Raw genomic sequence first — 55,417 nt, forward strand, 5'->3', positions numbered from 1 at the left:
CAGCGATTGATCTGCGCGACCCCAAAACTGTCAACTATGTCCCCGAACAGGTGTAAGCTATGTCTCCGGGCTGAACAGCAGCGAAGCAATCCAGGGCCGGGTTGGGACTCTGGATTGCTTCGTCGCTTCGCTCCTCGCAATGACGCGCGGAAAGATCGGGTATCTTACGACACGACCTCGGCGGTGACGCGGCCGACGCCGGCGCGGGTCAGGCCGATGGCGCGGGCTGCGCCGGTCGACAGGTCGAGCACCCGGCCGCGGATGAACGGGCCGCGGTCGTTGACGGTGACGATGACGCTGTTGCCGCCATGGGTCACGCGCAGCTTGGTGCCGAACGGCAGCGAGCGGTGAGCGCAGGTCATCGCGTTGGCGTTCATGCGCTGGCCGGAGGCGGTGCGGCTGCCGGACTCGTTGCCGTAGTACGACGCCATGCCGGAGAAAGTGCGGCCGGTGCCGGACGACGGCGTGACCGCTGCGTTGGAGTTCATCCACGAGGAGCCGTTGGACGACCATCCGTTCGAAAACGAGTCGGGCGCGGGCTGAGCAGCATGACGCGCCATGTGATGATGGTGGTGGCGAGCGTGGTGATGGTGGTGCCTGGACCGGGCCGAGGCTTCGGTGGCGCTGCCGCCGACGATCAGCGTCACGGCAACAGCGAGCGCGGTGCGCGAGCCGGCGATCTTGCCAGCCGAGAGGTTCTTCAGTTTCAGCATCTATGTCCCTCGAACAGTATTGCCGCGTTCTGCGGCCAGTGGACCCCCGTCAGGTGTTGAGGCGCGCGCCGTTTGGTGGGGCAATGAGGCGTGAGTGGGGCAGTAGAAATTGTTCCGCTCTGATCGAAACATCTTGCGTCGCGGTCTACTCATCACGGAAAATTCCGTAATCCACTGCGTTAACGCTTGATTAACGATCAAATACTTCGAAATACTGTTGAGTTAAGTTCTCACTTAGGATGCCAAGATGTCAGCAAGTAATGTCGGTGCGGGCTGGTCGGCGGCCGCCGGGCACCGCCGACGGGAGTCAAGGCCAAACCAGCATGGCGGCCATGCAGCAACAGCTGGAACCTTGCGCTGAGTGACTGGTATCGGGGGCGGGGCGCGCGCGGGCGGCCATCAGCGAGTCCGTTGGACCGCGTGTAGGCTCCGACCGCGGCGCGGCAACAAGGTGCCGAATAGCGGGCCGCCGCTTGTTGCGGCTGCGCGTACGCTATGTTAGCAAAGCGCCGCTTTTCGTGATCAAGCTGCTCTCGCGGCGATCGAAAATCAAAGTCCTGCTTGAATTCCAAGGGCTTAGCTGGTTTGCGCCGCAGCGGCGCGCCGGTGTCCCTCTTGTGGGTTGGGCGCATATAAAAAGAGCACGTCTGTGGCTGCTGAAGATCCCTCCGTATCCGGTGTGTCCGGTCGTTACGCGACGGCCCTGTTTGAACTGGCCCGTGACGAAAAGTCCGTCGATGCGGTCAAGGCCGATCTCGACAGGTTCAATGCCCTCCTCGATGAGAGCGCCGATCTCAAGCGCCTCGTCCGCAGTCCGGTGTTCGGTGCGGACGTGCAGCTCAAGGCGCTGAATGCCGTGCTCGACAAGGCCGGCATCGCCGGTGTCGCCGCCAACGTGCTGCGCGTGCTGACCGCCAACCGCCGCCTGTTCGCGGTGACCGACGTGATCCGCGCCTTCAACGCGCTGGTCGCCAAATACAAGGGAGAGGCCACGGCCGACGTCGTCGTCGCCGAGCCGCTCTCCGACAAGAATCTCGACGCCTTGAAGGCCTCACTGAAGACGGTGACCGGCAAGGACGTCGCGCTCAACGTGAAAGTCGATCCAGCGATTATCGGCGGGCTCGTCGTCAAGCTCGGCAGCCGCATGATCGATAGTTCGCTTCGCACCAAACTCAACTCGATCAAGCACGCGATGAAAGAGGCAGGCTGATGGACATCCGCGCCGCGGAAATTTCCGCGATCCTCAAGGACCAGATCAAGAATTTCGGGCAGGAAGCCGAAGTCACCGAAGTCGGACAGGTGCTGTCCGTCGGTGACGGTATCGCCCGCGTCTACGGTCTCGACAACGTCCAGGCCGGCGAGATGGTCGAGTTCGAGAACGGCACCCGCGGCATGGCGCTGAACCTCGAGACCGACAATGTCGGCGTCGTCATCTTCGGCGCCGACCGCGAGATCAAGGAAGGCCAGACCGTCAAGCGCACCCGCGCCATCGTCGACGCTCCGGTCGGCAAGGGTCTGCTCGGCCGCGTCGTTGACGCGCTCGGCAATCCGATCGACGGCAAGGGCCCGATCCAGGCCACCGAGCGCAAGCGCGTCGACGTCAAGGCCCCCGGCATCATTCCGCGCAAGTCGGTGAACGAGCCGATGTCGACCGGCCTCAAGGCGATCGACGCCCTGATCCCGGTCGGCCGTGGTCAGCGCGAGCTGATCATCGGTGACCGTCAGACCGGCAAGACCGCGATCGCGCTCGACACCATCTTGAACCAGAAGCCGCTGAACGTCGCTGGCGCTCCCGAGAGCCAGAAGCTGTACTGCGTCTATGTCGCGATCGGCCAGAAGCGCTCCACCGTCGCTCAGTTCGTGAAGGTGCTCGAAGAGCAGGGCGCGCTGGAGTATTCGATCGTCATCGCCGCCACCGCGTCCGATCCGGCCCCCATGCAATATCTGGCCCCGTTCACCGGCTGCACCATGGGCGAGTACTTCCGCGACAACGGCATGCACGCCGTCATCATCTATGACGATCTGTCGAAGCAGGCCGTCGCCTATCGCCAGATGTCGCTGCTGCTGCGCCGTCCGCCGGGCCGCGAGGCCTATCCGGGCGACGTGTTCTATCTGCACTCCCGCCTGCTCGAGCGCGCCGCCAAGCTCAGCAAGGACCATGGTCTGGGGTCGCTGACCGCGTTGCCCGTCATCGAGACCCAGGCCAACGACGTGTCGGCCTACATTCCGACCAACGTCATTTCGATCACCGACGGCCAGATCTTCCTGGAGACCGATCTGTTCTTCCAGGGCATCCGTCCCGCCGTGAACGTCGGTCTGTCGGTGTCGCGCGTCGGCTCCTCGGCCCAGACCAAGGCGATGAAGAAGGTCGCCGGCAAGATCAAGGGCGAGCTGGCGCAGTACCGCGAGATGGCGGCCTTCGCGCAGTTCGGCTCCGACTTGGACGCCTCGACCCAGCGCCTGCTCAACCGCGGCGCACGCCTGACCGAGCTCCTGAAGCAGCCGCAGTTCTCGCCGCTGAAGATGGAAGAGCAGGTCTGCGTGATCTGGGCCGGCACCAACGGCTATCTCGATCCGCTGCCGCTCAACAAGGTGCGCGCCTTCGAGGACGGCCTGCTGTCGCTGCTGCGCGGCAAGAATGCCGACCTGCTCAACGCGATCCGCGACAGCAAGGATCTGTCCGACGACAGCGCCGCCAAGCTGAAGGCGGTCGTCGAGGGCTTCGCCAAGACCTTCGCCTGATCGCGAGGTCGTGGCCGGCTCCGGCCGGCGATCCACGCCCTTCGGGGTGGGACAACGTGACATCTCATGCCCGGCGCCAGGCCGGGCATGACCAATCTCAGGGTTGAGCGGTCGGGTCTTCAACGGATCGGCCGCCGGGGTGAGCTAGACGAACAATGGCGTCACTGAAAGACATGCGGGTCCGCATCGCCTCGACCAAGGCGACGCAGAAGATCACCAAGGCCATGCAGATGGTCGCCGCCTCCAAGCTGCGCCGCGCGCAGCAGGCGGCCGAAGCGGCGCGTCCCTATGCCGAGAAGATGGACGCCGTGATCTCCAACATCGCGAGCGCCACCATCGCCTCCGCCGGCGGCCCGAAGCTGTTGGCGGGCACCGGTCGCGATCAGGTGCACCTGCTGCTGGTCTGCACCGGCGAGCGCGGCCTGTCTGGCGCGTTCAACTCCTCGATCGTCCGCCTGGCGCGCGAGCGTGCGCTCGCCCTGATGAACCAGGGCAAGGAGGTGAAGTTCTTCTGCGTTGGCCGCAAGGGTTATGAGCAGCTTCGCCGCCAGTTCGACAAGCAGATCGTCGAGCACATGGACCTGCGCTCCGTACGCCAGATCGGCTTCGCCAATGCCGACGAGATCGCCAAGAAGGTGATTGCCCGCTTCGAGGCCGGCGAATTCGACGTCTGCACCCTGTTCTACTCGCGCTTCCGCTCGGTAATCGCGCAGATCCCGACCGCTCAGCAGATCATTCCGCTGGTGGTCGAAGCGCGCCCGGCCAATGCGGCGCCGCTGGCGCCTTACGAATACGAGCCGGAAGAGGACGAGATCCTGGCTGGACTGCTGCCGCGCAATCTCGCGGTGCAGATCTTCCGCGCACTGCTCGAAAACAACGCCTCGTTCTACGGTGCGCAGATGTCGGCCATGGACAACGCCACGCGCAACGCCGGCGAGATGATCCGCAAGCAGACGCTGATCTACAACCGCACGCGTCAGGCGATGATCACCAAGGAACTGATCGAAATCATTTCGGGCGCCGAGGCGGTCTAGCCGGATCGCGCAGCGCCCGTTGAAGCGCAACCCAGGAACATATCCCGGTCGAGCCGACCGTGGTTTCGTATACGGATCGTAAGGAGAGACACTCAATGGCTACCGCAGCCAACCAGATCGGTCGCATCACCCAGGTCATCGGCGCCGTCGTCGACGTGCAGTTCGAAGGTCACCTGCCGGCCATTCTCAATTCGCTCGAAACCAAGAACGCCGGCAACCGCCTGGTGCTCGAAGTGGCCCAGCATCTCGGCGAATCCACCGTGCGCACCATCGCGATGGACACCACCGAAGGTCTGGTCCGCGGCCAGGAGGTGACCGACACCGGTTCGCCGATCCAGGTGCCGGTGGGCGTCGGCACGCTCGGCCGCATCATGAACGTGATCGGCGAGCCGATCGACGAGGCCGGTCCGGTCGAGGCCGAGGGCCTGCGTCCGATCCACGCGGACGCGCCGAGCTACACCGACCAGTCGACCGAAGCCGAGATTCTCGTCACCGGCATCAAGGTCGTCGACCTCTTGGCTCCCTACGCCAAGGGCGGCAAGATCGGTCTGTTCGGCGGCGCCGGCGTCGGCAAGACCGTGCTGATCCAGGAGCTCATCAACAACGTCGCCAAGGCGCACGGTGGTTATTCGGTGTTCGCCGGCGTCGGCGAGCGTACCCGTGAAGGCAACGACCTCTATCACGAGTTCATCGAATCCAAGGTCAACGCCGATCCGCACAATCCCGATCCGAGCGTCAAGTCGAAGTGCGCGCTGGTGTTCGGCCAGATGAACGAGCCGCCCGGCGCCCGCGCCCGCGTCGGCCTGACCGGCCTCACCGTCGCCGAGCACTTCCGCGACCAGGGCCAGGACGTGCTGTTCTTCGTCGACAACATCTTCCGGTTCACCCAGGCCGGCTCGGAAGTGTCGGCGCTGCTCGGCCGCATCCCCTCGGCGGTGGGTTATCAGCCGACGCTCGCCACCGACATGGGCGCGCTGCAGGAGCGCATCACCACCACCAACAAGGGCTCGATCACCTCGGTGCAGGCCATCTACGTGCCGGCCGACGACTTGACCGACCCGGCGCCGGCGACCTCGTTCGCGCATTTGGACGCCACCACCGTGCTCAACCGCGCGATCTCGGAAAAGGGCATCTACCCGGCGGTGGACCCGCTCGACTCGACCTCGCGCATGCTCTCCCCGCTGGTCGTCGGCGAGGAGCACTATCAGACCGCGCGTCAGGTCCAGCAGATTCTGCAGCGCTACAAGTCGCTGCAGGATATCATCGCCATCCTGGGCATGGACGAGCTGTCGGAAGAGGACAAGCTGACCGTGGCCCGCGCCCGCAAGATCGAGCGCTTCCTGTCGCAGCCGTTCCACGTCGCCGAAATCTTCACGGGATCGCCGGGCAAGTTCGTCGACCTCGCCGACACCATCAAGGGCTTCAAGGGCCTGTGTGAAGGCAAGTACGACCACCTGCCGGAGGCCGCCTTCTACATGGTCGGCAACATCGACGAGGCGGTCGAGAAGGGCAAGAAGCTGGCCGCTGAGGCAGCCTAAGGGCGAATAGGGAGCAGCGAATAGACGAGCTGTTCGCTGCTTCCTCCTTCACTACTCGCCATTCGCTATTCGCTATTCGCAGGTTTCCCAATGGCTACTTTCCATTTCGATCTCGTCTCGCCGGAAAAGATCGCCTTCTCGGGCGAGGTCGACCAGGTCGACGTTCCCGGCCAGGAGGGTGATTTCGGCGTGCTCGCCGGGCATGCGCCGTTCGTGGCGACGCTGCGGCCGGGTATCCTGACGGTGACATCAGGCGGATCGCAGCAGAAGATCATCGTGCTCGGCGGCCTTGCCGAGATCTCGGACAAGGGTCTGACGGTTCTCGCCGACGTCGCCACGTCGCTGAAGGAGCTCGACCAGACCGCTTTCGCGGCCGAGATCGCCGGCATGGAATCCAAGCTGAACGAGAAGCAGGGCAACGAGCTCGATCGCGCGATCGAGCGGCTCGATCACTTCAAGACGATCCAGCAGCAGCTCAATACGACTGCGCTGCATTGATCCCACCGCACGACGTATGAATGAACGTTCATGGCCGGGCTCTGCCCGGCCATTTTCGTTTGGGGCTCGAACGTCGTGCGCCGGTCGATGACTACTTCAAGGGAGGCCGGTTGCATGCTCACCGATCTGACGGCATGCTCCCGGCCAATCCAGCGGGCGCGGTGACATGGCAGGACAGATCGTCTTGAAACGCAAGATCGCGGCGATTTTCGCCGCCGATATCGCCGGCTATTCGCGCCTCGTCGCGGAGGATGAAGAAGAGACGCTACGGCGACTGGCGGCCTATCGCGAGGTCGTTGACGACTTCATCGCGCGAGCCGGCGGCCGCATCTTCAACACCGCTGGCGATGCGGTGCTCGCGGAATTTCCCAGCGCGGTCGAAGCGGTGCGTTGCGCGATCGACATCCAGGAGAGCCTGCGCACGCGCAACATGGCCTATCCGCCGAGCCGGCAGATGAGCTACCGCATCGGCATCACCATCGGCGACGTCGTCGAGCGCGACGGCGATCTGCTCGGCGACGGCGTCAACATCGCAGCACGCCTCGAGGGCCTCGCCGACGTCGGCGGCATCTGCATCTCGCGCGCCGTCCATGAGCAGGTCGCCAACAAGCTGTCGGTGCAGTTCGCCGACATGGGCGCGCGGGAGGTCAAGAACATCCCGACCCCGGTGCACGCCTATCGCGTGGCGATGCGCCGCGAGGACGGCACCTACGCGCCGCCGGAAGAAAAGAAGGTCGCCCGCGGCGGCGGGCTCCGCCTGATCTGGCGAATTGCGGCCGCCGTGGTTGCGCTCGGAGCCGTCGGGATCGGGACCGAACTCTATCTGGATTATCGCGATCCGCACCCCGCGCAGCGCGATGCCGCCAAGGCGGCGGCGGAAGCGCTGGCCCGGCTGTCGGCCACGCCGGCTTCGCCGTCCTCGGTCCCGTCTTCATCTCCATCCCCCGCGCCGACGCAGTCATCCGTCGCCAGGCAGACGGCCGACTCGCCGCAGCCGCAACAGTCGCCCTCGCCTTCATCCTCCGTCGCCGCCGAGAAGTTTGCACCTGAAGCCGTGCCGTTCGTGAGCGAGCGGACCCGCATTGCGCTGGCGCGCGACTACGTGCCGGCACCGGATCACAAGGCGTTCGCGACCACGATCAACGGCGTCAGCGCCTATGTCACCGGACAGGCGAGCGACGACGCGGCGAAATCGGCTGCGCTGGAGCAGTGCCAGAAGCGCGCTGAAAATGCGAACGGACCGCGCCAATGCGAGCTCTATGCCGTCGGCGACAATGTCGTCTACGTGCACAGCAAGCCGCCGTTGCCGCCGCAGCCCTGGGTGCGCCACGACCCGATGACCGAGCGCGCCTTCAGCGCGGCAGAGATGCCGCTGGTGCGCGATACAGGCCGGGCCCGGCTCGAAGCGAACTACGGCACGGCGCGTCGGACCAAGGCCATCGCGCTCGGGCCCGGCGGGCAGTTCTTCTACAGCGTCGGCGGCGACCTCGTCGACGATGTGGTTCGCCGCAATCTGGAAGCCTGCGGTGCCCAGGCGGGCACCGCCTGCATCATCGTTGCGCTCGACGATGCCTTCGTGGTGCCGATACCGACGGTGATGAAAGCCACCGGCTTCTTCCGCGCGGCCATCCATCAGGCGATCGCCCCGGAGGCGCGCGAGGAGGTGGCGCGACGTCTCGAGGCCGCGACGTCGGGCTGGAATGCAGTCGCGGTCGGAACGGCCGGCCACCCCGGCTTCGGCCTCAATGGCGACCGTGAGGAGACGGCGATCGGCGGCGCGCTGGCCGACTGCGCCACGCGCGACAACGACTGCCGGGTGATTGCGATCGGGCCGTTCACGGTCGAGGACAATTAGGCCGGCGAACTCTCGCGACATCGCCTTTCCGAGGCGCGCGGAGCGTCGGCCCTTGAATGACGAAGAGCCCCGCGCTTCGACGTAGATCAGTCGCCAACGTTGGCGAGATGCGCAAAAGCCTGCGCCACCGCGCGATAGACCTCGCGGCGAAACGGCACCACCAGCTCCGGGACGCGCGCCAGGCGGTCCCAGCGCCAGGCGTCGAACTCGGCCGGCTGGCCGTTGCGCGGCGTCACCGGATCGATGTCGGCGTCGCGCCCGGTGAAGCGCATCGCGAACCATTTCTGGCGCTGGCCGCGAAAGCGCGCGAGCCGGTGGTTCGGATCCTCGAATGGCGGAAATTCGTAAGTCAGCCAGTCGGTCTCGCCGAGGATGTCGGCGTCGCGAATGCCGGTCTCCTCCCACAGCTCCCGCCGCGCTGCCGCCTGAAGATCCTCGCCGGGGTCGACGCCGCCCTGCGGCATCTGCCATTCGAGCCCGGGCAGCACGATCTCCGGCCCGTCGTCGCGAAAGCGGCGTCCAAGGAAGACGAGCCCTTCGGCGTTGAGCAGCGCGATACCGACATTCGGACGATAGGGTCTGGTCTCGGTCATCCTCGAATCCATGAGCTGTCGTTCGCATGGCAGTGCATCATGACGGCATCGTCGCGACGCATCTGCAGAGATTCCCTGCAGCTCCTGCGCAGAAGCGGACTAGCGGATGTCGGGTACCGCGTCGAGGGCGGGGATCGCGATTCAATCGCCTGCGAGCGGAGCGAATTCCTTGACCACGCGCTCATAGACCGGCCGCTTGAACGGCACGATCAGCCCCGGCAGGTTCTTCATCGGCTCCCAGCGCCAGCTGACGAATTCCGCCTTGTGGTGGCCGCCGCCGGGGCGCTCGACATCGATCTCGGCATCGGCCCCGGTGAAGCGCAGCGCGAACCATTTCTGGCGCTGGCCGCGATAGCGCCCCTTCCAGGCACGGCCTGCGACCGTGCGCGGAATATCGTAGGTCAGCCAGTCGCCGACCTCGGCCAGCTTCTCGACGGAGCGCACGCTGGTCTCTTCATACAGCTCGCGCTTGGCCGCCTCCCAGGCATCCTCGCCGGGATCGACGCCGCCCTGCGGCATCTGCCAGACATGGGTGTCGTCGACATGCTCGATTCCGCCGGCGCGGCGACCGATGAAAACCAGCCCCTCCGAATTGATCAGCATGATGCCGACGCAGGTGCGGTAAGGCAGGTCCTCGTAGCGCGTCATTCCGGTCTCGGCCTTCCTGCGGGGACCCCTGCGCCTCGCTGCGCAGGCCTCCCGCTGTCTCGTCGCCAGTCGGGCCGGCGCACGTTCGTTCAGTTCGATTTTGATTTCAGCATCGCGGTTGTCAATGGCACCAGCAGAATGCCCTTGCGGTCGAGCCCCTTGATCCAGGTGCCGATGCGGTCGATCGAGGCCGGCAGCGCCGAGGCGGTCCCGACGGCGACGCCACGTTCCTTGGCCAGGCTTTCGAGCTTGGTGAGCGCATTGTCGATCTCGACCGGGGTCGGCACCGCGTCGATGGCGACGTCGCCCTTCGCGAACGGCATCGCGAGCCCCGTGGCCAGCGAGGCCGCCACGCTGCGCGGGGCTGCGCCATCGTCGAACAGGGCCAGACCGCGCTTGGCGGCCTCGTTCACGATCGGCTGCATCGCCGCTTCCGTTGCGACGAAGCGCGCACCCATGAAGTTGCCGATGCCGACGTAACCCTGCAGCCGGCTCATGTGCCAGAACAGCCGGTCGATGTTCTGGTCCGGTCCGAGTGTTGCGAGCAGCGTCTGCGGACCCGGATCGTTGTCGGGATAGTCGTAGGGCTCCATCGGGACCTGCAGCAGGATCTCGTGGCGCTGCGCCCGGGCGCGCTCGGCGAGCTTGGTCGGATCGGAGCCATAGGGCGTGAAGGCCAGGGTGACCGCCGGCGGCAGCTTCATGATCGCGTCCGCTGTCTTGGCGGCGCCGACGCCGAGACCGCCGATCACGATCGCGACGGCCGGCATGCGCGCCGCCTTGGCGCGGTCGGCCTCGGCCGCATAGGCAGTGAATGGCTTCAGCCCGTCGGCCATCACCGGGATCATGCCGTAGCGCGACTTCTCCAGCAGCCGCGGGTCCACGCCGGGCATCTGGCTCGCGGGCGGGGCCGATCCAGGCTCTGCCGTCTCGCCACCGGCACCGATCGCGACCTCCTGGCGGGCGCCACTGGAGCCGTCGATGATGGTGACCGTCTTGCGCTCGCCGGCCTCCTGCTTGGCCGCGGGGGCCGCGCCGTGGTCGGCCTTTGCGTCTGGCTTGCCATCCGGCTTGGCGGCGGCCTTGTCGTCGGTGGGCTTTGCGCCCTCGTTGATCGCGACGCGGGCGACCGGCTCGCCACCGAGCGGATTGTCGTTGAACATCGCAAAGCCGGCAAACACGACCAGGAACAGCCCCAGCAGCATCGCGAGGGCCTGCAGGGCCGTGAAGGGAAGCCGAATGCGGCGCCTGCGACGCTTTTCCGTCTGCCCGAGCGGGGCGCTCAGCTCGTCGGCCGTCTCTGTCATCGAAATTCCCGAATCAATCGGGTCGACGATACCACGGCGGGGATTCGGACGCAGGGCCGGTGTCCGCAAGCCCGTAGATCGGCGGAGCGGCAAACCAAGAAGCCGTCCAAAAAGGAAGGGCGGCCCGGAGGCCGCCCTTCAAACCTGATTCGCGTCGGTCGGCTGCCGCTCAGTTGGCGACCTCAGTTTGCCGCCTTGGCCGGCTTGTCGGCCGCGGCCTTCTCGGTCGGCGCCGGGGTGTTGGCGCTGTTCTTGATGCCGTGGAGCAGGTCGGCGGCCATTTTGAGCGCCTTGTCGTCCTTGGTGTCCGGCGGCACGTAAGACTGCGAGCCGGTCTTCTCGTCGCCGTCGTTCTTCAGATGGCCGCGCAGCGACGCCTCGCCCTTGGTGTCGGTGCGCGACTTCAGCTCATCCGGCACGTCCTGCAGCACCTCGATGTCGGGCACGATGCCCTTGGCCTGGATCGACTTGCCCGACGGCGTGTAGTAGCGCGCGGTGGTCAGCCGCAGCGCGCCGTTGCCGGCGCCGAGCGGGATGATGGTCTGCACCGAGCCCTTGCCGAACGAGCGGGTGCCGACCAGCGTCGCGCGCTTGTGATCCTGCAGCGCGCCGGCCACGATCTCCGACGCCGACGCCGAGCCGCCATTGATCAGCACGATGACCGGCTTGCCCTTGGTCAGGTCGCCCGCATGTGCCGCGCGGCGCTGCGTCTCCTCGGCATTGCGGCCGCGGGTCGAGACGATCTCGCCGCGCTCCAGGAACGCGTCGGAGACGGTGACCGCCTCCTCGAGCAGGCCGCCCGGGTTGTTGCGCAGGTCGATGATGTAGCCCTTCAGCTTGTCACCGATCTGGTTCTGCAGGTCGGCGATGCTCTTCTTCAGGCCCTCGGTGGTCTGCTCGTTGAAGGTGGTGATGCGGATATAGGCGATGTCGTCGCTCTCGGTGCGCGAGCGCACCGAGCGGACGCGGATGTTGTCGCGGGTCAGCGTCACGTCGAGCGGATTGTCGGCGCCCTTGCGCACGACCTTCAGCTTGATCTTGGTGCCGACCGGACCGCGCATCTTCTCGACCGCCTGGTTGAGGGTCAGGCCCTGCACGGCTTCGTCGTCGAGATTGGTGATGATGTCGTTGGCCTGGATGCCCGCCTTCGAGGCCGGCGTATCGTCGATCGGCGACACCACCTTGATCAGGCCGTCTTCCATCGTCACCTCGATGCCGAGGCCGCCGAACTCGCCGCGGGTCTGCACCTGCATGTCGCGGAAGCTCTTCGCATCCATGTAGCTCGAATGCGGATCGAGCCCCGAGAGCATGCCGCTGATCGCGGACTCGACCAGCTTCGAATCGTCGGGCTTCTCGACATAATCGCTGCGCACCCGCTCGAACACGTCGCCGAACAGGTTGAGCTGGCGATAGGTATCGGCGGTCGCGGCGCGCGCCGTCGATCCCATCAACACCGCGCGCGGTTGCGAGACGAACAGGGTCAATGCCGCACCGGTGGCCGCGCTCAGGAGAATTACCGAAGTCTTACGCATCATCCGCGTACCTTTTCGCCTTCATTTGCGGCCCACCATGGGCCTGGATCGATTGGAGTGCCGTCCTTACGGAACTCGACATAGAGCACTGGTTGACTCGCGTTGGTAGCGAGAATGGAGGCAACCTGGGAGCTGTTACCCATGATCGCGACCGGCTCTCCCGTCTGAACAAACTGCCCGATGTTGACGGAAATGCGCTCCATCCCGGCGATCAGGACATGATACCCGCCACCGGCGTTGAGGATCAAGAGTTGTCCGTAGCTACGGAAGGGACCCGCATACACAACCCAGCCATCACACGGGGTTGTGACCTGAGCCCCTGGCCGGGTTGCCAAAGAAATGCCTTTATCCGAGCCGCCCGCACCGTCCGATGCGCCAAATTCGCGGATCTTGGTGCCGTTGACAGGAAACGTCAGCATGCCCTTGGTCGAGGCGAACGCGATCGCGGGCGCCTTGCGGCCCGGGTTGCGCAGCGCATTCGCGTCCGGCTTGCTGTTGACCGGCACCCCCTGCAGGCTCGCCGTCGAGGCAGCCTTGGCCGCGCTCTTGAGGTCCAGCTCCATCGTCGTGATCAGTCCCTGCAGCGAGTCGATCTGCTGCGCCAGCACGGCGGCGCGCGCGCTTTCGGCTTCCATGTCCTTCTCGGCCGAGCTCTGCTTGCGCTGGCGTTCCTCCACCAAGGCGGCGAGACGGGTCTGATCGGTGCGCAGCCTGTCGCGGTCGCCGGCGAGCTTGTCGCGTTCGCTGGCGATCGTCTTGCGGATGGCGACGAGCTCGCCGAGATCGGTCGAGAGCTTCTCCGCTCGGCTGCGCATCTCGGGGATCACCGAACCCAGCAGCATCGCCGTGCGCAGGGATTGCAGCGCGTCCTCGGGACGGACCAGCAGGGCCGGCGGGGTGCGGCGGCCGGCGCGCTGCAGTGCGGCCAGAACCTCGATGATCTCCGAGCGCCGCGCTTCCAGCGACGTCCGCAGATCCTGCTCGCGGCCGTCGAGCCCGCGCAGCCGCGTTTCGGCCTCGCCAACCCGCACTTCGACGCTACGCACCTGCGCCGCGACGTCGATCAGCTGCTGATTGAGCTTGCCGCGATCCTCGCCGAGCGCGGCGATGTCGGCCTTCAACCGCTCCTGGGCCTCGGCGGCGGCCTTCTGGGCGGCGCGGGCGGCCTCGAGCTCCTGTTCGCGCTGCTTCAACTGCTCCGGGGTGGCCGGCGTCGGTGACGCGGTGCCGGGGATGGATGGCCGGAGTCCGCTCTGCGCCAGCGCCGGACATCCGGAAAAGACCACCACGAGCGCGACGAGCGACGCGCGGCAGGACCGGCCGCTGCGGACAGGTCTTGGGAAGCAGGAGAGGGGCCGCGCAGCGAACATCGAGGTCCTTATTGTGCTCCCATCGTCCCTTGTTCAAGCGCGGTGATAGGGGTGACCGGCAAGGATCGTAGCAGTACGGTAAATCTGCTCGAGCAGCAGGACGCGGACGATCTGGTGCGGCCAGGTGGCGGCGCCAAACGCAACCCCAAGCTTGGCTCTGCGCCGCAAATCGGGCGAAAGTCCGTCGGCGCCGCCGATTGCGAAGACGGCAGCCGGAATGCCTTCGTCCCGCCAGCGCCCAAGATAACCCGCAAAAGTTGTACTGTCGACGTTCCGGCCACGCTCGTCGAGACAGACGAGCACGGACTTGTCGGGGATCGCCGCCGATATCGCGGAGGCCTCCTCGGTCATGCGCGTCGCCGCATCGCGCGCGCGGCTTTCCGGGATTTCATGGATGTCGAGGCCGCGAAAGCCGAGCTTGCGGCCGATGTCGTCGAAACGCTCGCGGTAGCGCTCCGCGAGCTCCCGCTCGGGACCCTGCTTCAACCGGCCGATGGCGACCACGATCAGGCGCATGCGCACCCGACTAGCACGTGCGCCGTACGATTCGCACCCGCCGCGGCGTGGGACCGCCTAGACCGCCTTGGCCGGGTTCGGCCCTTGGGTCCACAATCGCTCGAGATTGTAGAACTCGCGAACCTCGGGTCGAAACACGTGCACGATCACGTCGCCGGAATCGATCAGCACCCAATCGCAATTGGGCAGGCCCTCGATGTGGAGTTTCTTGGTGCCGGCTTCCTTCAGGCCCTTGGCGACGTTTTCCGCGATCGATCCGACGTGCCGGTTCGAGCGGCCCGTAGTAATGACCATGTAGTCGGAATACGCCGATTTGCCGTGAAGATCGATCGTGACCGTCTCCTCCGCCTTCATGTCTTCGAGGCGGGAGAGGATCGTGCGCAGGGTCTTGTCGGCGTCGGGTTGCGCCTGCAAGGCCGCATCTTGGGTCGACGTCTTACGCGCTGACTTGGCCGTCGCCGACTTGGTAGTCGTTGCCTTCGTCTTCGGTAAGGCCGACTGGGACAATACAGATGTGGTCAGGGACCATTCCTTTCACTGTATCGCAGGCCGAATCCAACCCGGCCTGCTGACCATATTAGGCATGTGGGGTTAAGGGTTTCAACAATCCAGTACCCCGGTCGTCCGGCCCGACACCGTCCAGGCCGTCCCCGCTTCGGACCGTAGCGGAGACGGCAAGTTCCATGCATATCCGATGCCGCGCGCGATGGCGAACGCGCGGCCTTTCAGAACGACTTCCAACTGCCGTCCGGGTTCCTCAGGCCCGTCGAGGACAGGCTGAGCTTGAGGCCGGTGAGGTAGACCCAGGCTGGAGCGGCGCGGTCGGCCAGACGGCTGGCTTGCGCTTCGGGAATGCGATACCGCGCCAGGGCGCGTGCGGCGGGCGCGTTCAGGGCGCGGAAGCTGCGGGGCGGACGATCGACCACGGCCATCGGAACCTGGGCCGCGATGTGCCGCCACTTCTGCCAGCGATGGAACTGCGCGAGATTGTCAGCGCCCATGATCCACACGAAGCGCAAGCGCGATGCACGCCGGCGCAGATAATCGATCGTGTCGGCAGTGTAGCGGGTGCCGATGACGGATTCGAGACAGCTGATCTCGATGCGCGGATCGGCGGCCACCTTGCGCGCCGCCTCGGCGCGTTCGGCCAGCGCATGCAGCCCGCCATTGTTCTTGAGCGGATTGCCCGGTGTCACCAGCCACCAGACACGGTCCAGCTGCAGCCGCTTCAGCGCGAACAGGCTGATCGCGCGGTGCGCCTGGTGCGGCGGATTGAACGAGCCGCCGAGCAGGCCGATGCGCATGCCATCACTGTGGGGCGGCAGCGCCTGGCGGATCGCAAGGCGCATGGCTGTGGCGTCGGTCACGGCTGCCCCCGCCTGCTGCTCGTGCAACTCAACCACAGGATGCGGCCGTCATGGCCGCGTCTGCCCGGTGCCGTGGATGCGATATTTGAAGCTGGTGAGCTGCTCGACGCCGACGGGGCCGCGCGCATGGAACTTGCCCGTGGCGATGCCGATCTCGGCGCCGAAACCGAACTCGCCGCCGTCGGCGAACTGGGTCGAGGCGTTGTGCAGCACGATCGCAGAGTCGACCTCGTTGAGGAACTTGTCGGCGGCCGCATTGTCATCGGTGACGATCGCGTCGGTGTGGTGTGAGCCGTGCGCGTGGATGTGGGCGATCGCGCCCTCCACGCCGTCGACGACCTTCGCGGCGATGATCGCGTCGAGATATTCGGTGTCCCAGTCCTCGTTGCTGGCCGGCTTCACCCGCGCATCGGCCGCGCACACGACCTCATCGCCCCGCACCTCGCAGCCGGCGCCAATTAGCATGTCGACCAGCGGCTCGATCTTGTCGGCGGCCGCGCGATCGACCAGCAGCGTCTCTGCCGCGCCGCAGACGCCGGTGCGGCGCATCTTGGCGTTCAGCACGATCGACTTGGCCATCTCCAGGTCGGCGGCGCCGTCGACATAGACGTGGTTGACGCCTTCGAGATGCGCGAACACCGGCACACGTGCCTCGGCCTCGACGCGGGCGACGAGGCTCTTGCCGCCGCGCGGCACGATGACGTCGACGCCGCCGTTCAGGCCGGACAGCAGCAGGCCCACGGCGGCACGATCGCGCGTCGGCACCAGCGTGATCGCCGCGTCTGGCAGGCCCGCCTCGCGCAGGCCTTCGACCAGGCATTCGTGAATGGCGCGGCAGGAGCGGAACGAGTCCGAGCCGCCGCGCAGGATCACCGCATTGCCGGACTTCAGGCACAGCACGCCGGCATCGGCCGCCACGTTGGGGCGGCTCTCGAAGATCACGCCGATCACGCCGAGCGGCACCCGCACGCGCTCGATGGTCATGCCGTTCGGCCGCTGCCAGCTCTCGGTGACGATGCCGATGGGATCGGCGACCTCGCGCACAGCGGCGATGCCGTCGGCCATCGCGGCGACGCGGGCCGGGGTCAAGGTCAGGCGATCGAGGAAGGAGGAAGTGATGCCGGCGGCCTTGGCCTCGACCACGTCCTCGGCATTGGCGGCGATGATCGTGTCCGCGCGGGCCCGGATCAGCCGCTCCATCGCCTCCAGCGCCCGGTTCTTCTGCGCGGCCGGTGCCAGCGACAGCACGCGCGCGGCGGCGCGCGCCTGCTTGGCGAGGTCGTTCATCAGCGCAGGCAGATCGGCGCTGCCGTCGATGGCTTTCAAAGGCGCGGTCATGGGCGTTTCAACCTTGAATTAAGGCTCTCCAGTAGCACGGAATTCGGCCGTTTGCGAACGCTGGTGCCGCGGTCTCAGACCTGACCGGCACCTGCCGGGCCGATCACCAGATCGTCGCGATGGATCATCTCGGCGCGGCCGGAGATGCCGAGGATGACGGCCACGTCCGGCGACGAACGGCCCTTGATCCGCTCGGCATCGTCGGCGTCATAGGCAACGAGGCCGCGGCCGATCTCATGGGTGTCGGGGCCGCGCACCACCACGGCATCGCCGCGGGCGAACTGGCCATCGACACGGATGACGCCGGCCGGCAAGAGGCTTTTGCCCGCCCGCAGCGCGGTCACGGCGCCGGCGTCGATCGTCAGCGTGCCCTTCGGCTCCAGCGAACCCGCGATCCAGCGTTTGCGCGCGGTGACGGGGTTTGCCGGCGTCAGGAACCAGGTGGAACGGCCGCCATTGGCGATCGCGGCCAGCGGGTGCTCGATCTTGCCGGAGGCGATCAGCATGTGGGTGCCGCCAGTGGTGGCGATCTTGGCGGCTTCGATCTTCGTGCGCATGCCGCCGCGCGAAAACTCGGAAGCCGCGCTGCCGGCCATGGCCTCGATGTCGGCGGTGACGCTCTCGACCACGGGGATCAGCCGCGCATTCGGATCCTGCGCGGGCGGCGCGGTGTAGAGGCCGTCGATATCGGACAGCAGCACCAGCAGATCGGCGCTCGCCATGGTCGCGACACGGGCGGCGAGGCGATCATTGTCGCCATAGCGGATCTCGGCGGTCGCGACCGTGTCGTTCTCATTGATGACCGGCACCGCGCGCCATTCCAGGAGCTTGGCGATGGTCGAACGGGCGTTGAGATAACGCCGGCGCTCCTCGGTGTCCTGCAGCGTCACCAGGATCTGGCCGGCACTGACGCCATGAGCGCCGAGCACCTCCGACCAGGTCCGCGCCAGCGCGATCTGGCCGACCGCGGCGGCCGCCTGGCTCTCCTCCAGCTTCAGCGGTCCGCGCGGCAGCTTCAATCGGCTCCGGCCGAGCGCGATCGAGCCCGAGGATACGACCAGCAGCTCGCAGCCGCGGCTGTGGAGCCGGGCGATGTCGGCCGCCAGCGCGGCGAGCCAGGAGGCGCGGACCTCGCCGGCCTCGGAATCGACCAGCAGCGACGAGCCGACCTTGACGACGATGCGGCGAAAATTTTCGAGACGGGGTACCATGGCGTGAACGGGGTCGGTTCGAGCCCTCGCATCGTGATGAGAGGTGCGTGGCTGACACGCGGTCCGCACGGGACGGGGCTCAAGTGTTGATGGATGGCGGCGAGTGTCGCAAGCGAGGGCCTGCGAGGCAAGGTTGGCTTCAGTTCAGCCCTGCGGTGACGTTGGGGCCGCCCACGGCTCCTCGGTCGCGGCGCTCTCGGTCGTGCTCTTGGCCTTGAGGGACACAGGCTGTTCGCCGACCACGTCGGCGAGCTTGCGCAAAGCTTCCTTGACGCCTTCGCCCGTGGCGCCGGAAATCAGCAGCGGCGTCTTCTTGGCGGCGCGCTTCAGCCGGTCCCTCTGCTTCTTCAGCTCGTCCGGATCGACCGCGTCGATCTTGTTCAGCGCGACGATCTCGACCTTGTCGGTCAGCTCGCCGCCATAGGCTTCGAGCTCGTGCCGCACCGTCTTGTAGGCCTTGCCGGCGTGCTCGCAGGTGGCATCGACCAGGTGCAGCAGCACACGGCAGCGCTCGACATGGCCGAGGAAACGGTCGCCGAGGCCGGCGCCCTCATGCGCGCCCTCGATCAGGCCGGGAATGTCCGCCAGCACGAACTCGCGGCCGTCGGCGTTCACGACGCCGAGCTGCGGATGCAGCGTGGTGAACGGATAGTCGGCGATCTTCGGCTTGGCGGCGGAGACCTTGGACAGGAAGGTCGACTTGCCGGCATTGGGCAGGCCGACCAGGCCGGCATCGGCGATCAGCTTCATGCGCAGCCAGATCCAGCGCTCCTCGCCGGGCTGGCCGGGATTGGCGTTGCGCGGCGCCCGGTTGGTCGGCGACTTGAAATGGGCGTTGCCGAAGCCGCCATTGCCGCCCTCGGCCAGCACGAAGCGCTCGCCCACCGCGGTAAAGTCGTGGATCAGCGTCTCGCGATCCTCGTCGAAGATCTGGGTGCCGACGGGAACCTTCAGCACCACGGACTTGCCGCCGGCGCCATGGCGGTCCTTGCCCATGCCGTTCTCGCCCTTCTGGGCCTTGAAATGCTGCTGGTAGCGGTAGTCGATCAGGGTGTTGAGGCCGTCGACGGCCTCGATGATGACGTCGCCGCCGCGGCCGCCATTGCCGCCGTTCGGCCCGCCGAACTCGATGAACTTCTCGCGCCGGAACGCAACGCAACCGTTGCCGCCGTCGCCGGAGCGCACATAGACCTTGGCTTCATCGAGGAATTTCATGATGCGTCCTACGTAGGCGAGGCGGGTCCCCACGGCAACCGCGGAATGGGTTTAATTCGACCCGAAGCCTTAATTTCGAGCGGTAAAGCCGCGCTGCGCAGCGCGTGGACAAGGCGTGCGCAGGGGTTGCAGCAGGGCTGCATGACGCGCCATGCGGAAGGGCTGGAGCCGCGGCGGCGTGCCTGATAAGGCAGCCCCATCATGAGCGTGCTGTCCCGAATCTCCACCGCCAACGACGAGCGCTCGGCGCGGCTGGCCGGCATCGGCCTGATGCTGCTGTCGATTGCGATGTTCTCGTTCGGCGACGCCCTCGGCAAGTTCCTGGTGTCGACCTATGCCGTCGGCCAACTCCTGTGGCTGCGCGCCTGTGCGGCGCTGCTCTTGCTCGCACCGTTCATCTGGCGCAACCGCGCCGCGTTCCTGCAGCTCGAGCGCCCCTGGCTGCAGCTCGTGCGCGTGATCCTGTCGACGCTCGAGGTCGCGGCGTTCTTCCTCGCCACCGTCTATCTGCCGCTCGCCGACGTCATCACCTACTATCTCGCCGGGCCCATCTTCGTCACCGCGCTGTCGGCGCTGGTGCTGCGCGAGCATGTCGGCTGGCGGCGCTGGACCGCGATCCTGATCGGCTTCTGCGGCGTGCTGATCGCGCTGCGGCCCTCGGCGCAGACCTTCAGCCTGCCGGCCTTGATCGCACTCGGCGGCAGTCTGTCGTTCGCGGTGCTGATGCTGATCACGCGCAGCCTGCGCGCGACGCCCGACATCGTGATGGCGTCGTCGCAGTTCGTCGGGACCTTCCTGCTCGGCGCCGCGATGTCCTCGTTCGGCTGGGTGACGCCGACGCCCGGCAGCCTGGTGCTGTTCGCCGCCGCCGGCCTCATCTCGGTGACCGCGTTGTTCTGCGTCAACCGCTCGCTCAAGCTGGCGCCGGCCTCGGTGGTCGTGCCCTATCAGTACACGATGATCGTCTGGGCCGTGCTGTTCGGCTTCGTCGTGTTCGGCGACGTGCCGCATCCCGCCACCATCATCGGCGCCACCATCATCATCGGCGCTGGGCTGTACATCTATCTGCGCGAGCGCAGCCTGGGGCAGGGCCAGGGTGCGGTGAATCCGCCGGCCTGAGATGCGACCCTCCCCTGGAGGGGGAGGGTCGCCTCACGCGGAGCGAAGCGACACGTGAGGCGGGGTGGGGTGATCTCTCCTCTGGCACCAGCGTGCGTGGAGAGATCACCCCACCCCGCTCGCCCGCTTCGCGTGCGATCGACCCTCCCCCTCCAGGGAGGGTGTTCCCGCCTCCTACCGCCGCCCCGCATTGGCCCAGGCCTTCAGCGAGGACCAGACGCCGCGGGTCAGGCGGAAGGCGTCGACCGGGGCGGACGAGCCGATCACCTCGAAGCGGTGCAGCTCGACGCCGGTCCATTGGAAGCCGCACTTTTCCAGGATGTTGCGCGAGGCTGGGTTGCTGACGCGGGCGTGCCCGATCAGCAAATTGTCCTCGCTCGTCTCGAAGAAATGGTCGATCGCGGCGCGCGCGGCTTCGGTGCCGAAGCCGCGGCCCCAATGCGCAACGCCCAGCCAGTAGCCGAGCTCGGCACGGCCCGTTGCTGCTCGATTGATCCCGACCATGCCGATCGGCGTGTCCAGATGCTCGATCAGGAAGGCGGTCTCACCCGTCTGTTCCAGCGCGCGAACGAAGCGAGCGGCATCGACCTCCGAATAGGGATGCGGCAGGCGGCGGGTATTCTCGGCGATAACACGGTCGTCGGCGAGCCGGGCGATGGCTGTCACGTCCGCGAGCACCGGCGCACGCAGCGTCAGCCGGGAGGTTTCGAGGACGCAAGGTCTCGCCTCGCGCAAGGTGGGAGTGGTGATGTCCTGCAGCATGTCGGGCTCCATCGACGCTTCGGGATCAACTGATCAGCGAAAATGAAAAGGGGAGGCCGGTTGTCCCGCCTCCCCTGGAGCCATCTGGCGCTCCGCCGGTTTGTCAGGACCCGGCGGACGCGAATTGTTCCACCGTATTCTACTCAGCAGCCTCGGCGAGTACCGGACGTACCGAGATGAACGTGCGGTTGGCACGGTCATGGAACTCGACGACGCCCTCGATTTTCGCGAAGATCGTGTGGTCCGTGCCCATGCCGACGTTGAGGCCGGGATGCCAGGTGGTGCCGCGCTGACGCGCAATGATGTTGCCGGGAATCACGCGCTCGCCGCCGAACGCCTTGATGCCGAGGCGCTTGCCCTTGGAGTCGCGTCCGTTGCGGGATGAACCGCCTGCCTTTTTATGAGCCATCGCTCGTCTCCGATCTCTTGCGATCACCTTTAGCGCGATTCCGCTAAGGGATCATTCACATTTGCAACCTGCGCGGACGAAAAATCCACGCGCGATGAGGTCAAGCCGGTGCGGCGCGCGAGACGCGCGCCGGCACGCTTACTCGGCGGCGTCGGCCGCCGGGGCTTCCGCCTTGACCTTCTTCGGGCGCGGGCCCTTGGTCGGCTTGGCGTTGTCGGTCAGGATCTCCGAGACGCGGATCAAGGTCAGCTCGTCCCGGTAGCCGCGCTTGCGGCGCGAATTCTTGCGGCGGCGCTTCTTGAACGCGATCACCTTGGGGCCGCGCTTGTGGTCCAGCACCTCGACGGCCACGGACGCGCCGGCCACCGCGGGGATGCCCAGCACCGGCGTATCACCGCCGACCACCAGCACCTCGTTCAGCTGCACGATCGTTCCGGGCTCACCGTCGATCTTGCCAATCTCGAGCACATCATCCGGGGCGACGCGGTATTGCTTGCCGCCGGTCTTGATGACTGCGAACATCGTTCTCATCCTTCGTGTTCGATCCCGGCCTCAGAGCGCGATGGCCCCGGGTCGGCTTCTTGTTCAGTCGTTATGGTTCATGTGGTCCGGCCCGATTGGAGCCGGAAGTCGCGCCCGAGGCTTTGAGGCCTCGAGAAAGGGCGCAACGACAAACGGCGCAGGAACGCCCGCGCCGGTCGATCGGGCGCTTATAGCGGGGTGAGCCGGCGAGTCAAGGTGAATGGCCGGTTGCCGGTCGGACGGGATGCCCGGATCCCGCCGATCCCTGCCGCCATTCGCTCGACCCGGCGCACCGGACCCGCAACCAACTGTTCCCTCCGCCGTTGTCCGAGCCCAACGCACAACAGGGCAGGATCGCATGGCCGACGACGTCATGACCACCACGGGCATCGCCCGCCACGGCGCCGCGCGGCTGCCGACGGTCGAGATCGACAGCTTCAACATCGAGCTCAAGGACGAGGACGGCTTCCTCGGCGACCGCGCCTCCAAGGGCGCCTTTCGCAAGATCCTGGAGCGCTGGCGCAAGCCGTTGCGCAAATCCGGCAAGGATCCGTTCGGCGACGAGGACAGCGAGACCATCAGCAAGAAGGCGCTGGATGAGATCCTGGTCGGCGACGACACCGAGGCCTCGGCCGTGGTGCACTCCGCGATCGAGGAATTCGCCCAGGAGCTCGCCCATGTCACCCGGCGCTTCCTGCGCACCAAGGCCTGGGCCAAGACCGAATGCATCGTGGTCGGCGGCGGTCTTCGTGACTCTCGCCTCGGCGAGCTCGCGATCGCGCGCACCGAGATCATCCTCAAGGACGAGGGTTTTGGCGTCGAGCTGGAGCCGATCCGCTATCATCCCGACGATGCCGGCCTGATCGGCGCGCTGCATCTGGCGCCGTCCTGGATCTTCGAGGCCCATGACAGCATCCTGGCGGTCGATATCGGCGGCACCAACATCCGCTGCGGCGTGGTCGAGACCGCGCGCAAGAAGGCCCCGGACCTGTCGAAAGCGTCGGTGTGGAAGTCCGATCTCTGGCGTCATGCCGATGACGAACCCACGCGGGAAGGTGCGGTCAAGCGGCTCGCCAAGATGCTGAAGGAGCTGATCGAGGAGGCGAACGCCGAGGACCTGCGGCTGGCGCCCTTCATCGGCATCGCCTGTCCCGGCGTCATCAACGAGGACGGCTCGATCGAGAAGGGCGCGCAGAACCTGCCGGGCAATTGGGAGAGCAGCAAGTTCAACCTGCCGGCCAGCCTGGTCGAGGCGATCCCGATGATCGGCGATCACGACACCGCGGTGCTGATGCACAATGACGGCGTCGTGCAAGGCCTCTCCGAGGTGCCGTTCATGCAGGAGTTCGAGCGCTGGGGCGTGCTGACCATCGGCACCGGCCTGGGCAATGCCCGCTTTACCAACCGCCGCAAGGAGAACGGCCGCAGGGACAAGGACGACAAGGCCAAGGAGGACAAGGCCGACGACAAGAAGGCGGCCAAGAAGAAGAAGGATTGAGCATTGGCGCGGCCGCGCCATGTCTCTCGGTGGTCCGGAGGGGAGGACATGCCGCACTGCAACAGGACGCCTCCGCGCTCCCAGACGTGCGGAAAACCGCCGTACAACCAGTCGGATGGCCTGGAACCCGGTAACCTTGACTGGTTAGGTTAAGGAACGGTTCGCATTGCGATGCACGCGCAGATGGCTCAGGGTCGCCGGCGTCGCTCAGGCCGGCCGGATTGACCCCCGTCTCTTCCGTCGGTTTCCCCAAGATGTAGCGACACGGGACCGCCGGTATGTGTCAGCGTACGGCGGTCCCACCTTTGTCTCCTGGCCTCCGTCGCCAGCCGCCGCGTCCGCAACGGCAGGAGAAATCGTCGTCGGTATAAATCAAGTCCATTTACAAACCGTCTAGTCGGTTTATAAATGGACATCCCAAATGGGGTGGGATTTGACGGCGCAATCTCGCGCCGGGTGGAGTGTGAGGACATGATGATCAGACGGGCGAGAGGCTGGATGGCTGCGGTGGCGGCGGCGACGCTGGGCCTCGGCGGGGCAGAGGCAGCCGACCTGGCGGCGACCACCTACAAGGCGCCGGCCTATGCCGCCGCACCGGCACCGTTTTCCTGGACCGGCTTCTATGCCGGCGCCAATGTCGGCGGCGCCTTCACCGGAAACGACTCCTTCACGAACGCCGCCGGCGCCAATGGCGGTGAGCTGTCCGGCGTGATCGGCGGCCTGCAGGCCGGCTACAACTACCAGATCTCGCCGATGTTCGTGGTCGGCATCGAGAACGATCTCGAATTCACCGGTCTCTCGCGCAAGGCCGACCTCGTCAATCCGGCCGTCAGCATGCCCTGGCTCACCTCCGGCCGCGCGCGCGCCGGCATCGCGGTGCTCGACCAGCGCCTGTGGCTGTATGGTACGGCGGGACTTGCGGCCGGCGAGTTGAAGGACGGGCCGACCCACAAGATGAAGATGGGCTGGACCGCGGGCGGCGGCGCCGAATGGGCGTTCCTGCCGAAATGGTCGGCCAAGCTCGAATACCTCTACACCGACCTCAAGCACGACGATCTGCCGGACTGGCGAGCGGCCAAGATTCACTCCGTGCGGCTCGGCTTGAACTACCATTTCGACCTGTTCCGCTGACGAGCGCGGCGCAGACCAGCGGGTTCGAAGGCCCGCGTCAGTCTGGGGCCTTCGGAGCGCGGGGCCGAGCGGTGTAGCCGTTCAGCCGCCGCGTGCGGTCCGCTTCCCCGAGCGGACCGCAATGGCGCGCGCATGCGCGAGCCCCGGGAAAATTTCGACCGGCTGCCTTGTCACCCCCCGCATCGTGCCCTAGAACGACGCCCGACCCGGGGGCTCGCCCCTGATTTGCGCCTGGAGAGGTGGCAGAGTGGTTGAATGCACCGCACTCGAAATGCGGCATAGGTGCAAGCCTATCGGGGGTTCGAATCCCTCCCTCTCCGCCAGTTCCTCCCTCGGCCACCTCCCGGCGGGGCTTGTCATGGGCCTTGAGCGGTGAGCCAGACGTTCGATCCTGCCGCTTCCGATCCTGTTGCGCTCGACAAGCTGAAATCCCGCATTCAGGCGCTGCGCGCCAAGACCATCGCCAATGGCTGCACCGAGGACGAGGCGCTGTCCGCGGCCGCCAAGGTCGCCGAACTGCTCGATCGCCACGACCTGTCGCTGTCCGACCTCGAGCTGCGGGCGTCGGCGTGCGAGCGCAAGGTCTATGAGACCCATCGCAAGAAGCGCATTCCGCTCGATGACTGCATCGGCGCGATCGCGCATTTCTGCGATTGCCGGGTCTGGCGCGAGAAGAATCCGGCCGGCGAAGCGAGCTATGTGTTCTTCGGTCTCCCCGCGGATGTCGAGGTTGCGCACTACCTGGCGGAGCTGATCGACAACGCCGTGCGCGCCGAACTCGGCCGCTACAAGACCTCGGCCGAGTACCGCCGGTTCCGGCACCAGGACCGGCATCTCGCCAATGCCTCCTTCGCCCTCGGCATGGTGGTGTCGATCGCCGACCGCCTGGTGGCGATGAAGGCGGCCCGGGATCAGATCAACCAGAGCAGCGGCCGCGGGCTGGTCGTGCTCAAGACCTCGGTGGTCGATGCCGAGTTCGACAAGCTCGATCTGAAGCTGCGGTCGGCGCGCAGCACGAGCCGGATGGTGTCGACGGCGGCCTATGAAGCGGGAGGTGCCGCCGGCACCACGCTCGCGATCAGTCCGGGCGTGAGCGGCGCGCCACCGCCAGGTAGTTCGAAGCGAGGCTGACGGACGCCTGGTTCGACGTCGGCTATGGGTCTTTCAAGCACGGCCCAAGCCGGTTGCGGCGTCGTGCATCGACGTCCAGCGTCGTACTCCCAAGTGCAGCGACACGGCGATCTCGGCTGGCTACGACATTTGCTTCCATCCGAGTCGCTCAGCTAAGCTGCCTGCATGAGTTACTGCGTCTTCATGCATCGGACTGATTCGATCTACGACGATAGTCCGGCGGAGCAGTACCAATTTCCCAAACAATATCTCGGCCGCGCGCAGGGCAGTGACTCGATCAGGGAGTGAGTCCGAGCGGCGCTGTCCGCTCGCGCTGGTAGGCTTGCCCTGGGGCGGTGCTGCGGCTTCCCTCGACCCCGTCACATTTCGTCCATCCGTTGGCTGCGGGGCGCGTCGCGTTTCGCGGCGGCGCCACATGATGGGTCGCGGCGTTCTGGCCGTACCGGCCTCAGCTCTTCCCGCCCGGCCCCTTCAACGCATTCCAAGCTGCCTGATTGGCCTGATCGAACGCCTTGCGGGATTCGCTCAGGGCGGCGCTGAGCACCGACCAGGATTCGCTGCCTGTCTGTTTCAGTTTCTCGAGATGGGCGCCGGCCTCTGCCGCGTCGGATTTGAGCTGCTTCAGCACGGCGTCCAGATCGGTGGTGCCGACCGTCGTCACCTTGGTCGCCGCCTCGCGAAACCTGTCAGCCGACTCCCGCCATGCCGTCGCCTGCGCGGCGGCGATGTCCTTGAAGGTCGCCTGCTGCTGGGCGGCCTGCTTGCCGGCGGCGTCGAAATAGGCCTTCATCTGCGCCTCGAATCCAGCCCAATGCGCGTCCAGCTCGGTCTTCGCGCTGGCCATCGCGGCTTCGCCGGCCGCTGCTTGCGTCTTGAGCAGGGCTTCGAGGTCGCTGCGGCGCTTCTTCAAGTCCGCCATGATCTCCTCGGTCTTCACCTTGGATGCTGCTTCGACCTCGGCTGCCTTGACCCCCAGCGACTCCAGCGCGGCATCCATCTCGTGGAGGCGCTCCCTGGCCCAGTTCAGGTAGACCTGCATCGTGCTCTGTGCCGGCATGGCTGCTCTCCTCTGATCCATCCTGCGACAAGCCATATAGAAACGAGGTCGTATAGTTTTGACCTGCATCAAGGCCCCGGGATGCCGGGGCTTCACGTTTGCGTGCAGGGCGCGACGTCCGCCGTATGGCGGACCGCCATGGCCGGTGCTAGTCCTATCGTTCGAATACGATCACACGAGGCGCGTCGAGATGACCGGTGACGAATTTCGTGCTCTCGCCCTGTCGTTCGCCGGAACGACCGCGGCGCCTCACTTCGATCGCACCGCGTTCAAGCTGCACCGGACCTTCGCGACCCTCGCCGCCGATGGCGCATCCGCCAACGTCCTGCTCACGCCCGACGAGCAGGAGCACCATGCCGGCCTGCAGCCCGGCGTGTTTCGCCGGGTCCCGAACAAATGGGGTGATCAGGGCTGGACCACCGTGTCGCTCGCCGATGTCGACGCCGCTCGCCTGCGCAGCGTGCTCGAGAGCGCGTGGCGCGCCGCGCATCGTCCGCAGCGTTCACGCGGCCGCAGCAAGCGCTGAGCCGACCCCGGCGAAACAATCGCCGGCGGCGACAAGAACTCTCATACCCTCCGCCCGACCATCAGCAGGACGCCGCCGATCTGCGGCAGGAGCGCCAGCAGGATCAGGCGGAGCATGACGAAGTCGTCGGCGGAGGGCTTCACCACGCCGCGCGACACCCACGCCACCAGCTTGATCGCGGCCTCGGTTTGCGGATCGGCGGTCTGGCTGACCGTGGACATCGCCGCGTCCAGCGCCAGGCGACGCTCGGCGACCGCAGCCTCGCGCTCCCGACAGAACTTGCCGACGCCGCCCTTGCACTCGCGGTCGCGCGCGGTCATTGCATCCGCGAGCGCCGTCTGCGCGGCCTGCACCGCGGGCGTCACGCGCGAGGCGCGCGCCAAGGTGACGTCGCTGATGTTGGTGGAGGCGAAGCCGATGCCGGCGGTGACCGCGAACACGAAGGTCATCAGCCACACCGTCCAGCCGGTCAGTGCCGAGGCGCGGTGGCGCGCCTGCCACAGCCGTGCGGCGCAGGTCGGCATCACCAGCGCGACGAGGTCGGCGGTGACGCCGACCGCCAGAAACATGTAGCCCGCGGTGCTGTTCGAGCCGAGCGAGTGTGCGAACCAGCCGTTCATGGCCATGCCGACCGCGGCCAGCGCCAGTGCGGCCAGCTGCAGCAGGACCGACGAGGCGGTGATGCCAGCGCGCGCGGGCTTTGCCGGCGTGATCGGCGCGGCGGCCGGCACGACCTCGCCTTCGGTCGCGGCCGACGCTTCGCGCGGCGGTATCGTGGCCGGCGGCGCTGCGGCCGGGATCGCCGCGGCCGCCGCGCTGGCAGCCGCCCCCGTGCGGGACGCCTCGGCAACGGCCGGAGCTTTCGCCGGCTCGTTCACGTAGTCCAGGAAATCCGGCATGATCAGCGTCTCGGACGCGAGCATCTCGTCGTCGAGCGCCGCCATCTTGGCCTTCTCGGCCTTGTCGGCTCGGGGCCGCGGGCGTGGCTTGACGACCTTGGCCCGCTTCGGACGCGGCTTGGCCGTCTTCGGCTGCTGCCAGGGAATGATGGATGCGACTACGGACTCATCAGCCATCGGGGCTGCTCCAATCGGTGGTGATGGGCGCGACGCTGCGTTTGCACGCAGCGCCGATCGCGCCGGCATCGGGGTGCACGTCTGATCGGGAGGTGAGCAGCGGCCCGCATCGAGGGCGGGCTTGAGGTGTCTTGCGGCCTGGCTGGCGTCGCGCGAAGAAATCGTTCGCATCTCACGCGCCCTGAACCGCCGATGATGCGGTGGGCTGCGGTCACGGACGCCGCGTAATGAGGCGGCGCCCGGAAGGTTCTGGTCCGCGCGGGGCCGGGCCGGTCAGCAATCTGCCCAACACCCTTGTTCTTAACCAATGGTTAACACGGATTCGCCGGTTTCGAAACCGCGCGGCGCGTGTAGCGGGACGGTGCGAGCTGAAGAGTCGCGAGCTGCGGCTTTGGAGTCACAACTCGCGCGTGAGCGGAGGCGCGACGCGTGGGCCGGCGCGCAAGCCGTTCGGATGATGTGCGATAGTCGAACATGGTCTATGCGGCCAGCCTCAACATGAGCGCGTCATCCCTCGCCGGAGCGAGTGACACTCAGCGCGGCACCAGCATGGGCGTGCTGCCGCTCACCGAGAAGCGCCGGTTGGCGGTGGTCAGCAGCAACACAAGTCCAGGAATGTCGAAACTCACCGCGACGCCATCAATTGGCTTGAAGTTTGGGAATGGAATCTGTCGCACCACATCGCCCTGGCCGATCCGGTACAGGCCGTCATGTCCCATTGCGAGCAGATCCTCGCCCTGGCGCTGCAGCCCGAAGAATGCGGTCGTCTGGGCGAACCAAGAGATCCGCGTCCGCCCGTCAGGTGTCTGATCCGTCGGTGCCTGGATGACATGCTGATAGAGCTGCCGCATCGAGGCGTCGCACACTTCCACGATGCGCCCATGCGCGGCCATATGGATCAGCCCGACCGCGACGGCGATGCAATGCGGCTTCCACGGAATGATTGCGATGCCGTTGACCGGATCGCACTCGGGGTTCAGCTTGCCGCCGCACAGGTCGCCCTCGACATCGTCGATATCGGAGACGATCCCGGTGATCCGATCGATCCGCTGCAGCCCGCCGCCCCATTCTCCGGCGTTGTAGCCGACGAAGACATGCTTCGCCGTGAGGAGGACGCTGGCGGCCGGCGATCTCCGCAACGGCTTTTTGCGTGCCAGCGTTTGGTTGGAGGAAGGCATGAGGGGAGCCGCCTCCCATGGCATGCCTTCGGTGAGATCAATGGTCCTGCCGTCTTCCAGCAGCATGATGGCTCCGCCGAACCTGAAATCCTTGCCCTCGTTCAGCGGCCTTGGGGCGGCGCGCGACGACGTGGACGACGATGTAAGTGCCGTCTCCGCTAATTCACCGCCGGTCAGGTCGATCATCCTGCTGTCCGTCAGCAAGAGGGTGGACGTCGCGGCCACGAACTTCTCGCCCTTCGTTGCGATATTGGCCACCGTTCCCCAACCGTCGCCATCCCGTCGGCGCACAGTCCATCGCTCGACGGAGGTCCACGGCACGCAGAACTCCTGCGGGCAAGTCACGATTGCCACTCGTCCATCCTGGACGAATAACTCGATCACCGGCTCCGGCGTAGCAACGTCGCTTCGTTCACCGCCCCCCGCCATGCTCGACAGCCGGCCGCCGGTATCGAGCAGCCAGAGCCGCCCCTCCGCAAACACGGCGCGCTGAATGGACGAAATCCGATCGGGTCCCGGCTGCTCGACGGCGACGCCGTAACCGGCGTTCATGGCGACCAGCGCGACAACGATCGAGACGAGCCGCACGACCATTATCCTCACGCTCCGAGCCTCCAAGCTGAATGGGCTTCGTTTCGTTACAACCACCGTTATTCCTGGCCAAGGCCGCAGGCCAGCCGTCGCCGTCAGATTTCATCAACCCCGAAACGGTGCTAGCGTAATTTCATGCCATGTCCCTGCGGCTCAGGCCTTCCCTTCGACCGCTGCTGCGGTCCCTATCTCAGTGGCGATGCGATGCCGCCGACCGCCGAGGCTTTGATGCGCTCGCGCTACACAGCCTATACGCGCGGCGACATCGGCTACATCGCAGCGACGCTCGCGGCCGGCCAGCGTCGCGCGTTCGATGCCGTCGCGGCAAATAACTGGGCGACGCGCGCGACCTGGCTTTCCCTGCGCATCGTCTCGACGACGCGCGGCGGGGCTGACGACGCTGACGGCGTGGTCAGCTTCGTCGCCACCTATCGCGAGGGCGGCAGGACCATCGAGCACCACGAGGTCTCGCAGTTCCGCCGCGACGACGACGGCGCCTGGCGGTTCGTCTCGGGCGACACGCGGGCCGTGGTCACAGAGCAGAAGCGGACGGCCGGCGCGGCCAAGGTCGGCCGCAACGATCCCTGCCCCTGCGGCAGCGGCAAGAAATCCAAGTTCTGCTGCGGGCGGTGAGCTGTGTGGGCCATTATTCGGAATGAACGAAATTTCTGTTGCTATTTTTCAGAAATCATGGTTTGATCCGCGCATCCCGTCCTCATGCAGAGGGGCGTACGCGTCGTCACGATACGTAGAGGCGGGGAGCGGTGGCCGCGGGTCTGTCGGGTGCTGATGCGCTGGACGATGGACAGCTCGCGGACGTTCAAGCCGTGTGGTCCTGGCGCCCCGATGCTGGCGCTAAGTCGGTGTGGCATGACGTGTCGCGCAGGCGACGGGGGCAAACAAGCCGGTCCCCGGGGAGAGCTCGGAGCAGACGTTCAACCCATCGCGCAGGGAGGGCCGGATCTGTCCGGCTGGACCTGTGGTACCTGCCGCCTGCATTTTTTTCCGCAGGCGGGCCACGGGCCTCAGTCGAGGTCCGGCCTTCCCTGCGCCCTCGCATTTTGAGGGCGCGAACGACTCGCAAAACTCGGGCGCGAACGCGCCGCGTGAACGATGTCGGCTGCTTCGCTGCGCCCGGTTGCTGGGTGAGCACCGCGACGAATGTGGCGAGCCGAGCGCCTCGTCACTTGCCTTGACTCCGCCCAACCGGGCTGGCCTAGAAGGATGCAACCCCAAACGAGGATGGTATCAAGTGGCGGAGTTGGATGGTCAGGTCCTGCAGGACGAGCATGAGCGGCCACCGGCCGCGGCAAGCGAGGCGCCTGCGCCCGGACCGCTGTCGCCGCGCAAGGCGGCCATCCTCGCGCATGCCAATCGCTTTGCTGCCGAACGCGCGGGCTGGCGCGACAAGGCATCGTTCTTCCATGGCGAGGACGCGTGCTATCTGCGTTTCCTGATTCCGCCGGGCAGCCGGGTGCTGGAGATCGGCTGCGGCCTCGGCGACACCCTGGCCGCGCTCGAGCCGTCCTACGGCGTCGGCATCGACTTCAGCGACGCGCAGATCGCGATCGCCCGCACCCGGCATCCGCACCTGACCTTCGTCGTCGGCGATGCCGAGGACCCGGCAACACTCGCCGCCGTGTCAGGCCCGTTCGACGTCATCCTGGTGCTCGACACCATCGGCTCGCTCGACGACTGCCAGCAGTTCATCGAACAGCTGCATCCGCTGTGCACGCGCGAGACGCGACTCGTCATCGGCTACTTCTCGCACCTCTGGTATCCGCTGCTGAAGGCTGCGGAAGCACTGGGCCTGCGGATGCCGCAGCCGGAGCAGAACGTGCTGTCGCCAGCCGACCTGCGCAGCCTGGCGCACCTGGCCGATTTCGACCCCGTCAAATCAGAGCAGCGCGTGCTCTCGCCGCTGCGGCTCTACGGCTTCGGCCGTTTCGCCAACCGCTTCCTCAGCGTGCTGCCGGGCCTGCGCGCGCTGGCGCTGCGGCACTATCTGGTGTCGCGTTCGCTGCGCTGCGTGAGCGACGACGTCCGCTCGGCCACCGTCGTCATCCCCGCGCGCAACGAGCGCGGCAACATCGAGCCGGCGGTCCGGCGCATCGCGGCGTTCTGCAACGATGTCGAGATCATCTTCGTCGAGGGCCACAGCCAGGACGGTACCTATGAGGAGATGGAGCGGGTGCGCGCGGCATTCCCCGATCACGACATCAAGCTGATGCGCCAGCCCGGCAAGGGCAAGGCCGACGCGGTGTTCGCCGCGTTCGACGCCGCGCGCGGCGACGTGCTGATGATCCTCGATGCCGACCTCACCATGCCGCCGGAGCAACTGCCGAAATTCTTCGAGGCGCTGCGTTCCGGCAAGGGCGAGTTCATCAACGGCTCGCGCCTGGTCTATCCGATGGACGAGGGCGCGATGCGGTTCCTCAACCTCATCGCCAACAAGACCTTCTCCTATCTGTTCTCGTGGCTCCTGAACCAGCGCTACACGGATACGCTCTGCGGCACCAAGGTGCTCCGCCGCAGCGACTATGTCAGGCTCAAGGCCGGCAAGGCCTATTTCGGCGATTTCGATCCGTTCGGCGATTTCGACCTGATCTTCGGCGCCTCCAAGCTGAACCTGAAATCGATCGACCTGCCGATCCGCTACGCCGCGCGCAGCTATGGCGAAACCCAGATCTCCCGCTTCCGCCACGGCTGGATGCTGCTGAAGATGGTCGTGTTCGCGTTCTTCAAGATCAAGGCGATCTGAGATGGCCGCTGTCTACGCCGTCGAGCCTGAACAAGCGGTGCGTGGATCGGTTGCCCATCTTCCCACATCGTCATGGCCGGGCCTGACCCGGCCATCGACGTCTTCTTTCGTCGATGAGGGCCGACATGGATGCGTGGGACAAGCCCGCGCATGACGGAGAAAGCGGTACCGAAAGCATCGGCTCCCTTTCCCGACGCCCTCGACCGCCTGACGCGCTTCGGCTGGCGCGGCGGGGTCGCGGTCGCGCTGCTGCTGTCGCTCGTGTCGTTCCTGACCGCCGGCTATTTCACCGTCTATTGGCGCAATGCCGACATGGACTTCATGGTGATCTACAATGCGCTCGCCATCAACGATGGCGGCGCACAGGCCTTCTTCGATCACCCGGCCTATCTCACCATCCTCTCGGTCGAGACCTGGTTCGCGCTGCTGCATCGGCTCGGCCTGCTCGACGCCTGGACATTGTCGGCGATCCCCGCCGATCGCGCCGCCTTCGATGTCGCGATGACCGGCGCCGTCCATGCCGGACGCGTCGCCGCGCTGCTGACGGCCGCCGGCATCATCCTCGCCTTTGCTTGGGCCGCGCGCCGGCTGGTGTCGGATTGGCGCATCGCCATGCTCGCCGTCACCGCCTTCGCCTTCTCCGGCGGCGTGCAGATGCATCTGCGCATCCTGCGCAGCGAGATGATCGCGGCGTCGTTCTGCATCCTCGCGCTGATGATCCTGATCGCGGTCGCGCGCCGCGCCAGCCTGACGCGGCCGCTCGCCGTCGGACTCGCCGCGCTGCTCTGCATGCTCGGCCTGGAGAACAAGGTGCATGCGATCCTGCTGATCGCCGCCATTCCCGTGCTGGTGTTGCCGTTCGGGACGGCGACGAGCGCAAGCGTGGCGTTCTGGCAAAGCTCGCGCGCGTGGGCGGCCGTCATGGTCGCAGCCGTGGCGGCGATCGTCGCCGCGATCGCCGCCTGGCCGCTGGTCGCCGCCGGCTTCGACCCCGTCAATGCGACGGCTGCCGGCCTCAAGCCGATGCTGCTCGGCCGCTTCGGCCTCTACCAGTTCGCGCTGCTCGGCGTGGTCGCGGTCTGCATGGCCGCCTTCGCATGGTTATGGCGCGTGAGCGCGGCCGAGACCGTCGCGGCGCTGCTGGCGGTGGTGGCCGGCGCAAGCCTCGGCCTGCTGGCACTGAAGTTGAGCTACGACATCAACGATGTCGTGGTCGTGCTCAATCCGCTCGAGAAGATGATCACCTATGTCGACGCGCCCGAGGCCGCCGGCAGCCTGGGCGGTGCGATCGGCCTGTTGCTGTCCGGCGTCCTCGGGGTCATCCGGCGCTACACCTTCGTGCTGCAATCGTCGGCCCGCCCCGCCGTGTTCCTGACCTGGCTGATCATCCCCGGCATTGTCATGGCCTGGCGCCGCGGTGAGCGGCAGGCGGCCATCCAAGCCGTCCTCCTGATGCTGGCGGCCATCGGTATCGACACGCTCGGCGTCCGCCGCGGGCTGAAGGTCGAGTACTTCGTCTTCACCGATCCCCTGATCATCATCGCCGGCATGGTCCTGCTCGATCGTCTGTCGGACCTGCGCTTTTCCCGCTTCGCCTATCCGATCGGCGCGGTGCTGCTCGCGCTCCATGTCGGCATCAGCCAGGCCGAGCCGGTCAAGATGGCGCTCAAGCGCAAGGGGCCCGAGGAGGTCTGCGAGTGGCGCGGCTACTACATGCCACGGCTCGTGCTGCCCTGGTGCGCGCCGCCGAACAGCCCGCCGAGGATGTGATCGAGCGAGATCTTTCCACCGCCATGGGCAATGAGGCCCAGCGCCATCGCGGCCCAGGTCAGATGGATCGGCCAGCCGTCGGGCACCGTGAGCTCGACGATGCATGTCATGAACAGCAGGCCGAGTGCCGCGAAGCGGGTACCGAGGCCGAGAATGAGCAGGACGGGGAAGGTGACCTCGCCGCAGCCCGACAGGAACGCCATCACCGTCGGCATGGGAAAGTGGTATGGCCCGCCAGGCAGATGCAGCATGAACTCGTCGCTGAACAGCGTCACGGCGGTGTCGCTCAGCCTGAGAAAGCCGTCCCATTTGAGAATGCCCGAGCGCCAGAACGGCACAGCCAGCGCAATGCGAGTGACGAGCTGGACCAGGGTGAGCGGGGTCGCGCTCTGCAGCAGCCGAACGGTCTGGCCGACGAGGGAAGGCAGCGACAGTGTCGCGGTCGGCGCCATGGAGTGGTCCGTCGTCATCATGCGTCCTCGAAACTGATGTCCGTGAAGGCGCCGGCCTCGATCAGGCCGGCAATGTTGGTGGCGAGATCGAACTCCGGCGCTGCCTCGAACGCGGCTTCCGCGGCCACGCCGAGCGGCTGCCGCGTGATCAGCAGGCTTGCGAAGATCGCGCCGCCCCGCGGCAGGTGGCGCACGGCGACGTCGAACGCGGGCCGCGTGATCAGCGCGTCCTCCGGGACCGAGCCGTCGATGCGCGGCACCGGCGCATCGCCGCGATTGGCCGAGAAGATCGTCACCGCCGCGAAATCCGAGCGCACGATGCGGGTGGCGGGATGAACGGCGAAGCGCAGCTCGGGCAACCGCTCGGGCGGCACCGTCGCCAGCGTGGCGCCGTCGAGCGGCGCGGCGTCTGCCGCGTGATAGGCGTCGAGCCAGGCCCGCTCGATCTGTGCGACGTCCGTCAGGAACGGCATCGTCCGAGCGTGCTCGTAAGCTGCGATGAAAGCGGGGAAGTCGCGTCCATAGTCGACGAGCAGCGGCGACGTCGGCGGCGTTTCGCGTACATGCGCCCGCGCCACCGCGCGGAAGAAGTCGGGCCCGGTGATGCGCTGCACCGCCGGATAGATCGCGACGAGCGACTCGATCAGGCTGACCGTGACGTTGTTGCGGTAGACGTTGAACCGGCGCCCGGCCGCCTTGGCCAGCGGACCCCTGACGGCGACAGGCGTCGCGCGATCCGGCGTCAGCAGCGCCGCGGCGAACTGAGCGGCATAGTCGGACATATGCTCAGGCTGCGGCATCGCGCACCTCTTGCGAGCAGTCGGGTGCGTGGTCATCGAGAATCGCCTGCGCGGCCGCGGCCTCTGCCTTCAGCACCGGCCAATCCGGAATGTTGCTGTCCCATTCGATCAGCGTCGGCATCGGACCGTTGCGCGCGACCACGCTGGCGAACAGGGCCCACACATCATAGGCGACGGGGCCGTCATGGCTGTCGATCAGCAGCGGCTCGCCTTCATCGTCGGCCTGCACGGCGTGACCGGCGAGATGGATCTCGCCGACAGCGGCGAGCGGAACGTCGGCCAGATAGTCCTGTGGCGAGAAGCCATGATTGATCGCGGAGACGAACACGTTGTTGAGGTCGAGCAGGAGCCCGCAGCCGGTGCGGCGGACGATGGCGCGGATGAAGTCGGTCTCGCTCATCGTCGAGTCGTGAAAGGCGACGTAGGTCGACGGATTTTCCAGCAGGATCGGCCGGCGGATCGCGGTCTGCACCTCATCGATATGGTCGCAGACCCGTGCCAGCGTGGCGGCCGTGTAGGGCAATGGCAGCAGGTCGTTGAAGAACGTCGTATCGTGCGTCGACCATGCAAGATGCTCGGAGACGAGGCTCGGCTGATAGCGGGCGACGAGCTTGCGGAAGCGCGCGAGGTGGTCGCGATCGAGCGGCTGCGGGCCGCCGATCGACATGCAGACGCCGTGGATCGACAGCGGATGATCCCTGCGGATCGCCTCGAGCTGATGGTGTGGCGGACCGCCGGCGCCCATGTAGTTCTCGGCATGGACCTCGAAGAAGCCGGGCCGCGGCGCCTCGGCCAGGATGGCGGCCAGGTGCGACGGCTTGAAGCTGGTCCCGGCGACGCCGCCGAGAGGTGGCGGAAAGCGAAGCGGCATGGTGGGGCCCGGTGCAGGGGGGGCATCGGTGCGCATGCTGCGTCTCCGCTTTCCGCTTGGGGTGAACGAGAGCGATCAGATCGGCTTGAGCGAGCCCTTGCGGCCGCCGGGGACGTCGATGCTGGTGCAGGTGCCGCCCTGGACGAATTTCCACGCGTTGCCCTGGAAGTCGATCGTTGAGGTACCCTGGCAGGTCGTGCCGGGACCGGCGGCGCAATCGTTCTGGCCCTTCAGGGCAACGCCGAAGCATTTCTCCTTCTTGGCGGCCATTGCGGCTTCCGCTTCGGCCTTGGTCAGTGGCCCGGCCATTGCGAGGCTTGCGAGCGCGGTGCTGACGGCGCCGGCGAGCGCCAGCGTGGTGACGGTTCTCTTGGCGGACATGACGATTCCTCTCGTGTTCTGCGTCGCTCGCTTGGCGACGCGCATCTCTCCTTCGCCCGCCGCCACGACAATGTTACGCGGCGACTCCGCTCACGACCCTGTGAGCGGTATTGCGTGCTTGGGAGCTGCCCTAGTCGAGCGCAAGCCGACTCGAAGTGCCAATGCTTTGCAGGCATCATCGACTTAGCCGGCCGGCATTGGCGGCTCACGCCATCGGAGCGCAGTCTGGCGGCTCCCGGTCGCGCGCCGCCCCGCGCGCCGCTCGGTCCGATCGGAGATCCACCTGCGATGATGGCGAGCGCAAAGAGCCGAGTGCCGCGCCGAGGCGCCGCCGACGAGCGGTTGACCGTCAGCATCCGCTTCGCCGTGTCGGCCCTGGTGCTGACCGCGATCCTGCTGACGGCCCTTGCCTCGAGTCTGTTGTGGTGGCGCACCTCGGAGGCGATCAGCCGTCAGCTCGCGAGCACCGTCAACGCGCAGATCGCGAGCGCCGTGCGCAAGGAGGTGAGCGCGATCGTCAGCGAGGCGCGCGCCGCGCACACCGCCATCCGCACGCTGTTCCTGCAGAACGTGCTCGACACCCGCGAGGCGGACAAGCGCGAATTCGTGTTCCTGTCGCAGCTGCAGTCGCAGGCGACGATCTCATCGGCGGCGTTCGGCTGGCCCGACGGCTCGTTCTTCGCCGCCCACAAGCTCGGCGACCGGCGCCTGGAGATGATGGAGATCTCGCTGACCGATCATCCCGGCCAGCGCCGCGTCGATGAATACGACGTCGTGCCCGGCGACATCGAGTTCGCGGCACGCCGCTTCGAGCCGACCCGTTTCAAGGTCGCCGACCAGCCCTGGTTCAAGGAGAGCCTCGCTGCGGACGAACCGCGCTGGTTCAGCGTCGATCATCATCCGAGCGGAGACCGCCCGGCGATCGCGCTGGCCGGCCCGATCGATGTCTATCAGGAGCGGCAGGGCGTGCTCGCCATCATCATCGAGCACGCGCGCATCTCGCGCTTTCTCGCCCAGCTTCAGGTCGGCCGCACCGGCAGCGCCTTCATCCTGGCGCTTGATGGCGGCGTGGTCGCGGCGCCCGACGAGACCGCCGACGAGGTCAATGCCGGGCAGGGCCGCCAGCCGCTGCTGCCGATCGCGCAGCAGGCGATGCGGTCCTCGCGCGAAGGCGACGAGGCCTGGCGCGGGCGCGTGCTATCGGGCGACGGCGCCTTCGAGGTCGCGCGCACGGCGCTGCCGTTTCCCGGCTGGTCGCTGGTCACGGTGATTCCGGAAGCGGAGTTTCTCGGTCCGGTCGACGCGGCGCTGCGGCGCGTGATCATCGGTCTCGGCATCGGCGCCGTGCTCGCGGCGCTGGCCTCCGCCGCGCTGGCGCGTGCCGTCATCGCCGCCCCGCTCGGGCGTGTGGTGGCCGAACTGCGTCACGTCGAGGCCTTCGCGCTCGAGCAGGTGCGACGTCATCCCTCGCGGCTTCGCGAGATCGCGAGCCTGTCCGGCGCCATTCATGACATGGCCGGCGGGCTGTCGTCATTCGGCAAGTTCATTCCCGCTGATCTCGTCCGGCAATTGCTGCGGCAGGGCGTCGACGCCAGGCCGGGCGGCCATGTCCAGGAGCTCAGCGTGATGTTCATCGACATCGCCGGCTTCACCGGGTTGTCGGAGCGCATGGGCGACCGTGTCGTGCCGCTGCTGTCGCGCTATCTCGACCTGATCTCGACCGTCATCGTCGACCACGGCGGCACCATCGACAAGTTCATCGGCGATGCGGTGATGGCGTTCTGGGGCGCGCCGGCCGCGCAGCCGGATCATGCGGTTCTGTGCTGCCGCGCCGCGCTGGCGTGCCGAGACGCGGTGGAGGCCAGCGGCCTGTGCGACGATGACGGCCGGCCGCTCGCCATCCGCATCGGCATCAACTCCGGCCCCATGCTGGTCGGCAACATCGGCTCCGAGGTGCGTCTCAACTATACGGTGATCGGCGATGCCGTGAACGTCGCGAGCCGGCTGGAGGGCGCCAACAAGAGCTACGGCACCGATATCCTGATCGGCGAGGGCACCGCGCGGCTGGCGGGCGATGCGTTTCTCACCCGCGAGATCGACCGCATCGCCGTCTATGGCCGCGAAGAGGGCCTGCGCGTCCACGAGCTGGTCGGGCTTGCGGAGAATGTCGCCGCGCAGGACGTGCGCTGGATCGCACACTACGCGTGCGGACTTCAGGACTATCGCGCGCAGCACTTCGAGGCAGCCATCGCGGCGTTTGAAGCAGTCCTCGCGCTCAAGCCCGGCGATCGCGCCGCCGAGGTCATGATCACGCGCTGCAGGCCCCTGGCAGGCACGCGGGCGGATCATCATTGGCATCCGGTGACGGCGCTGACGACGAAGTAACGTGGCCGGTCCGACTAAGCCGACCGCAGCTTGCCGCGCAGCGGCCGCCGTCCGGCGAACACGGCGGCGAGATCCTGAGACGGCGTCGCCGCATCGTCGTCGAGCCGCAGCCGGCCCTCGACATGCAGGAAGTGCTCTCGCGACACCGCGATCGCGCGCAGCAGGTCGCGGTCGCGCAGCGCGTCGACGATCGCGCCGTGCTCGTCGACCGCGCAGATCGACTGCGCCGCCGGCTCGTATACCGACACCATCACCGAGGAGCGGCTGAGCAGATCGGCGAGCATGCGCGACAGCTCGGGATTGCCGATGGAGTCGACGAGATGGACGTGGAAGGCGCCAGACAGCCGCACCGACGTCGCGCGATCGCCACGCTGCGCGGCGGCGCGCTCCTCGGCCAGATGCGCATCGAGCCGTGCGAGCAGGAGATCATCGACCCGCAGCACCAGCTGGCTGAGCACGCCGGCCTCGAGTACGCGATGTGCCTCATAAACCCGTCTGATATCATCGAGCGTCGGCCGCGGCACCCGCGCGCCACGGTTCGGGATCATCTCCAGCCGCCGCTCGGCGCCGAGCCGGTGAAGAACTTTTCGGATGCGCTCGCGCGAGACACCGAAGAGCGCGGCGAGCGGCGTCTCGGCGAGCTTGGTGCCGGCCTTGAGCTTGCCCTCCAGCAGCGCGCGCAGGATGGCCTGGTACACCGCCTCGTCCTCGGCGGGATTGGCCTTCCCGATTCGCTGCGCTCGCATCGCCATGAGGTTTTAGCTAGGCCCAAAGGCGCGGCACGTCACCTCCAAAAAATGTGCACATTCTGTCCGCGGCCGGGCGCGCTGCGGATCGAGACATAGCCCGGAACGCTGATCTCATTGATGAATCAAGAATGTGCACATTTGGCACGGCGCTTGCTGATCGCGGGTGACACGCCACGCGACAGCTCACACGGGATCCTCGTCATGCACCCCTTCTCCCGACGCAGCCTTCTGAAGACCAGTGCGGCCTTCGCCGCCACGCTCGCCGCGCCAGCCCTGGTGCGCGCCGCCCCGAAAGAGATCGTGATCGGCGGCCCGGCCGGCGCCGCCAAATATTTCAACTCCGACCTGTTTCCGGTGCTGGAGAAGAAGCTCGACTGCAAGGTGCTCTATGAGGGCACCAACTCGCTGACCAATCTGCAGAAGATGCAGGCCGACAAGGCGAGCCCGAAGATCTCGGTGGTGATCATGGACGACCCGGTGATGCTGCCGGCCGCGGCCGAAGGGCTGATCACCAAGATGTCGGCGTCGGCGATTCCCAATCTCGGCAAGCTGGTCGACGACGCCGTGCACCAGGACGGCATGTGGGCCAATTACCAGAAGCCGTGGGTGGGCATCGCCTATTCCACCAGGCGCATGAAGACGCCGCCCGTCAGTTGGGCCGAGCTGTGGGACGCGAAATACGACTCCAAGATCGTCGTGCCGTCGCTGTCCAACACCGAAGGGTTCTGGACGCTGCTCGCCGCCGCGCATCTCGAGACCGGCAAGCCCTACAAGGAGGCGCAGTACGAAATCGACGCCGGCTTCAAGAAGATCAAGAGCCTGAAGGCCAATCTGCTGAACGTCTATACCAACGCACCGCAGGCCATCAATCTGCTGGAGCAGGGCGAGGCCTGGATGATCGGCGGCCAGTTCTCGGCCTACACGCTGATCCGGAAAGCGGACGGCTCGCCGGTCGATCTCGCAATCCCGAGGGATGGCGGCTTCTCGATGCCGTCGGGCATCGCCAAGGTGAGCGGCGCGCCGGCCGGCGACCTCGCCGACGCCGCGATCGACTTCTATCTCAGCCCGGAGGCGCAGAGCATCCTCGCCAAGACGGCGTTCATCGCGCCGACCAATCAGGCCACGCCGCTGCCGGCCGGTTATCCCGATCCCGCGACATTGTTCGCGCCCGACTGGGCCTTCATCGCGAAGAACCGCGCCGGCTGGGTCGATCGCTGGAGCAAGGAGATGACATGAGCGCCGCTCCGCATCTCGTCATCAGCGGGGTCTCGAAGCGGTTTGGCGCGGCGACCGTGCTCGATCGCGTCGATCTCACGATCCGCCGCGGCGAGCTGGTGACCCTGCTCGGCCCATCCGGCTGCGGCAAGACCACCTTGCTGCGTGCGATCGCCGGCCTCGCGCCGCCCGACACCGGGACGATCGCGCTCGCCGGGCGCGACGTCACCCATGTGCCGCCGCACCGGCGCAATGTCGGCGTCGTGTTCCAGAGCTATGCGCTGTTTCCGCATCTCACCGTCGCCGGCAACGTCGCCTTCGGACTGAAGGTGCGCGACACGCCCAAGGCCGAGACCGACCGCGCGGTCGAGCGCGCGCTCGCGCTGGTCAAGCTCAGCCATCTCGGCGGCCGCCGCATCTCGGCGCTGTCGGGCGGCCAGCAGCAGCGCGTCGCGCTGGCGCGGGCGATCGCGGTCGAGCCGGACGTGCTGCTGTTCGACGAGGCGCTGTCGGCGCTCGATCGCAAGCTGCGCGAGGAGATGCAGGTCGAGCTGCGCCGCCTGCTGCAGGAGGTCAAGGCGACCGCGATCTTCGTCACTCATGACCAGGACGAGGCGCTGACGATGTCGGACCGGGTTGCGGTCATGAACAAGGGCCGCATCGAGCAGCTCGCCGAGCCGCGCGAGCTGTATGCCCGGCCGGCCAGCCTGTTCGCGCTCAACTTCGTCGGGCTGTCGACGCGCATCGCCGGCCAGGTGGTCGGCGCGCAGGACGGCACTGTGGAGGTGGTGACGCCGGTCGGCCGCCTGTCGGCGCGCGGCGCGTTCCAGCCGGGCGCCTCGGTGATCGTGGCGACGCGGCCGGAGCAGTTGCGGCTGGGCGCTGGTGACGGTGCCAACTCCGCGGCCGGCCGAGTTCGGTCGGTCGTGTTCCAGGGCTCGCGGACCCTGGTGGACGTCGATGCCGGCGCTGGCGCGAGCCTGCTCGCCGAGCTCTCGGGCCGCGAGGCCGAGCTGCCGCGCGTGCATGACGAGGTCCGCTTCGCCTGGCCCGTCGCCGAGACCTTCGCCTTCGCCGCCGAGACCTGACCATGACCGACGCCGTGCTATCAGCACCGATCGTCAAGCCCGCGCCGGATCGCGACAGGCTCGCCGCCTTCGGCTTCGTCGCGCCATCGCTGCTGATCATCGCGCTGGTGTTCGTGCTGCCGCTGGCGCTGCTCCTCGGCGTCAGCGTGCTCGACCCCAAGGGCGGCGTCACCTCGGCGCATTACGTCCGGTTGCTCGGCACGCCCTATTATCTCGGAATCATCTGGAACTCGCTGCGGCTCGGCCTGCTGACGACCCTGATCGCCTTCCTCATCTCCTATCCCGCGGCGTTCGCGCTGGCGCGTGCGCGCGGCCCACTGCGCTCGATCCTGCTGGCGACCTTGTTCCTGCCGCTCGCCGCCTCCGTCATCGTCAAGGCGTTCGCCTGGACCATCCTGCTGCGCAGCGACGGCCTCATCAACACGGTGCTGATCGCAGTCGGGATCATCGAGGATCCGATCCGCATGATCTTCACCCAGACCGCGCTGATCGTCGGCGCCGTCAATATCTTCCTGCCGTTCATGGCGCTGCCGATCTACGCGGTGGTGGCGCAGCTGGACGGGCGCTATGCGGAAGCCGCCGCGACGCTCGGCGCCTCGCCGCTGGTCGTGTTCTTCCGCGTCATCCTGCCGCTGACCCTGCCGGGCATCATCGCCGGCGTCGCCCTGGTGTTCTCGCTGTCGGTGTCGGCCTATGTGGTGCCGACGCTGCTGATCGGCGAGAAATATCCGACGCTCGCCACCACCATCGCCAAGGCTTATCTCCTGGCGCGCGAGCCCGGCTTCGGCGCCGCCGCCGGCGTGGTGCTGCTGGCGATCGCCGTCATCGTCGTCGCGCTCAGCGCGATGCTGTCGCGCGAGCCCAAATGATGTCGCGCCTTGCCATCATCATCTGCTGGGCGCTCGCGGTCGGGCTCGCATTGTTCCTGCTGCTGCCGCTGGTCGTGATCGCCGCGGCAAGCTTCTCGCCGACGCCGGTGTTCGACCTGCCGCTGTCGGGCGCATCGCTGCGCTGGTATGGCCGCATCGGCCGGCTCGACGGCTTCTGGCCGTCGCTGTTCTTGTCGCTGCAGATCGCGGTTCTGTCGACCGCGTTGTCGCTGGTCGCCGGCACGCTCGCCGCCATCGCGATCGCGCGTGGCCGGCTGCCCGGCGCGACGGCGCTCGGCACGCTGCTGGTGTCGCCCTTGATGATGCCCGGCCTCGTGCTCGGCATCGCGCTCCTGCAATATTTCCGCATGATCGGCTTCACCGCGACCTGGAGCGCGCTGCTGGTGGCGCATCTCGTGGTGACGCTGCCTTACGTCGCGCGCACCATGATCGCCGGGCTCTCCCGCTTCGACTTCACCTTGATCGAGGCGGCGCGCACGCTCGGCTGCACCTATGCCGGCAGCGTGCTCAGGGTGATGGTGCCGGCTTTGGCGCCGTCGTTCCTGATCGCAGGGCTGTTCAGCCTGCTGGCCTCGTTCGACAACTATCCGGTCTCGATCTTCCTGACGGATGTGCGTTCCAAGACGCTGCCGATCCGCATGCTGCAATATATCGAGGAGGCGCCCGATCCGACGCTCGCTGCGCTCTCCACCCTCATTCTTGCCGGCACCCTGGTGCTGCTGCTGATCAGCGATCGCCTGGTCGGCCTGCACCGCATGGCCGGAACCGCGGATTGACACGATGACCTCACAGCCTGCCTTCCGCCGCGATCTCAGGGGCTATGCCGGCAGGCCGCCGCATCCGCGTTGGCCCCACGACGCACGCGTCGCGGTGTCGCTGGTGGTGAATTTCGAGGAGGGCTCTGAATTCTCGATGTGCGACGGCGATACGAGCAACGAGGCGATCTACGAGGTCGTGCACCGGCTCGACGGCCCCGACCCCTGCATCGACAGCCATTTCGAATACGGCACGCGGGCGGCGTGGTGGCGCATCATGGACCTGTTCGACGCCCACAACGTCAAGGTCACCGTCAGCGCCTGCGGCCGCGCGGTGGAGCGCTCGCCGGAGCTCGCCCGCAATGCCGTGGCGCGCGACCATGAGGTCTCTGCGCATGGCTGGCGCTGGCAGAGCCACGCCGGTATGGGCGAGACCGAGGAGCGCCGCGTGATCGCGCGGACGGTGGAGACGATCCAGCGCGTCACCGGCAGGCCGCCGCTGGGATGGCACACGCGATCGGCGAGCTCGCCCAACACGCGGCGGCTACTGGTTGAGCAAGGCGGCTTCCTCTACGACAGCGACGCCTACAATGACGACCTGCCGTACTATGTCGCCGTCGCCGGCCGCCCGCATCTGGTGCTGCCCTACGCCTTCGACAGCAACGACATGCAGTTCTTCAACGGCTCGCGCTTCCGCGGCGCGGACTTCGCCGACTACGTCATCGACGCCTTCGACTGGCTGGTGCGCGAGGGCGCGACGGCGCCGAAGATGCTGTCGATCGGGCTGCATCTGCGCATGATCGGCCGCCCCGGCCGGATCGGCGCGCTCGACCGCATCCTCAATCACATCACAGGCAACGGCGCGGCGTGGATCGCGCCGCGCGCCGACATCGCCCGGCACTGGCTGGCGACGGTGCCGCCGGAATCGTGAGCGCGGTCAATCGTCGTTGGCGATGTCCTCGTCGGCGATGTCCTCGTCGGTCAGCGGCACCTCGATGGTGCCGCCCTCGCCGGTCGCGAGGTCGCGCTCGTCGTCGATCGGCGCGCCATCCCGTTCGTCCGCGTCGAGCGGCCACAATCCGCGATCATGCCCGTTGCGTGGTATCATGGCAGGTCCTCCCGCCGGGATAAGACCGGGCGCGCGCAATGGTTCATGCGATCCGGCCGGGGTGTGGCGGACTGGCGCAGGCCGGTTCCGGCGACTACATCTGGGCCATGGCCGATCCCACCGCGCTGAAATCCTTTCTCGATAATCACCACCGCATCGTCGTGCTCACCGGCGCCGGCTGCAGCACCAACTCCGGCATTCCCGACTATCGCGACACCGACGGGCAGTGGAAGCGCACGCCGCCGGTGACCTATCAGGCCTTCGTCGGCAGCGACGATACGCGCCGCCGCTATTGGGCGCGCAGCATGGTCGGCTGGCGGCGGTTCGGCCGCGCCCAGCCGAACGGCGCGCATCATGCGCTGGCGCGGCTGGAGGCGCAGGGCAAGAGCTCGCTGCTGGTGACGCAGAATGTCGACCGGCTGCACCAGGCCGCCGGGACCAGCAACGTCATCGATCTGCACGGCCGGCTCGATCGCGTCCGCTGCCTGGGATGCGGCGCCGTGCTGTCGCGGGCCGACTTTCAGGACGAACTGGCCGGCGCCAATCCGCGCTGGCTGGCGCATGATGCGGCCGCCGCGCCCGATGGCGATGCAGATCTCGACGGCGTCGATTTCGCGGACTTCAATGTGCCGGCCTGTCGCGCCTGCGGCGGCATCCTCAAGCCCGACGTCGTGTTCTTCGGCGAAACCGTCCCGCGCGAGGTCGTCGCCACCGCGCGCGAGCATGTCGAGCAGGCCGACGCCATGCTCGTCGTCGGCACCTCGCTGATGGTCTATTCCGGCTTCCGCTTCGTCCGCGCCGCCGCGGACCGCAACATCCCCATCGCCGCCGTCAATCTCGGCCGCACCCGCGCGGATGACCTCTTGTCGCTGAAGGTGGAAGCGCCGTGCGACGAGGCGCTGGCGTTTCTGCTGTAGGAGTAGGGCGGTCCGCCCTCTCTCCGCCGTCATGGCCGGGCTTGACCCGGCCATCCATCTCCTCGGTGCTTCAGAAGATGGATGCCCGGGTCAAGCCCGGGCATGACGAAAAACTAAAATGGTGTCCGCCTCACCGCGACTGCGGTTTCTCGCGGTTCTCGATGCGGTCCTTGTTGTTGACCTGCTCGTTCTCAGGCTTGCCGACCTCGACCGTCTTGCCGGCCTGGTTGCCTGGATTGTAGTGGAACTTGCCTTCGTGATGCTCGCCCGGCTGCTTCTGCTCGGGATTGACGTTGTCGGCCATGAAACTCTCCTGTCGCTGTGCCGGACAACGTCGCGGGCGTGATGCTTGTTCCGCGGCCGAGCGCCGCGGCGCCGTTCATGCGGCATCACCCCTCTCTGTGCGGACCATCACGGAAGCAGCGCGCCCTGACCGTCATGATCCTCGCATGGGCTGCAGGGGCAGCCGCAAGCAACGAGGGACAAGGTCATGACTTCCAGCATTCGTCTTTTCGCCGCCGCCGCCATCGTCGCGGGCGCGGGCCTGCTCGCATCCGCATCGACATCGCCGGCGTCTGCCGGCTGGGAATGGCTGGGCAACAAGAACTACATCAACTGCCTGCAGCTGTTCTACACCGGCAACTTCCTGATGCCGGCGAATGCATCGCCGGCCGAGCGCGCCGCGCGCCACGAGCAGGGCCGCCGCTACTGCAATCGCCAGTTCTACGGCCACGACTGAGCATGGCGGCACATGCGCAAGGCCGGGGTCGAACGCGGCCTCGGCCTTTCGCCTGCGAGGCTCACGCGCCCGTCACGCGCCAGATGCAGTTGCCGACGTCGTCGGCCACCAGCAGCGAGCCGTCCGGGCCGAGCGTCACGCCGACCGGGCGGCCATAGGAGAAGCTCTCGTCCGGCGCCAGGAAGCCCGAGAGGATGTCGCGCGCCGGGCCCGACGGCCTGCCGTTCTCGAACGGAATGAACACGACCTTGTAGCCGGACAGCTTGCTGCGGTTCCACGAGCCGTGCTGGCCGATCACCATGCCCTGGGGGAAGCCGGGCAGGGCGCCCGCGGGCAGCCAGCACAGGCCGAGCGAGGCGGTGTGGCCACCGAGCGCGTAGTCCGGCGTCAGCGCGGTCGCGACCAGGGCCGGATCCTGCGGCACGCGGTCGTCGACCGTCCTGCCCCAGTAGCAATAGGGCCAGCCGTAGAAGCCGCCCTCGCGCACCGAGGTCAGGTAATCCGGCGGCGTCTCGTCGCCGAGCCCGTCGCGCTCGTTGACGACGGTCCACAGCACCTTCGTCGACGGCTCGAACGCCAAGCCCACCGCATTGCGCAGGCCTGATGCGAAGATGCGGCTCGCGCCGCTCGCGATGTCCAGCTCATAGATGCAGGCGCGGCCCTCCTCGACCTCGAAGCCCAGCTCGGCGATGTTGGTCAGCGAGCCGACGCCGGCATAGAGCTTGCTGCCGTCGGGGCTGACCAGCAGGCTGCGCGTCCAGTGCCCGCCCGGCTTGAACGTGGTGAGACGCTTGCCCTGTGCATTGATCCGATCGGCGCCGGCTGCATAGGGGAAGGCGACGATGCCGTCGGTGTTGCCGACATAGAAGGTGTCGCCGACCAGCGCCATGCCGAACGGCTGGCTGAGATTCTCCATGAAGGCATTGCGGCGTTCGGCGGTGCCGTCGCCGTCGGCATCGACCAGCCGCGTGATGCGGTTGGCGCTGACGCCGAGGGCTGCGGCGCGGCGCATCGTCGCCTGCATCGCATAGCCGAACATGTTGCGCACCGGGCTTGGAATCTGGGTGGCCTCGGCGATCAGCACCGACTTGTCCGGCATCACATAGATCCAGCGCGGATGGTCGAGCCCGGTCGCGAACGCATTGACCTTCAGCCCCGCCGCCGCCACCGGCTTTTCGCCGTCGCGCCAGCCCCGCGCCGTCGGCATCTTCAAGGTCGGCAGCAGGCCCTGTGGCTTCGCCAGGGGAATCTGCGGCTGCGCCCCCCACGCCGGTTGCGGCGTCTCCCCCTGCAGCTTGCGCCACTGCAGCGCCGCATTGCCAACCAGCGCGACGCCGCGCGCAACGATGGAGGAAAGGGTTGTCATGGGAGTCCTGTGAGGGCTTTGATGCAAATGGGATCTGATGGGCGAGGGACCATCGAGCGATGGCAAAGGGCCAATCTGTTATGATCTACCACGCCCACCGTGACAATTGCATGGGTCGCGGATCGGGGCTGCGGAACCCGGGGCTTTCACCTGGCACGCATTCACGTATCAGAGCCAACCTCCGGCGGCGTCTGGCATGCGGGGCGCTGCGGTTGATCGTGCAGTGCCGATCGGCAATTGGCATGGCTTGCTCAAGCCCAACTATATCGGCGCGATTGCTTGCAACGAAATGGGCCGTTGCGACGCTGAAGCGCGCAGATCGGTTGCCCGTCATGCCCGGGCTTGTTCCGGGCGTCCACGTCTCTCCCCGACCAACGACGAGGATGGCCGGGACGAGCTCGGCCATGACGATGAGGAAAGAGACGGGCACGATCTTCCCGAAATGCGGTCGCCCCGCATCATCCTCGGCCAGCCCATCTCGTCAAAATTCTTTCTTGCTATTTTTCCGAAATCATGCTCTACTCCCTGCATCCCGTCCTCATGCAGAGGGGCGTACGCGTCGTCACGATACGTTGAGGCGGGGAGCGGTGGCCGCGAGTGTTGTCAGGTGCTGATGCGCTGAACGATTGGCAGCTCGCGGACGTTCAAGCCGTGTGGTCCTGGCGCCCCGATGCTGGCGCCAAGCCTGCGTGACATCACGTGTCATCAGGCGACGGGGGCAAACAAGCCGGTCCCCGGGGAGAGCTCGGAGCAGACGTTAAACCCATCGCGCAGGGAGGGCCGGGTCTGTCCGGCTGAACCTGTGGTTCCTGCCCCGTGCAATTTTTCCGCACGGGGGCCACGGGCCTCAGTCGAGGTCCGGCCTTCCCTGCGCCCTCGGCATTTCCGGAGGGTTTTGATGAGAGCAATCTCGGGCGCGATCGCGCCGCGGGAGGTGTTGGTGTGTCTGCGTGCATCATGATCGACTTGCCGTGGCGCTGAGAGAGCCGCCAGCGCGCACAATGTCGCCGCAGCCGTGGCGCCGTCATCGAATTGCGCTACACTGGTGTCACACGCTGCCGGCGCGTTGGCCGGCCGGACGACAATGGAAGTCAGGGGGATGCACGGCATGACGGGGGTGATCAATTCAGGCGCAGCGCGATCGTCTGCGTCAGGTGTCGCTCTCACGCGCGGACTCTCCCGATGACGTCGCTCGACAAGTCCGCCTTCACGCCGCATGCCCTGCGCGAGAGCGTGCTGAACGAGGTGCATGCGCGGCCGTTCACGCCGCTGACGCAGCCGGTGCTGGTGATCCGCTTCGCCTTCATGGCCAAGGGCGACAGTCCGGCGGTCGACCGCGCTAGCCTCGCCGCGTTCTGCGCGCAGCGCGGTGCGCCGCCGCCGGAGCCGGGCGTCAAGCATCACCAGGTCGATCTCGGCCCGGTCAGGCTGCGCTTCGAGCAGCATTCGGAATTCGCCACGCTGACCTGGATCTGGAGCCCGCCGGCCGGCGCCGGACCGCGCCGCTTCGGCGCCATCGCGCCCGAGCTGCAGGCGCTGATCGCGGCGCTGCCGCAGGCCGGCGAGCTCTTGGTCGCGGTCAAGCTCGAGGTCGAGAACGCGGCCGATCCGGTGGCGCGCGCGGAGGAGATCTTCGACAAGAGCAGCCTCGCCATCGTGACGATCAAGGGCAGCGCCGGCGCGGTCGCCTCCGACTTCCGTCTCGACGACGACGGCTTCACCCGCATCCTGGTCTGCGCCGACGGTCCGACGCCGGAGCGGCTCGGGGCGCTGGTGCAGCGCGTGCTGGAGCTGGAGACCTACCGCACTTTGGCGCTGCTCGGCCTGCCGGCTGCGTTGGCGCTGGCGCCGGACGTCGACCGCATCGAGCGGCGGCTGGTCGAGGTGCTCGCGGAGATGCAAGGCGCGCAGTCGTTCAAGCTCAACAACCACCTGCTGCGCGAGCTGACCGAGCTCGAAGCGCTGCTGGAGCGCGGCGCCACCGGCAGCCTGTTCCGGTTCGGCGCCAGCCGCGCCTATTACGACCTGGTGCAGGCCCGCCTGGCGGTGATCGAGGGCGAGCCGGTCGCGCCGTATTCGAGCTGGTCGTCGTTCCTGGCGCGGCGCACCGCGCCGGCGATGCGCACCTGCAACGCGCTGGAGGGACGGCAGTCGAACCTGTCGCTCAAGCTGGCGCGCGCCGCCGACCTGCTGCGCACCCGCGTCAATGTCGAGCTGGAGCAGCAGAACCGCGATCTCCTGCGCTCGATGAACGAGCGCACCAAGCTGCAGCTGCGCCTGCAGAGCACGGTCGAGGGGCTGTCGGTGGCCGCGATCGGCTATTACGTCGTCAGCCTGTTCGGCTATCTCGCCAAGGGCGCGCATGACACCGGCCTGCCGGTCGAGCCGACGCTGGCTACCGCCGCCTTCGTGCCGGTCGCGATCGCGCTGATCTGGTTCACGACCCACCAGATCCGCAAGCGGCACCTGAAGGAGGATCACGAGGCGGAGAAAGCCGAGCAGGAGTGAACGGCTGGGCGCCTTGCCAGCGAGCGGCCGGACGGCTAAGCGGCGGGCTGGTCAGCAAGAGGCAATGAGACGATGAGCGGTGCGACGATCGATTTCCTGGTTCACGCGGATGGTGCGGCGACGCGGCATCGGATCACGCTGAGCCGCCTCGTCATCGCCGGCTGGACCGGGCGCGATCCGGTCGCCCGCGACAAGCACATCGCCGAACTGGAAGAGCTCGGCATTGCCAGGCCCGCGACGACGCCGATCTATTACGAGGTCGCGGCCAGCCGCCTGACGACATCCGGCAGCATCGAGGTCAGCGGCGGCGACTCCTCCGGCGAGGTCGAGTTCGTGCTGGTGCAAGCGGGCGGAAGGCTGTTCGTCGGCGTCGGCTCCGATCATACCGACCGCAAGGTCGAGACCTACAACATCACCGTGTCCAAGCAGATGTGCGACAAGCCGGTGGCGCCCGAGCTGTGGCTGGTCGACGACGTCGCCGCGCATTGGGACCAGCTGATGCTGCGCGCCTATGCGACGATCAGTGGCGAGCGCGTGCTGTACCAGGAGGGTGCGCTGAGCGGCATGCTGGCGCCTTTCGACCTGATCGCGCGCCGCTACGGCGAGGCCGGCCTGCCCGAGGGCACCGCGATGTTCGGCGGCACCTTTGCCGCCAGGGGCGGCATCCGCCCAGCCGACCGCTTCGAGTTCGAGCTGGTCGATCCCGTGCTGAACCGCGCCATCCGCCACGGATACGCGATCGAGCAGCTCGCCATCGCCGGCTGAGGCGGCGCGCGATCACGTTCGCGTGCGGCGGAATGCGCTAACGATCAGGCCGCGGCGCGTCGTCGCGGCCGTCGCCATGCATGGCTGCATTCGCGCAGGCGTTGCGATCAGCAAGGGCCTGTTAAGCAAGGCGGCCTATGGTGCCGCAGTGTGCCGAAGCGGGACCATGGCCTCGTTTCGCGTTCTGGTCCGGCACACCATGTCACGGCATGAGACGCAATGCGGCTGGCATATCCTTAATCGATCCTTACCTGATAGCAGCGGATTCGACGGGTCGGACGACAAGGGCGATTAACTAGAAGTTTAGGATTGGGTTTGTGCGCGTGAACGCCTCCCTTAAGGGTTTTATTAAATACCCCGGGAATTGGGAGAGTGCGGTGCGCGTCGCGATCGTCCACGATTGGCTTTACGTTCTTGGCGGCGCCGAGAAGGTCCTTCAGGAGATCCTGCGCTGCTATCCCGGCGCCGACGTCTTCACGCTGTTCGACCTGCTGCGTCCCGAGGACCGCGCCAAGCTGGGATTCGAGACGTCGCACACCAGCTTCCTGCAGAAGATGCCGCTGTTGCGGAAGTATCACCGCTCCTATCTGCCGCTGATGCCGCTCGCGATCGAGCAGCTCGATCTGTCGAGCTACGACCTGGTGATCTCCTCGAGCTGCGCGGTGGCGAAGGGCGTTCTGACCGGGCCGGAGCAGCTGCACATCGCCTATGTGCATTCGCCGATGCGCTATGCCTGGGATCTGCAGCACCAGTATCTGCAGGAGAGCGGCTACGCCACCGGCGTCAAGGGCCTGATCGCTCGCGCCTTGTTGCACAAGATGCGGATCTGGGATGCGCGCACCGCGCACGGTCCCGACGCCATCTTCACCAATTCGCAGTTCGTCGCTCGCCGCATCAAGAAGATATACGGCCGCGATGCCAAGGTGATCTATCCGCCGGTGACCATCGCGCAGCGCGATGCGATCCTGCCGGTCGGCAACCACTTCCTCGCCGCGAGCCGGCTCGTGCCCTACAAGCGCATCGAGCCGATCGTGCGCGCCTTCAACATCATGCCGGACCTCGAGCTGGTCGTGGCCGGTGACGGTCCGGAAGCCGCGCGGCTGAAGTCGATCGCGGGGCCGAACGTCAAGTTCGCCGGGTTCGTGCCCGACAAGCAGCTGCGTGACCTCATGACCACCGCCCGCGCCTTCGTGTTCGCGGCGGAAGAGGATTTCGGCATCATCCCGGTCGAGGCGCAGTCCGAAGGCGCGCCGGTGCTGGCGCTCGGCCGCGGCGGTGCACGCGAGTCGATCCTCACCACGGGGCCGCGGCCGACCGGCATGTTCTTCGGCTCGCCCGAGCCCGAGGCGATCGCGGCCTGCGTGCGATCGTTCGTGGCCAAGGAGAAATCGATCTCGCGGCTCGACTGCCGCCAGCGCGCCGGCTTCTTCTCGGCCGAGCGTTTCCGCAGCCAGTTCGTCGCGGCGGTCAACGAGGAGATCGACAGTTTCCGTGCGGGACATCAGGGCCGCGCGACGCGGCTGATTGCGTAATATTGGATGTGGTACGGGTGCAGATCATGAGGCAGGCGGCTCTCGGCGAGGCCTTGTCCGGCATTGACGCCGTCGCCCGGATCTGGCGCCGCCGCGGCGTGTTCGCCATCGTGGCTGGCGCCGTTCTCGCGCTTGCCGTGGCCGCGCTCGTGCTACTGCCGGTGCGCTATCTCGCCACCGCTTCCGTGATCATCGCCGAGCAGGAGCCGGGTGCCAACACCTCGGCGGCGTGGGCGCAGAAGATCGGCGATCCCGCCGACATGGAAAGCCAGCTCCTGGTGATCCGCTCGCCGCGCCTGCTGCGTCAGATCATGTCGTCGCCCGGCGTGGTCGACGCCGTGGTCGGCGAATGCGAGCGCGGCCGTCTCATGGGTTCGGCCGATGCGTGCCAGCGCCTCAAGACCGATCCGGGCGCGTTCATCGATCATGTCGACGGCCGCTTCAGCATCGCCTCGGCCGGCCGTTCGCGCGTCATCAACATCTCCTATCAGTCGAGCAGTCCCGAGGTTGCGAAGACGCTCGCCAACGCGTTGACGCAGACCTTTCTCGAGGACCAGCGCACCGAAGGCGCCAACAGCCGCGAGGTCGCGAGCTCCTGGCTCTGGAAGGAATTGAAGCAGCTCGACCAGCAACTGCGCGAGGCCGACGACAAGATCCAGAAGTTCCGGCGCACCAAGGGCCTGATGCGTGGCGCCAATGCGCCGATTTCCTCGGAGCGGCTGACCAGCATCGGCCAGCAGCTGTCGCAGGCGGAGGCCGCGCGCGCCGACGCCGCGGCGCGGCTGCAGGAGATCAAGTCGGAGCAGGAGCGCGGGCCGACCGACGCCCCGTCGGTGCTGCAGAGCCGCACCATCGCCGACCTCAAGCAGCAACTGACGACCGTGAGCGCGCAGCTTGCCAGTGCGGCCGGTGTGCTCGGGCCGAAGCACCCCTCGATCCTGGCGCTGACGCGCGAGCAGGCGATCATCCAGCAGCGGCTGATCGCCGAGATGCAGAGCATCGCGGCGAGCGCGCAGAAGACGTACGATGCCAACACCGCGCTGGTGAACTCGCTGAAGAAGCAGATGGAGACGGCGAAGGCGGAGGCCGGCTCGGCCACGCTGGACGAGGCCTCCATCGAGAGCATGGTGCGCGACACCGAGATCAAGCGGCAGCAATATGCCGAGCTCTACAAGAAGGCGAGCGAGCTCGAGACCGAACGGCGCGTCCTGCGCGGCAGCACGCGTCTCGTCAGCCTCGCCGAGCTGCCGAGCAAGCCGTTCTTCCCGAAGAAGATCCCGTTCCTCGCCGCCGGCATGACGCTCGCGTTGATCTTCGGTGTCGGCGCTGCGCTGCTCGCCGACAAGCTCGGCGCGCGCCTGATCAGCCCGCCCTTGCGCGTCACTCCCGAAGCGCCGGCCGAGCAGGTCGAGGCGCCCGCTGTCGACGAAGCTCCGGCCATCGTCCCTGAATTGGCCGAGCGTGTGACCGCACCGCAAGCGGCGACGCCACCGGCAGCGCCCGAACGAAGGTCCCATCTCCCGAGCGTCGCCGACGTTTCGATCCTGGCCTGCCTGCCGCGCCTGAAGAGCCTGCGTGAGATGTCGGCGCTCGGCGCGATCCTGCAAGGCCACCAACCGCTGGCGATCCCGCGCGTCTTGCGCCTCGCCTCCGAGGACACTGATTTTCAGCACACGCTGCATGATCTCGTCCACGAACTCGGTTTGAAGCGGTCCGCCCGATCGCAGCGCATCGTCGTGACCTCTCCCGATGCAGCAGATGGCAAGACGACCACGACCTGTGCGCTGGCAGAGCACCTCGCGGCCGCAGGCTGGCGCGTGCTGGTCGTCGAGTGCGACGTCTCGCATCCCGCCTTTGCAGAGATCATGGCGCTGCCGGCAAGCCCCGG

Annotated in this window: 52 protein-coding genes, 1 tRNA gene and 1 pseudogene (1 of these 54 cut by a window edge); 28 read left to right on the top strand and 26 right to left on the bottom strand. The window is 67.0% G+C overall.

The window, feature by feature from the left end; translation table 11 throughout:
* Nucleotides 1-164: 164 nt before the first annotated feature.
* Nucleotides 165-713: a septal ring lytic transglycosylase RlpA family protein gene (locus ACQR0U_RS31095; RefSeq protein ID WP_434842417.1), complete on the bottom strand. Its 549-nt coding sequence runs from the start codon at nt 711-713 to the stop codon at nt 165-167.
* 649 nt (nt 714-1,362) lie between these two features.
* Here ACQR0U_RS31095 and ACQR0U_RS31100 point away from each other — a divergent pair.
* The 6 genes from ACQR0U_RS31100 (at nt 1,363) to ACQR0U_RS31125 (ending at nt 8,380) form a co-directional block, all read left to right on the top strand.
* Complete coding sequence (locus ACQR0U_RS31100) at nt 1,363-1,923, top strand: F0F1 ATP synthase subunit delta (protein ID WP_315715934.1); 561 nt, start codon at nt 1,363-1,365, stop codon at nt 1,921-1,923.
* The gene (gene atpA / locus ACQR0U_RS31105) at nt 1,923-3,455 is read left to right on the top strand and encodes a F0F1 ATP synthase subunit alpha (protein WP_315715935.1); all 1,533 of its coding nucleotides are present in this window, start codon (nt 1,923-1,925) and stop codon (nt 3,453-3,455) included. The genes ACQR0U_RS31100 and atpA overlap by 1 nt, the downstream gene beginning before the upstream one ends.
* 155 nt (nt 3,456-3,610) lie before the next feature.
* Nucleotides 3,611-4,489 (top strand): F0F1 ATP synthase subunit gamma, encoded by an 879-nt coding sequence (locus tag ACQR0U_RS31110; RefSeq protein WP_315715936.1) that lies wholly within the window; start codon nt 3,611-3,613, stop codon nt 4,487-4,489.
* Nucleotides 4,490-4,584: 95 nt separating this feature from the next.
* Nucleotides 4,585-6,027, top strand: a complete 1,443-nt coding sequence (atpD, locus tag ACQR0U_RS31115) for a F0F1 ATP synthase subunit beta (RefSeq protein ID WP_315715937.1) — start codon at nt 4,585-4,587, stop codon at nt 6,025-6,027.
* 90 nt (nt 6,028-6,117) lie between these two features.
* The gene (locus ACQR0U_RS31120) at nt 6,118-6,525 is read left to right on the top strand and encodes a F0F1 ATP synthase subunit epsilon (protein ID WP_315715938.1); all 408 of its coding nucleotides are present in this window, start codon (nt 6,118-6,120) and stop codon (nt 6,523-6,525) included.
* Nucleotides 6,526-6,691: 166 nt separating this feature from the next.
* Nucleotides 6,692-8,380, top strand: coding sequence for an adenylate/guanylate cyclase domain-containing protein (locus ACQR0U_RS31125; RefSeq protein WP_316200559.1), 1,689 nt, complete (start codon nt 6,692-6,694; stop codon nt 8,378-8,380).
* An 86-nt stretch (nt 8,381-8,466) separates the two neighbouring features.
* Here the strand turns inward: ACQR0U_RS31125 and ACQR0U_RS31130 are convergent, their stop codons facing one another.
* From ACQR0U_RS31130 to obgE, 11 genes are all read right to left on the bottom strand, one after another.
* The gene (locus tag ACQR0U_RS31130; RefSeq protein ID WP_315715940.1) at nt 8,467-8,973 is read right to left on the bottom strand and encodes an RNA pyrophosphohydrolase; all 507 of its coding nucleotides are present in this window, start codon (nt 8,971-8,973) and stop codon (nt 8,467-8,469) included.
* A gap of 141 nt (nt 8,974-9,114) precedes the next feature.
* Nucleotides 9,115-9,621, bottom strand: coding sequence for an RNA pyrophosphohydrolase (locus ACQR0U_RS31135; RefSeq protein ID WP_315715941.1), 507 nt, complete (start codon nt 9,619-9,621; stop codon nt 9,115-9,117).
* Between the two features lie 89 nt (nt 9,622-9,710).
* Nucleotides 9,711-10,928, bottom strand: coding sequence for a divergent polysaccharide deacetylase family protein (locus tag ACQR0U_RS31140; protein ID WP_434842415.1), 1,218 nt, complete (start codon nt 10,926-10,928; stop codon nt 9,711-9,713).
* 182 nt (nt 10,929-11,110) lie between these two features.
* On the bottom strand, nt 11,111-12,463 hold the full coding sequence (locus ACQR0U_RS31145) for a S41 family peptidase (RefSeq protein ID WP_315715943.1): 1,353 nt from the start codon (nt 12,461-12,463) through the stop codon (nt 11,111-11,113).
* Complete coding sequence (locus ACQR0U_RS31150; protein WP_315750646.1) at nt 12,460-13,830, bottom strand: murein hydrolase activator EnvC family protein; 1,371 nt, start codon at nt 13,828-13,830, stop codon at nt 12,460-12,462. Before ACQR0U_RS31150 ends, ACQR0U_RS31145 begins: the two co-directional genes overlap by 4 nt.
* A 33-nt stretch (nt 13,831-13,863) precedes the next feature.
* Nucleotides 13,864-14,346: a 23S rRNA (pseudouridine(1915)-N(3))-methyltransferase RlmH gene (rlmH, locus tag ACQR0U_RS31155; RefSeq protein ID WP_315715945.1), complete on the bottom strand. Its 483-nt coding sequence runs from the start codon at nt 14,344-14,346 to the stop codon at nt 13,864-13,866.
* A gap of 57 nt (nt 14,347-14,403) precedes the next feature.
* Nucleotides 14,404-14,760 carry a ribosome silencing factor gene (rsfS, locus tag ACQR0U_RS31160; protein ID WP_315715946.1) on the bottom strand — a complete coding sequence of 119 codons (357 nt, stop codon included), beginning with the start codon at nt 14,758-14,760 and terminating at the stop codon, nt 14,404-14,406.
* 311 nt (nt 14,761-15,071) lie between these two features.
* On the bottom strand, nt 15,072-15,695 hold the full coding sequence (locus tag ACQR0U_RS31165; protein ID WP_315716185.1) for a nicotinate-nucleotide adenylyltransferase: 624 nt from the start codon (nt 15,693-15,695) through the stop codon (nt 15,072-15,074).
* A gap of 66 nt (nt 15,696-15,761) precedes the next feature.
* The gene (locus ACQR0U_RS31170; RefSeq protein ID WP_315825784.1) at nt 15,762-17,051 is read right to left on the bottom strand and encodes a glutamate-5-semialdehyde dehydrogenase; all 1,290 of its coding nucleotides are present in this window, start codon (nt 17,049-17,051) and stop codon (nt 15,762-15,764) included.
* 74 nt (nt 17,052-17,125) lie between these two features.
* Nucleotides 17,126-18,262 (bottom strand): glutamate 5-kinase, encoded by a 1,137-nt coding sequence (gene proB, locus ACQR0U_RS31175; RefSeq protein ID WP_434842413.1) that lies wholly within the window; start codon nt 18,260-18,262, stop codon nt 17,126-17,128.
* A 144-nt stretch (nt 18,263-18,406) separates the two neighbouring features.
* Nucleotides 18,407-19,477 carry a GTPase ObgE gene (gene obgE, locus ACQR0U_RS31180; RefSeq protein ID WP_315715949.1) on the bottom strand — a complete coding sequence of 357 codons (1,071 nt, stop codon included), beginning with the start codon at nt 19,475-19,477 and terminating at the stop codon, nt 18,407-18,409.
* Nucleotides 19,478-19,678: 201 nt separating this feature from the next.
* Between obgE and ACQR0U_RS31185 the strand changes: the two genes are divergently transcribed.
* Nucleotides 19,679-20,596 (top strand): DMT family transporter, encoded by a 918-nt coding sequence (locus ACQR0U_RS31185; RefSeq protein WP_315825786.1) that lies wholly within the window; start codon nt 19,679-19,681, stop codon nt 20,594-20,596.
* Between the two features lie 174 nt (nt 20,597-20,770).
* Here the strand turns inward: ACQR0U_RS31185 and ACQR0U_RS31190 are convergent, their stop codons facing one another.
* The 3 genes from ACQR0U_RS31190 to rplU all read right to left on the bottom strand — a co-directional run bounded on the left by ACQR0U_RS31190 (nt 20,771) and on the right by rplU (nt 22,289).
* Nucleotides 20,771-21,358, bottom strand: a complete 588-nt coding sequence (locus ACQR0U_RS31190) for a GNAT family N-acetyltransferase (RefSeq protein WP_434842412.1) — start codon at nt 21,356-21,358, stop codon at nt 20,771-20,773.
* Nucleotides 21,359-21,497: 139 nt separating this feature from the next.
* Nucleotides 21,498-21,767: a 50S ribosomal protein L27 gene (gene rpmA / locus ACQR0U_RS31195; protein ID WP_315750651.1), complete on the bottom strand. Its 270-nt coding sequence runs from the start codon at nt 21,765-21,767 to the stop codon at nt 21,498-21,500.
* A 138-nt stretch (nt 21,768-21,905) separates the two neighbouring features.
* On the bottom strand, nt 21,906-22,289 hold the full coding sequence (rplU, locus tag ACQR0U_RS31200; protein WP_315715953.1) for a 50S ribosomal protein L21: 384 nt from the start codon (nt 22,287-22,289) through the stop codon (nt 21,906-21,908).
* A gap of 358 nt (nt 22,290-22,647) precedes the next feature.
* On the opposite strand from rplU, the gene ACQR0U_RS31205 reads away from it, so the two are divergent.
* From ACQR0U_RS31205 to ACQR0U_RS31225, 5 genes and pseudogenes are all read left to right on the top strand, one after another.
* The gene (locus tag ACQR0U_RS31205; protein ID WP_315715954.1) at nt 22,648-23,787 is read left to right on the top strand and encodes an ROK family protein; all 1,140 of its coding nucleotides are present in this window, start codon (nt 22,648-22,650) and stop codon (nt 23,785-23,787) included.
* 471 nt (nt 23,788-24,258) lie between these two features.
* The gene (locus ACQR0U_RS31210; protein ID WP_409998630.1) at nt 24,259-24,918 is read left to right on the top strand and encodes an outer membrane protein; all 660 of its coding nucleotides are present in this window, start codon (nt 24,259-24,261) and stop codon (nt 24,916-24,918) included.
* 233 nt (nt 24,919-25,151) lie between these two features.
* A tRNA-Ser gene (locus tag ACQR0U_RS31215) sits at nt 25,152-25,241 on the top strand.
* Between the two features lie 49 nt (nt 25,242-25,290).
* Entirely contained in the window at nt 25,291-26,049 is a 759-nt protein-coding gene (locus ACQR0U_RS31220; protein ID WP_315750657.1) for a DUF7168 domain-containing protein, read from the top strand.
* Between the two features lie 165 nt (nt 26,050-26,214).
* Nucleotides 26,215-26,313, top strand: a pseudogene (locus ACQR0U_RS31225) (HNH endonuclease); the annotation flags it as partial.
* A 184-nt stretch (nt 26,314-26,497) separates the two neighbouring features.
* On the opposite strand, the gene ACQR0U_RS31230 reads toward ACQR0U_RS31225, so the two are convergent.
* Nucleotides 26,498-27,106 carry a hypothetical protein gene (locus tag ACQR0U_RS31230; RefSeq protein WP_315716186.1) on the bottom strand — a complete coding sequence of 203 codons (609 nt, stop codon included), beginning with the start codon at nt 27,104-27,106 and terminating at the stop codon, nt 26,498-26,500.
* A gap of 190 nt (nt 27,107-27,296) precedes the next feature.
* Here ACQR0U_RS31230 and ACQR0U_RS31235 point away from each other — a divergent pair, with 190 nt between their 5' ends.
* Nucleotides 27,297-27,632, top strand: a complete 336-nt coding sequence (locus ACQR0U_RS31235) for an MmcQ/YjbR family DNA-binding protein (RefSeq protein WP_315750658.1) — start codon at nt 27,297-27,299, stop codon at nt 27,630-27,632.
* A gap of 41 nt (nt 27,633-27,673) precedes the next feature.
* On the opposite strand, the gene ACQR0U_RS31240 is transcribed toward ACQR0U_RS31235, so the two are convergent.
* Both ACQR0U_RS31240 and ACQR0U_RS31245 read right to left on the bottom strand, forming a co-directional pair.
* Nucleotides 27,674-28,708: a hypothetical protein gene (locus ACQR0U_RS31240; protein WP_315750659.1), complete on the bottom strand. Its 1,035-nt coding sequence runs from the start codon at nt 28,706-28,708 to the stop codon at nt 27,674-27,676.
* Nucleotides 28,709-29,241: 533 nt separating this feature from the next.
* On the bottom strand, nt 29,242-30,480 hold the full coding sequence (locus ACQR0U_RS31245) for a hypothetical protein (protein WP_434845006.1): 1,239 nt from the start codon (nt 30,478-30,480) through the stop codon (nt 29,242-29,244).
* A gap of 132 nt (nt 30,481-30,612) precedes the next feature.
* Here ACQR0U_RS31245 and ACQR0U_RS31250 point away from each other — a divergent pair, with 132 nt between their 5' ends.
* The 3 genes from ACQR0U_RS31250 to ACQR0U_RS31260 all read left to right on the top strand — a co-directional run bounded on the left by ACQR0U_RS31250 (nt 30,613) and on the right by ACQR0U_RS31260 (nt 35,008).
* Nucleotides 30,613-31,110, top strand: a complete 498-nt coding sequence (locus ACQR0U_RS31250; RefSeq protein WP_315715960.1) for a YchJ family protein — start codon at nt 30,613-30,615, stop codon at nt 31,108-31,110.
* A 619-nt stretch (nt 31,111-31,729) separates the two neighbouring features.
* Nucleotides 31,730-33,238 carry a glycosyltransferase gene (locus ACQR0U_RS31255; protein ID WP_434842159.1) on the top strand — a complete coding sequence of 503 codons (1,509 nt, stop codon included), beginning with the start codon at nt 31,730-31,732 and terminating at the stop codon, nt 33,236-33,238.
* Between the two features lie 150 nt (nt 33,239-33,388).
* Nucleotides 33,389-35,008 carry a hypothetical protein gene (locus tag ACQR0U_RS31260; protein ID WP_434842158.1) on the top strand — a complete coding sequence of 540 codons (1,620 nt, stop codon included), beginning with the start codon at nt 33,389-33,391 and terminating at the stop codon, nt 35,006-35,008.
* Here ACQR0U_RS31260 and ACQR0U_RS31265 read toward each other — a convergent pair.
* The 4 genes from ACQR0U_RS31265 to ACQR0U_RS31280 are packed head-to-tail and all read right to left on the bottom strand — an operon-like array spanning nt 34,948 to nt 37,512.
* On the bottom strand, nt 34,948-35,478 hold the full coding sequence (locus ACQR0U_RS31265; protein ID WP_409977912.1) for a DoxX family protein: 531 nt from the start codon (nt 35,476-35,478) through the stop codon (nt 34,948-34,950). The genes ACQR0U_RS31260 and ACQR0U_RS31265 overlap by 61 nt on opposite strands.
* Nucleotides 35,478-36,260 carry a DNA-binding domain-containing protein gene (locus ACQR0U_RS31270; protein WP_316201933.1) on the bottom strand — a complete coding sequence of 261 codons (783 nt, stop codon included), beginning with the start codon at nt 36,258-36,260 and terminating at the stop codon, nt 35,478-35,480. Before ACQR0U_RS31270 ends, ACQR0U_RS31265 begins: the two co-directional genes overlap by 1 nt.
* A complete protein-coding gene (bufB, locus tag ACQR0U_RS31275; RefSeq protein WP_316201934.1) occupies nt 36,247-37,167 on the bottom strand; it encodes an MNIO family bufferin maturase in 921 nt (306 codons plus the stop codon). The genes ACQR0U_RS31270 and bufB overlap by 14 nt, the downstream gene beginning before the upstream one ends.
* A 39-nt stretch (nt 37,168-37,206) precedes the next feature.
* Nucleotides 37,207-37,512 carry a BufA1 family periplasmic bufferin-type metallophore gene (locus ACQR0U_RS31280; RefSeq protein ID WP_315715966.1) on the bottom strand — a complete coding sequence of 102 codons (306 nt, stop codon included), beginning with the start codon at nt 37,510-37,512 and terminating at the stop codon, nt 37,207-37,209.
* A 288-nt stretch (nt 37,513-37,800) separates the two neighbouring features.
* Here ACQR0U_RS31280 and ACQR0U_RS31285 point away from each other — a divergent pair, with 288 nt between their 5' ends.
* Nucleotides 37,801-39,897 (top strand): adenylate/guanylate cyclase domain-containing protein, encoded by a 2,097-nt coding sequence (locus ACQR0U_RS31285; RefSeq protein WP_316226807.1) that lies wholly within the window; start codon nt 37,801-37,803, stop codon nt 39,895-39,897.
* A gap of 14 nt (nt 39,898-39,911) precedes the next feature.
* Here ACQR0U_RS31285 and ACQR0U_RS31290 read toward each other — a convergent pair whose 3' ends face one another.
* The gene (locus ACQR0U_RS31290; protein WP_315715968.1) at nt 39,912-40,649 is read right to left on the bottom strand and encodes a GntR family transcriptional regulator; all 738 of its coding nucleotides are present in this window, start codon (nt 40,647-40,649) and stop codon (nt 39,912-39,914) included.
* Between the two features lie 198 nt (nt 40,650-40,847).
* On the opposite strand from ACQR0U_RS31290, the gene ACQR0U_RS31295 reads away from it, so the two are divergent.
* From ACQR0U_RS31295 to ACQR0U_RS31315, 5 genes are read left to right on the top strand one after another with little or no spacing between them, the layout of a single operon-like run.
* Nucleotides 40,848-41,882, top strand: a complete 1,035-nt coding sequence (locus ACQR0U_RS31295) for an extracellular solute-binding protein (protein ID WP_315715969.1) — start codon at nt 40,848-40,850, stop codon at nt 41,880-41,882.
* A complete protein-coding gene (locus ACQR0U_RS31300) occupies nt 41,879-42,949 on the top strand; it encodes an ABC transporter ATP-binding protein (protein WP_434872378.1) in 1,071 nt (356 codons plus the stop codon). Before ACQR0U_RS31295 ends, ACQR0U_RS31300 begins: the two co-directional genes overlap by 4 nt.
* A 2-nt stretch (nt 42,950-42,951) precedes the next feature.
* A complete protein-coding gene (locus tag ACQR0U_RS31305) occupies nt 42,952-43,818 on the top strand; it encodes an ABC transporter permease (RefSeq protein ID WP_316195912.1) in 867 nt (288 codons plus the stop codon).
* Nucleotides 43,815-44,615, top strand: coding sequence for an ABC transporter permease (locus ACQR0U_RS31310; protein WP_434872379.1), 801 nt, complete (start codon nt 43,815-43,817; stop codon nt 44,613-44,615). The genes ACQR0U_RS31305 and ACQR0U_RS31310 overlap by 4 nt, the downstream gene beginning before the upstream one ends.
* Nucleotides 44,616-44,619: 4 nt before the next feature.
* The gene (locus ACQR0U_RS31315) at nt 44,620-45,525 is read left to right on the top strand and encodes a polysaccharide deacetylase family protein (protein ID WP_434872380.1); all 906 of its coding nucleotides are present in this window, start codon (nt 44,620-44,622) and stop codon (nt 45,523-45,525) included.
* Nucleotides 45,526-45,531: 6 nt separating this feature from the next.
* Here the strand turns inward: ACQR0U_RS31315 and ACQR0U_RS31320 are convergent, their stop codons facing one another.
* Nucleotides 45,532-45,702: a hypothetical protein gene (locus ACQR0U_RS31320; protein WP_316204063.1), complete on the bottom strand. Its 171-nt coding sequence runs from the start codon at nt 45,700-45,702 to the stop codon at nt 45,532-45,534.
* Between the two features lie 107 nt (nt 45,703-45,809).
* Here ACQR0U_RS31320 and ACQR0U_RS31325 point away from each other — a divergent pair, with 107 nt between their 5' ends.
* On the top strand, nt 45,810-46,619 hold the full coding sequence (locus ACQR0U_RS31325; protein ID WP_316195965.1) for an NAD-dependent protein deacetylase: 810 nt from the start codon (nt 45,810-45,812) through the stop codon (nt 46,617-46,619).
* Nucleotides 46,620-46,749: 130 nt separating this feature from the next.
* Here the strand turns inward: ACQR0U_RS31325 and ACQR0U_RS31330 are convergent, their stop codons facing one another.
* Nucleotides 46,750-46,923, bottom strand: a complete 174-nt coding sequence (locus ACQR0U_RS31330) for a hypothetical protein (RefSeq protein ID WP_315715975.1) — start codon at nt 46,921-46,923, stop codon at nt 46,750-46,752.
* 186 nt (nt 46,924-47,109) lie between these two features.
* Between ACQR0U_RS31330 and ACQR0U_RS31335 the strand changes: the two genes are divergently transcribed.
* Nucleotides 47,110-47,358, top strand: coding sequence for a hypothetical protein (locus ACQR0U_RS31335; protein ID WP_315715976.1), 249 nt, complete (start codon nt 47,110-47,112; stop codon nt 47,356-47,358).
* A 61-nt stretch (nt 47,359-47,419) separates the two neighbouring features.
* Here the strand turns inward: ACQR0U_RS31335 and ACQR0U_RS31340 are convergent, their stop codons facing one another.
* On the bottom strand, nt 47,420-48,724 hold the full coding sequence (locus tag ACQR0U_RS31340) for a PQQ-dependent sugar dehydrogenase (protein WP_315767709.1): 1,305 nt from the start codon (nt 48,722-48,724) through the stop codon (nt 47,420-47,422).
* Between the two features lie 1,182 nt (nt 48,725-49,906).
* On the opposite strand from ACQR0U_RS31340, the gene ACQR0U_RS31345 reads away from it, so the two are divergent.
* The 4 genes from ACQR0U_RS31345 to ACQR0U_RS31360 form a co-directional block, all read left to right on the top strand.
* Nucleotides 49,907-51,232 (top strand): DUF3422 domain-containing protein, encoded by a 1,326-nt coding sequence (locus ACQR0U_RS31345; RefSeq protein WP_434872381.1) that lies wholly within the window; start codon nt 49,907-49,909, stop codon nt 51,230-51,232.
* A gap of 72 nt (nt 51,233-51,304) precedes the next feature.
* Nucleotides 51,305-51,997, top strand: a complete 693-nt coding sequence (locus tag ACQR0U_RS31350) for a DUF2848 domain-containing protein (protein WP_315715979.1) — start codon at nt 51,305-51,307, stop codon at nt 51,995-51,997.
* A gap of 377 nt (nt 51,998-52,374) precedes the next feature.
* Complete coding sequence (locus ACQR0U_RS31355; protein ID WP_316226804.1) at nt 52,375-53,529, top strand: glycosyltransferase; 1,155 nt, start codon at nt 52,375-52,377, stop codon at nt 53,527-53,529.
* A 26-nt stretch (nt 53,530-53,555) separates the two neighbouring features.
* Nucleotides 53,556-55,417, top strand: the 5' portion of a protein-coding gene (locus ACQR0U_RS31360; RefSeq protein ID WP_434840900.1) for an exopolysaccharide transport family protein. The gene runs 409 nt beyond the window's last position; only the first 1,862 of its 2,271 coding nucleotides appear in the window; it begins with the start codon at nt 53,556-53,558; its stop codon lies off the right edge, out of view.

The organism is Bradyrhizobium sp. HKCCYLRH3097 (genome assembly GCF_051167875.1).
Classification (GTDB): domain Bacteria; phylum Pseudomonadota; class Alphaproteobacteria; order Rhizobiales; family Xanthobacteraceae; genus Bradyrhizobium.

Excerpts from the sequence above, each read along its gene's own strand:
- ACQR0U_RS31095 (WP_434842417.1), bottom strand. The coding sequence starts at position 713 with ATGCTGAAACTGAAGAACCTCTCGGCTGGCAAGATCGCCGGCTCGCGC.
- atpA (WP_315715935.1), top strand. The coding sequence starts at position 1,923 with ATGGACATCCGCGCCGCGGAAATTTCCGCGATCCTCAAGGACCAGATC.
- ACQR0U_RS31110 (WP_315715936.1), top strand. The coding sequence starts at position 3,611 with ATGGCGTCACTGAAAGACATGCGGGTCCGCATCGCCTCGACCAAGGCG.
- atpD (WP_315715937.1), top strand. The coding sequence starts at position 4,585 with ATGGCTACCGCAGCCAACCAGATCGGTCGCATCACCCAGGTCATCGGC.
- ACQR0U_RS31120 (WP_315715938.1), top strand. The coding sequence starts at position 6,118 with ATGGCTACTTTCCATTTCGATCTCGTCTCGCCGGAAAAGATCGCCTTC.
- ACQR0U_RS31125 (WP_316200559.1), top strand. The coding sequence starts at position 6,692 with ATGGCAGGACAGATCGTCTTGAAACGCAAGATCGCGGCGATTTTCGCC.
- ACQR0U_RS31130 (WP_315715940.1), bottom strand. The coding sequence starts at position 8,973 with ATGACCGAGACCAGACCCTATCGTCCGAATGTCGGTATCGCGCTGCTC.
- ACQR0U_RS31135 (WP_315715941.1), bottom strand. The coding sequence starts at position 9,621 with ATGACGCGCTACGAGGACCTGCCTTACCGCACCTGCGTCGGCATCATG.
- ACQR0U_RS31140 (WP_434842415.1), bottom strand. The coding sequence starts at position 10,928 with ATGACAGAGACGGCCGACGAGCTGAGCGCCCCGCTCGGGCAGACGGAA.
- ACQR0U_RS31145 (WP_315715943.1), bottom strand. The coding sequence starts at position 12,463 with ATGATGCGTAAGACTTCGGTAATTCTCCTGAGCGCGGCCACCGGTGCG.
- ACQR0U_RS31150 (WP_315750646.1), bottom strand. The coding sequence starts at position 13,830 with ATGTTCGCTGCGCGGCCCCTCTCCTGCTTCCCAAGACCTGTCCGCAGC.
- rlmH (WP_315715945.1), bottom strand. The coding sequence starts at position 14,346 with ATGCGCCTGATCGTGGTCGCCATCGGCCGGTTGAAGCAGGGTCCCGAG.
- ACQR0U_RS31165 (WP_315716185.1), bottom strand. The coding sequence starts at position 15,695 with ATGCGCCTTGCGATCCGCCAGGCGCTGCCGCCCCACAGTGATGGCATG.
- ACQR0U_RS31170 (WP_315825784.1), bottom strand. The coding sequence starts at position 17,051 with ATGACCGCGCCTTTGAAAGCCATCGACGGCAGCGCCGATCTGCCTGCG.
- proB (WP_434842413.1), bottom strand. The coding sequence starts at position 18,262 with ATGGTACCCCGTCTCGAAAATTTTCGCCGCATCGTCGTCAAGGTCGGC.
- obgE (WP_315715949.1), bottom strand. The coding sequence starts at position 19,477 with ATGAAATTCCTCGATGAAGCCAAGGTCTATGTGCGCTCCGGCGACGGC.
- ACQR0U_RS31185 (WP_315825786.1), top strand. The coding sequence starts at position 19,679 with ATGAGCGTGCTGTCCCGAATCTCCACCGCCAACGACGAGCGCTCGGCG.
- ACQR0U_RS31190 (WP_434842412.1), bottom strand. The coding sequence starts at position 21,358 with ATGCTGCAGGACATCACCACTCCCACCTTGCGCGAGGCGAGACCTTGC.
- rpmA (WP_315750651.1), bottom strand. The coding sequence starts at position 21,767 with ATGGCTCATAAAAAGGCAGGCGGTTCATCCCGCAACGGACGCGACTCC.
- rplU (WP_315715953.1), bottom strand. The coding sequence starts at position 22,289 with ATGTTCGCAGTCATCAAGACCGGCGGCAAGCAATACCGCGTCGCCCCG.
- ACQR0U_RS31205 (WP_315715954.1), top strand. The coding sequence starts at position 22,648 with ATGGCCGACGACGTCATGACCACCACGGGCATCGCCCGCCACGGCGCC.
- ACQR0U_RS31210 (WP_409998630.1), top strand. The coding sequence starts at position 24,259 with ATGATGATCAGACGGGCGAGAGGCTGGATGGCTGCGGTGGCGGCGGCG.
- ACQR0U_RS31230 (WP_315716186.1), bottom strand. The coding sequence starts at position 27,106 with ATGCCGGCACAGAGCACGATGCAGGTCTACCTGAACTGGGCCAGGGAG.
- ACQR0U_RS31235 (WP_315750658.1), top strand. The coding sequence starts at position 27,297 with ATGACCGGTGACGAATTTCGTGCTCTCGCCCTGTCGTTCGCCGGAACG.
- ACQR0U_RS31240 (WP_315750659.1), bottom strand. The coding sequence starts at position 28,708 with ATGGCTGATGAGTCCGTAGTCGCATCCATCATTCCCTGGCAGCAGCCG.
- ACQR0U_RS31245 (WP_434845006.1), bottom strand. The coding sequence starts at position 30,480 with ATGGTCGTGCGGCTCGTCTCGATCGTTGTCGCGCTGGTCGCCATGAAC.
- ACQR0U_RS31250 (WP_315715960.1), top strand. The coding sequence starts at position 30,613 with ATGCCATGTCCCTGCGGCTCAGGCCTTCCCTTCGACCGCTGCTGCGGT.
- ACQR0U_RS31260 (WP_434842158.1), top strand. The coding sequence starts at position 33,389 with ATGACGGAGAAAGCGGTACCGAAAGCATCGGCTCCCTTTCCCGACGCC.
- ACQR0U_RS31265 (WP_409977912.1), bottom strand. The coding sequence starts at position 35,478 with ATGACGACGGACCACTCCATGGCGCCGACCGCGACACTGTCGCTGCCT.
- ACQR0U_RS31270 (WP_316201933.1), bottom strand. The coding sequence starts at position 36,260 with ATGCCGCAGCCTGAGCATATGTCCGACTATGCCGCTCAGTTCGCCGCG.
- bufB (WP_316201934.1), bottom strand. The coding sequence starts at position 37,167 with ATGCGCACCGATGCCCCCCCTGCACCGGGCCCCACCATGCCGCTTCGC.
- ACQR0U_RS31280 (WP_315715966.1), bottom strand. The coding sequence starts at position 37,512 with ATGTCCGCCAAGAGAACCGTCACCACGCTGGCGCTCGCCGGCGCCGTC.
- ACQR0U_RS31285 (WP_316226807.1), top strand. The coding sequence starts at position 37,801 with ATGATGGCGAGCGCAAAGAGCCGAGTGCCGCGCCGAGGCGCCGCCGAC.
- ACQR0U_RS31290 (WP_315715968.1), bottom strand. The coding sequence starts at position 40,649 with ATGGCGATGCGAGCGCAGCGAATCGGGAAGGCCAATCCCGCCGAGGAC.
- ACQR0U_RS31295 (WP_315715969.1), top strand. The coding sequence starts at position 40,848 with ATGCACCCCTTCTCCCGACGCAGCCTTCTGAAGACCAGTGCGGCCTTC.
- ACQR0U_RS31300 (WP_434872378.1), top strand. The coding sequence starts at position 41,879 with ATGAGCGCCGCTCCGCATCTCGTCATCAGCGGGGTCTCGAAGCGGTTT.
- ACQR0U_RS31305 (WP_316195912.1), top strand. The coding sequence starts at position 42,952 with ATGACCGACGCCGTGCTATCAGCACCGATCGTCAAGCCCGCGCCGGAT.
- ACQR0U_RS31310 (WP_434872379.1), top strand. The coding sequence starts at position 43,815 with ATGATGTCGCGCCTTGCCATCATCATCTGCTGGGCGCTCGCGGTCGGG.
- ACQR0U_RS31315 (WP_434872380.1), top strand. The coding sequence starts at position 44,620 with ATGACCTCACAGCCTGCCTTCCGCCGCGATCTCAGGGGCTATGCCGGC.
- ACQR0U_RS31320 (WP_316204063.1), bottom strand. The coding sequence starts at position 45,702 with ATGATACCACGCAACGGGCATGATCGCGGATTGTGGCCGCTCGACGCG.
- ACQR0U_RS31325 (WP_316195965.1), top strand. The coding sequence starts at position 45,810 with ATGGCCGATCCCACCGCGCTGAAATCCTTTCTCGATAATCACCACCGC.
- ACQR0U_RS31330 (WP_315715975.1), bottom strand. The coding sequence starts at position 46,923 with ATGGCCGACAACGTCAATCCCGAGCAGAAGCAGCCGGGCGAGCATCAC.
- ACQR0U_RS31335 (WP_315715976.1), top strand. The coding sequence starts at position 47,110 with ATGACTTCCAGCATTCGTCTTTTCGCCGCCGCCGCCATCGTCGCGGGC.
- ACQR0U_RS31340 (WP_315767709.1), bottom strand. The coding sequence starts at position 48,724 with ATGACAACCCTTTCCTCCATCGTTGCGCGCGGCGTCGCGCTGGTTGGC.
- ACQR0U_RS31345 (WP_434872381.1), top strand. The coding sequence starts at position 49,907 with ATGACGTCGCTCGACAAGTCCGCCTTCACGCCGCATGCCCTGCGCGAG.
- ACQR0U_RS31350 (WP_315715979.1), top strand. The coding sequence starts at position 51,305 with ATGAGCGGTGCGACGATCGATTTCCTGGTTCACGCGGATGGTGCGGCG.